The 56,773-nt window shown below is 58.4% G+C and carries 51 protein-coding genes, 1 tRNA gene, 1 other RNA gene and 3 pseudogenes; 19 read left to right on the top strand and 37 right to left on the bottom strand.

Features of this window, described 5'->3' with window-relative positions:
- Positions 1–289: 289 nt before the first annotated feature.
- From ABLV54_RS18765 to ABLV54_RS18785, 5 genes and pseudogenes are all read right to left on the bottom strand, one after another.
- Entirely contained in the window at positions 290–589 is a 300-nt protein-coding gene (locus ABLV54_RS18765; protein WP_004205347.1) for a DUF1889 family protein, read from the bottom strand.
- A gap of 184 nt (positions 590–773) precedes the next feature.
- Positions 774–2,327 (bottom strand): peptide MFS transporter, encoded by a 1,554-nt coding sequence (locus ABLV54_RS18770; RefSeq protein WP_248860906.1) that lies wholly within the window; start codon positions 2,325–2,327, stop codon positions 774–776.
- 473 nt (positions 2,328–2,800) lie between these two features.
- Entirely contained in the window at positions 2,801–3,223 is a 423-nt protein-coding gene (arsC, locus tag ABLV54_RS18775) for a glutaredoxin-dependent arsenate reductase (RefSeq protein ID WP_032454017.1), read from the bottom strand.
- 9 nt (positions 3,224–3,232) lie between these two features.
- Positions 3,233–3,580: pseudogene (locus ABLV54_RS18780) on the bottom strand (ArsB/NhaD family transporter); the annotation flags it as partial.
- 134 nt (positions 3,581–3,714) lie between these two features.
- On the bottom strand, positions 3,715–4,044 hold the full coding sequence (locus ABLV54_RS18785; RefSeq protein WP_072421856.1) for a metalloregulator ArsR/SmtB family transcription factor: 330 nt from the start codon (positions 4,042–4,044) through the stop codon (positions 3,715–3,717).
- A gap of 217 nt (positions 4,045–4,261) precedes the next feature.
- On the opposite strand from ABLV54_RS18785, the gene ABLV54_RS18790 reads away from it, so the two are divergent.
- The 3 genes and pseudogenes from ABLV54_RS18790 to ABLV54_RS18800 form a co-directional block, all read left to right on the top strand.
- Positions 4,262–4,555 carry a YciI family protein gene (locus tag ABLV54_RS18790; protein ID WP_072421857.1) on the top strand — a complete coding sequence of 98 codons (294 nt, stop codon included), beginning with the start codon at positions 4,262–4,264 and terminating at the stop codon, positions 4,553–4,555.
- 18 nt (positions 4,556–4,573) lie between these two features.
- Positions 4,574–5,146 (top strand): DUF1349 domain-containing protein, encoded by a 573-nt coding sequence (locus ABLV54_RS18795; RefSeq protein ID WP_102001901.1) that lies wholly within the window; start codon positions 4,574–4,576, stop codon positions 5,144–5,146.
- 483 nt (positions 5,147–5,629) lie between these two features.
- Positions 5,630–6,331 (top strand): annotated as a pseudogene (locus tag ABLV54_RS18800) (carboxymuconolactone decarboxylase family protein); the annotation flags it as partial.
- 247 nt (positions 6,332–6,578) lie between these two features.
- Here ABLV54_RS18800 and ABLV54_RS18805 read toward each other — a convergent pair.
- Positions 6,579–7,496: a LysR family transcriptional regulator gene (locus ABLV54_RS18805; RefSeq protein ID WP_050533765.1), complete on the bottom strand. Its 918-nt coding sequence runs from the start codon at positions 7,494–7,496 to the stop codon at positions 6,579–6,581.
- Positions 7,497–7,625: 129 nt separating this feature from the next.
- On the opposite strand from ABLV54_RS18805, the gene ABLV54_RS18810 reads away from it, so the two are divergent.
- Complete coding sequence (locus tag ABLV54_RS18810) at positions 7,626–9,014, top strand: MFS transporter (protein ID WP_101881389.1); 1,389 nt, start codon at positions 7,626–7,628, stop codon at positions 9,012–9,014.
- A 167-nt stretch (positions 9,015–9,181) separates the two neighbouring features.
- Here the strand turns inward: ABLV54_RS18810 and ABLV54_RS18815 are convergent.
- Both ABLV54_RS18815 and actS read right to left on the bottom strand, forming a co-directional pair.
- A tRNA-Gly gene (locus tag ABLV54_RS18815) sits at positions 9,182–9,255 on the bottom strand.
- An 80-nt stretch (positions 9,256–9,335) separates the two neighbouring features.
- A complete protein-coding gene (gene actS / locus ABLV54_RS18820; protein ID WP_064155574.1) occupies positions 9,336–10,049 on the bottom strand; it encodes an amidase activator ActS in 714 nt (237 codons plus the stop codon).
- A 315-nt stretch (positions 10,050–10,364) separates the two neighbouring features.
- On the opposite strand from actS, the gene idi reads away from it, so the two are divergent.
- Positions 10,365–10,919: an isopentenyl-diphosphate Delta-isomerase gene (idi, locus tag ABLV54_RS18825; protein WP_032454025.1), complete on the top strand. Its 555-nt coding sequence runs from the start codon at positions 10,365–10,367 to the stop codon at positions 10,917–10,919.
- A 204-nt stretch (positions 10,920–11,123) separates the two neighbouring features.
- On the opposite strand, the gene lysS is transcribed toward idi, so the two are convergent.
- The 5 genes from lysS to xerD all read right to left on the bottom strand — a co-directional run bounded on the left by lysS (position 11,124) and on the right by xerD (position 17,206).
- Complete coding sequence (lysS, locus tag ABLV54_RS18830; protein ID WP_008806422.1) at positions 11,124–12,641, bottom strand: lysine--tRNA ligase; 1,518 nt, start codon at positions 12,639–12,641, stop codon at positions 11,124–11,126.
- A gap of 9 nt (positions 12,642–12,650) precedes the next feature.
- A protein-coding gene (gene prfB / locus ABLV54_RS18835) for a peptide chain release factor 2 (protein WP_101862173.1) occupies positions 12,651–13,749 on the bottom strand; the annotation gives its coding sequence in 2 pieces (ribosomal slippage) (positions 12,651–13,673 and positions 13,675–13,749; 1,098 coding nt in all).
- An 85-nt stretch (positions 13,750–13,834) separates the two neighbouring features.
- Positions 13,835–15,568 carry a single-stranded-DNA-specific exonuclease RecJ gene (gene recJ, locus ABLV54_RS18840; protein WP_032454029.1) on the bottom strand — a complete coding sequence of 578 codons (1,734 nt, stop codon included), beginning with the start codon at positions 15,566–15,568 and terminating at the stop codon, positions 13,835–13,837.
- A 5-nt stretch (positions 15,569–15,573) separates the two neighbouring features.
- Positions 15,574–16,287, bottom strand: a complete 714-nt coding sequence (dsbC, locus tag ABLV54_RS18845) for a bifunctional protein-disulfide isomerase/oxidoreductase DsbC (RefSeq protein WP_002916301.1) — start codon at positions 16,285–16,287, stop codon at positions 15,574–15,576.
- 22 nt (positions 16,288–16,309) lie between these two features.
- Positions 16,310–17,206: a site-specific tyrosine recombinase XerD gene (gene xerD / locus ABLV54_RS18850; protein WP_101881387.1), complete on the bottom strand. Its 897-nt coding sequence runs from the start codon at positions 17,204–17,206 to the stop codon at positions 16,310–16,312.
- Between the two features lie 100 nt (positions 17,207–17,306).
- Here xerD and fldB point away from each other — a divergent pair, with 100 nt between their 5' ends.
- Positions 17,307–17,828 carry a flavodoxin FldB gene (gene fldB, locus ABLV54_RS18855; RefSeq protein ID WP_004205324.1) on the top strand — a complete coding sequence of 174 codons (522 nt, stop codon included), beginning with the start codon at positions 17,307–17,309 and terminating at the stop codon, positions 17,826–17,828.
- Between the two features lie 6 nt (positions 17,829–17,834).
- Here the strand turns inward: fldB and ABLV54_RS18860 are convergent, their stop codons facing one another.
- A complete protein-coding gene (locus ABLV54_RS18860) occupies positions 17,835–18,245 on the bottom strand; it encodes a protein YgfX (protein ID WP_023290968.1) in 411 nt (136 codons plus the stop codon).
- A complete protein-coding gene (gene sdhE / locus ABLV54_RS18865; RefSeq protein ID WP_002916312.1) occupies positions 18,226–18,492 on the bottom strand; it encodes an FAD assembly factor SdhE in 267 nt (88 codons plus the stop codon). Before sdhE ends, ABLV54_RS18860 begins: the two co-directional genes overlap by 20 nt.
- Positions 18,493–18,737: 245 nt before the next feature.
- Here sdhE and ygfZ point away from each other — a divergent pair, with 245 nt between their 5' ends.
- Complete coding sequence (ygfZ, locus tag ABLV54_RS18870; protein WP_060590308.1) at positions 18,738–19,721, top strand: tRNA-modifying protein YgfZ; 984 nt, start codon at positions 18,738–18,740, stop codon at positions 19,719–19,721.
- A 155-nt stretch (positions 19,722–19,876) separates the two neighbouring features.
- Here the strand turns inward: ygfZ and ABLV54_RS18875 are convergent, their stop codons facing one another.
- Complete coding sequence (locus tag ABLV54_RS18875) at positions 19,877–20,536, bottom strand: hemolysin III family protein (protein ID WP_008806429.1); 660 nt, start codon at positions 20,534–20,536, stop codon at positions 19,877–19,879.
- A 163-nt stretch (positions 20,537–20,699) separates the two neighbouring features.
- A complete protein-coding gene (yqfB, locus tag ABLV54_RS18880; protein ID WP_080820267.1) occupies positions 20,700–21,011 on the bottom strand; it encodes a N(4)-acetylcytidine aminohydrolase in 312 nt (103 codons plus the stop codon).
- A gap of 50 nt (positions 21,012–21,061) precedes the next feature.
- On the opposite strand from yqfB, the gene ABLV54_RS18885 reads away from it, so the two are divergent.
- The 6 genes from ABLV54_RS18885 (at position 21,062) to ABLV54_RS18910 (ending at position 26,991) form a co-directional block, all read left to right on the top strand.
- Positions 21,062–21,790, top strand: a complete 729-nt coding sequence (locus ABLV54_RS18885; RefSeq protein ID WP_032454033.1) for a MurR/RpiR family transcriptional regulator — start codon at positions 21,062–21,064, stop codon at positions 21,788–21,790.
- A gap of 118 nt (positions 21,791–21,908) precedes the next feature.
- Entirely contained in the window at positions 21,909–23,342 is a 1,434-nt protein-coding gene (gene bglA, locus ABLV54_RS18890) for a 6-phospho-beta-glucosidase BglA (protein WP_023290972.1), read from the top strand.
- A gap of 124 nt (positions 23,343–23,466) precedes the next feature.
- Positions 23,467–23,826 carry a hypothetical protein gene (locus ABLV54_RS18895; protein ID WP_064158014.1) on the top strand — a complete coding sequence of 120 codons (360 nt, stop codon included), beginning with the start codon at positions 23,467–23,469 and terminating at the stop codon, positions 23,824–23,826.
- 49 nt (positions 23,827–23,875) lie between these two features.
- Positions 23,876–25,885, top strand: coding sequence for a protein-disulfide reductase DsbD domain-containing protein (locus ABLV54_RS18900; RefSeq protein ID WP_101881386.1), 2,010 nt, complete (start codon positions 23,876–23,878; stop codon positions 25,883–25,885).
- Position 25,886: 1 nt separating this feature from the next.
- A complete protein-coding gene (locus tag ABLV54_RS18905; protein ID WP_101881385.1) occupies positions 25,887–26,498 on the top strand; it encodes a thioredoxin domain-containing protein in 612 nt (203 codons plus the stop codon).
- Entirely contained in the window at positions 26,488–26,991 is a 504-nt protein-coding gene (locus tag ABLV54_RS18910; protein WP_064158011.1) for a protein disulfide oxidoreductase, read from the top strand. Before ABLV54_RS18905 ends, ABLV54_RS18910 begins: the two co-directional genes overlap by 11 nt.
- A gap of 116 nt (positions 26,992–27,107) precedes the next feature.
- Here ABLV54_RS18910 and ABLV54_RS18915 read toward each other — a convergent pair.
- The 8 genes and pseudogenes from ABLV54_RS18915 to ABLV54_RS18950 all read right to left on the bottom strand — a co-directional run bounded on the left by ABLV54_RS18915 (position 27,108) and on the right by ABLV54_RS18950 (position 37,169).
- Positions 27,108–27,851, bottom strand: a pseudogene (locus ABLV54_RS18915) (SDR family oxidoreductase).
- 61 nt (positions 27,852–27,912) lie between these two features.
- Positions 27,913–30,786, bottom strand: a complete 2,874-nt coding sequence (gene gcvP / locus ABLV54_RS18920) for an aminomethyl-transferring glycine dehydrogenase (protein WP_050533754.1) — start codon at positions 30,784–30,786, stop codon at positions 27,913–27,915.
- Positions 30,787–30,931: 145 nt separating this feature from the next.
- A complete protein-coding gene (gene gcvH, locus ABLV54_RS18925) occupies positions 30,932–31,321 on the bottom strand; it encodes a glycine cleavage system protein GcvH (protein WP_023290979.1) in 390 nt (129 codons plus the stop codon).
- Between the two features lie 24 nt (positions 31,322–31,345).
- Positions 31,346–32,440, bottom strand: a complete 1,095-nt coding sequence (gcvT, locus tag ABLV54_RS18930; protein ID WP_004205303.1) for a glycine cleavage system aminomethyltransferase GcvT — start codon at positions 32,438–32,440, stop codon at positions 31,346–31,348.
- A 422-nt stretch (positions 32,441–32,862) separates the two neighbouring features.
- Positions 32,863–34,065, bottom strand: a complete 1,203-nt coding sequence (gene ubiI / locus ABLV54_RS18935) for an FAD-dependent 2-octaprenylphenol hydroxylase (RefSeq protein WP_032454040.1) — start codon at positions 34,063–34,065, stop codon at positions 32,863–32,865.
- A 10-nt stretch (positions 34,066–34,075) separates the two neighbouring features.
- Entirely contained in the window at positions 34,076–35,254 is a 1,179-nt protein-coding gene (ubiH, locus tag ABLV54_RS18940; protein ID WP_023290982.1) for a 2-octaprenyl-6-methoxyphenyl hydroxylase, read from the bottom strand.
- Positions 35,251–36,567 (bottom strand): Xaa-Pro aminopeptidase, encoded by a 1,317-nt coding sequence (pepP, locus tag ABLV54_RS18945; protein WP_004205299.1) that lies wholly within the window; start codon positions 36,565–36,567, stop codon positions 35,251–35,253. The genes ubiH and pepP overlap by 4 nt, the downstream gene beginning before the upstream one ends.
- 23 nt (positions 36,568–36,590) lie before the next feature.
- Positions 36,591–37,169, bottom strand: a complete 579-nt coding sequence (locus ABLV54_RS18950) for a YecA family protein (protein WP_002916486.1) — start codon at positions 37,167–37,169, stop codon at positions 36,591–36,593.
- A gap of 166 nt (positions 37,170–37,335) precedes the next feature.
- Here ABLV54_RS18950 and zapA point away from each other — a divergent pair, with 166 nt between their 5' ends.
- The 3 genes from zapA to ABLV54_RS18965 all read left to right on the top strand — a co-directional run bounded on the left by zapA (position 37,336) and on the right by ABLV54_RS18965 (position 38,586).
- Positions 37,336–37,665 (top strand): cell division protein ZapA, encoded by a 330-nt coding sequence (gene zapA, locus ABLV54_RS18955; RefSeq protein ID WP_004205298.1) that lies wholly within the window; start codon positions 37,336–37,338, stop codon positions 37,663–37,665.
- A gap of 41 nt (positions 37,666–37,706) precedes the next feature.
- A non-coding RNA gene (gene ssrS / locus ABLV54_RS18960) (6S RNA) lies at positions 37,707–37,890 on the top strand.
- A 99-nt stretch (positions 37,891–37,989) separates the two neighbouring features.
- Entirely contained in the window at positions 37,990–38,586 is a 597-nt protein-coding gene (locus tag ABLV54_RS18965; protein WP_072413555.1) for a 5-formyltetrahydrofolate cyclo-ligase, read from the top strand.
- A gap of 83 nt (positions 38,587–38,669) precedes the next feature.
- Here the strand turns inward: ABLV54_RS18965 and serA are convergent, their stop codons facing one another.
- Positions 38,670–39,902 carry a phosphoglycerate dehydrogenase gene (gene serA / locus ABLV54_RS18970; RefSeq protein WP_101881383.1) on the bottom strand — a complete coding sequence of 411 codons (1,233 nt, stop codon included), beginning with the start codon at positions 39,900–39,902 and terminating at the stop codon, positions 38,670–38,672.
- Between the two features lie 269 nt (positions 39,903–40,171).
- Positions 40,172–40,831 carry a ribose-5-phosphate isomerase RpiA gene (rpiA, locus tag ABLV54_RS18975; RefSeq protein ID WP_002916495.1) on the bottom strand — a complete coding sequence of 220 codons (660 nt, stop codon included), beginning with the start codon at positions 40,829–40,831 and terminating at the stop codon, positions 40,172–40,174.
- A gap of 167 nt (positions 40,832–40,998) precedes the next feature.
- On the opposite strand from rpiA, the gene argP reads away from it, so the two are divergent.
- Positions 40,999–41,892: a DNA-binding transcriptional regulator ArgP gene (gene argP, locus ABLV54_RS18980; RefSeq protein ID WP_002916497.1), complete on the top strand. Its 894-nt coding sequence runs from the start codon at positions 40,999–41,001 to the stop codon at positions 41,890–41,892.
- Positions 41,893–41,946: 54 nt separating this feature from the next.
- Here argP and ABLV54_RS18985 read toward each other — a convergent pair whose 3' ends face one another.
- The 7 genes from ABLV54_RS18985 to tkt form a co-directional block, all read right to left on the bottom strand.
- The gene (locus ABLV54_RS18985) at positions 41,947–42,705 is read right to left on the bottom strand and encodes an oxidative stress defense protein (RefSeq protein ID WP_023290983.1); all 759 of its coding nucleotides are present in this window, start codon (positions 42,703–42,705) and stop codon (positions 41,947–41,949) included.
- A gap of 89 nt (positions 42,706–42,794) precedes the next feature.
- Positions 42,795–43,430, bottom strand: coding sequence for an arginine exporter ArgO (gene argO, locus ABLV54_RS18990; protein WP_048335266.1), 636 nt, complete (start codon positions 43,428–43,430; stop codon positions 42,795–42,797).
- 151 nt (positions 43,431–43,581) lie between these two features.
- On the bottom strand, positions 43,582–44,439 hold the full coding sequence (locus tag ABLV54_RS18995) for a small-conductance mechanosensitive channel MscS (RefSeq protein ID WP_023290985.1): 858 nt from the start codon (positions 44,437–44,439) through the stop codon (positions 43,582–43,584).
- 189 nt (positions 44,440–44,628) lie between these two features.
- Positions 44,629–45,708 carry a class II fructose-bisphosphate aldolase gene (fbaA, locus tag ABLV54_RS19000; protein WP_008806452.1) on the bottom strand — a complete coding sequence of 360 codons (1,080 nt, stop codon included), beginning with the start codon at positions 45,706–45,708 and terminating at the stop codon, positions 44,629–44,631.
- Positions 45,709–45,805: 97 nt separating this feature from the next.
- Positions 45,806–46,969 carry a phosphoglycerate kinase gene (pgk, locus tag ABLV54_RS19005; RefSeq protein ID WP_023290986.1) on the bottom strand — a complete coding sequence of 388 codons (1,164 nt, stop codon included), beginning with the start codon at positions 46,967–46,969 and terminating at the stop codon, positions 45,806–45,808.
- A 39-nt stretch (positions 46,970–47,008) separates the two neighbouring features.
- Entirely contained in the window at positions 47,009–48,037 is a 1,029-nt protein-coding gene (gene epd, locus ABLV54_RS19010) for an erythrose-4-phosphate dehydrogenase (RefSeq protein ID WP_004205289.1), read from the bottom strand.
- Positions 48,038–48,422: 385 nt separating this feature from the next.
- Entirely contained in the window at positions 48,423–50,414 is a 1,992-nt protein-coding gene (tkt, locus tag ABLV54_RS19015; protein WP_050533751.1) for a transketolase, read from the bottom strand.
- Positions 50,415–50,693: 279 nt separating this feature from the next.
- Here tkt and ABLV54_RS19020 point away from each other — a divergent pair, with 279 nt between their 5' ends.
- Together ABLV54_RS19020 and ABLV54_RS19025 are read left to right on the top strand one after the other, a co-directional pair.
- On the top strand, positions 50,694–51,452 hold the full coding sequence (locus ABLV54_RS19020) for a M48 family metallopeptidase (protein ID WP_017899781.1): 759 nt from the start codon (positions 50,694–50,696) through the stop codon (positions 51,450–51,452).
- A gap of 377 nt (positions 51,453–51,829) precedes the next feature.
- The gene (locus ABLV54_RS19025; protein WP_123822800.1) at positions 51,830–53,098 is read left to right on the top strand and encodes an OprD family outer membrane porin; all 1,269 of its coding nucleotides are present in this window, start codon (positions 51,830–51,832) and stop codon (positions 53,096–53,098) included.
- 132 nt (positions 53,099–53,230) lie between these two features.
- Here ABLV54_RS19025 and speB read toward each other — a convergent pair whose 3' ends face one another.
- From speB to yqgB, 3 genes are all read right to left on the bottom strand, one after another.
- Complete coding sequence (gene speB, locus ABLV54_RS19030) at positions 53,231–54,151, bottom strand: agmatinase (RefSeq protein WP_004205166.1); 921 nt, start codon at positions 54,149–54,151, stop codon at positions 53,231–53,233.
- 233 nt (positions 54,152–54,384) lie between these two features.
- A complete protein-coding gene (gene speA / locus ABLV54_RS19035) occupies positions 54,385–56,361 on the bottom strand; it encodes a biosynthetic arginine decarboxylase (protein ID WP_004205167.1) in 1,977 nt (658 codons plus the stop codon).
- 8 nt (positions 56,362–56,369) lie between these two features.
- Positions 56,370–56,501: an acid stress response protein YqgB gene (gene yqgB / locus ABLV54_RS19040; RefSeq protein WP_002916578.1), complete on the bottom strand. Its 132-nt coding sequence runs from the start codon at positions 56,499–56,501 to the stop codon at positions 56,370–56,372.
- Positions 56,502–56,773: the final 272 nt, after the last annotated feature.

Here is a 56,773-nt window from a genome sequence, read left to right on the forward strand (position 1 = left end):
AGAAATGCGGGCACAATAATGAAACAGGTTTGTCATCAGCCAGAATGCCTTCCCCGGTGGGGAAGCCATTAAACCGTCTTCAGGGATTGCCCGGCGGCGCTGCGCTTGCGCGGGCCTACGGCCAACCGCATAACGGGTTGATATTGTCGTCTTTCGTAGGCCGGGTAAGGCGAAAGCCGCCACCCGGCAGAAATGCGGGCACAATAATGAAACAGGTTTGTCATCAGCCAGAATGCCTTCCCCACCGGGGAAGGCATTAAACAGAAGACGCGGGGTTGATGCGCGGCGATTACACCAGGGCGCGCAGTTCTTCCCGCATGTAGGTGGAAAAGAATTCCGGATGCTTAATCACCAGCCGTTCGCCGGCGGCGACCCGTTCAGCCCACTCCGCCACTTTGTCGGTAAACCCGGCGCTCCAGCCTTGCTGCTGACCGCGCTCAGCGACGTCGGCCGGGCTGGCTGGCACGCCCAGCTCTTTCAAATATTTGAGAATTCCCTTCGCGGTACTTTCATCCATAGACTGTGGTACTGGCTCAGACGTATTCATACCACCAATGAAATCCAATGCTTTATCAATGACTGCTGGCATAGGTGTGTCCTTATATTAACCACATAGTAAACCTGACTACACTATGGACCGGAAAGCGACGTGATTTCAAAGAACACGCTCACGTTATGGGACATCGCGCATTCAGAAAAGGGGATTTTGCACTGCAGGGGCGGGGGTTGGACAAAAAACAAGCCGGTCCCGCGGGACCGGCCTGGGGGTCGCGTCAGGCGTTGCTGACGGATTTTTGCGCGCCGCTGGACTGACTGTTCTCCAGCATCCGGCGGACCGGGACAATCAGCACGGCCAGCACGGCGGCGCAGATCAGCAGCGCGATGGAGCAGCGGGCGAAGAGGTCCGGCAGCAGCGACAGCTGATCGGCCTTCACGTGACCGCCAATCAGGCCCGCCGCCAGGTTACCCAGCGCGCTGGCGCAGAACCACAGCCCCATCATCTGGCCGCGCATTCTCTCCGGCGCCAGCAGGGTCATGGTCGCCAGGCCAATCGGGCTCAGGCACAGTTCGCCGAGCGTCAGCATCAGGATGCTGCCCACCAGCCACAGCGGCGACACACCGGCCCCGCCGTTGTTCAGGACGTTCTGCGCCGCCAGCATCATCAGGCCAAAGCCCGCCGCCGCGCACAGGATGCCAATGACGAATTTGGTCATGCTGCCCGGACGAACGTTTTTACGCGCCAGCGCTGGCCACGCCCAGCTGAATACCGGGGCGAGGAGAATGATAAATAAGGCGTTAATCGACTGGAACCAGACCGCGGGGATCTCAAAATCGCCGATCATCCGGTTGGTATAGTCGTTAGCAAACAGGTTGAATGAGGTCGGTTTCTGTTCAAATGCCGACCAGAAAAAGGCCGCCGAGACCAGCAAAATAAAGCACACCAGCAGGCGGGCCCGCTCTTTACGGTTCAGGCCGGCGAAGACGAACAGCCAGATGAAATAGAGCGCTACGGAAGCGGCAATCACATAGACCAGCACGCTGGCCACCGCCACCGGGTTAATCACGATCGTGCCCAGGCTAATGAGCGTGACCAGCACAGCCACTCCCAACGCCAGCGCCAGCAGCCACGCCCCAACGCCATTCTTTTTCGCCACCGGGCTGTTCCAGGTGGAATCGAGGCCGACCTCTGCGTCATAGCGCTTCATCGACGGCACGGCAAAGACACGGAAAATGATCAGCGCCACCAGCATCCCGATCCCCCCGATGCCGAAGCCCCAGTGCCAGCCATGGGATTTAATCAGCCAGCCGGAGATCAATGGCGCGATAAACGAGCCGATGTTGATCCCCATGTAGAACAGCGAGAAACCGCCGTCGCGGCGCGCGTCGCCTTTTTTATACAGAGTGCCGACCATCACCGAGATACAGGTTTTAAACAACCCGGAACCGAGGACGATAAACATCAGGCCGATAAAGAACAGGTCGTTGCCCAGCCATGCCGACAGGGCGATCGACAGGTGCGCGAGGGCGATCAGAATCGAGCCGTACCAGACGGCGCGCTGCTGGCCAAGCCAGTTATCCGCCAGCCAGCCGCCCGGCAGCGCGGCCAGATACATACTGCCGGCAAAAATCCCGACGATCGCCGAGGCGTTCTCCCGCGCCAGCCCCATTCCGCCGTCGTAAACCGTCGCCGCCATAAACAGGATCAGTAAGGGGCGGATGCCGTAAAACGAGAAGCGCTCCCACATTTCGGTGAAGAACAGGGAGCCCAGCGGATAAGGATGGCCGAAAAAGGTACGGCTTTCGTTTTTATTAACAGAGGAATGCATAAATTCTCCAGATAAGGTGCACCGCAGCGCAAGTTAACCGTATAAAGCGGGCTGACGATTTATAATTTGTTTGTCTTAACATCAGGAACAAGCATTTTTAACCATTTGATAACCATGCAGTGGTTTTGTCCAGCCCCTTACCTTCCCTTTTTAGATGAAAAGTCGACTAACATCTAGTTTTATAGATTTAATGTTCGCAAAAGCGCAAACGGCGTTGACATTATGCCATTGTAAAGAATACATAATTTTATTTATTAAAAACAGTAAGTTGATTGAGTAACAAAGGACAAAAACCGTCGGTGCAGGCAGGGCATATAACGACAGGAAAAGTAAGGGAAACGGGGCTGAGGAGGCAGAAATAGCGCTAAGGGAGAATATTGTTCAGCCATCCAAGTGTTTAACACCCGGAGAGCCTCCCGCGAGGCAGGATGCACATGGCTTGCCGGCTGCTACAGCCGGCGCCATTTTGCGCGCTATTTCACACGCTGCCCCGTCCGATCAATGACGCGCTCACCGTCTTCCTTCACGAAGGCGCCTTTTTGCGGCGCCGTCAGGATCTCCAGCACCACCTCTGACGGGCGGCAGAGCCGGGTGCCCCGCGGCGTCACCACGATCGGACGGTTGATCAGGATCGGATGCTGGAGCATAAAGTCGATTAACTGGTCATCTGTAAACCGGTCTTCCGCCAGGCCCAGCGCATCGTAGGGTTCGACGTTTTGCCGCAGCAGCGCCCGCACCGGGATCGCCATCGCGGCGATCAGCTGGCGTAGTTCATCACGCGACGGCGGCGTCTCCAGATAATAGATAATGGTGGGCTCAGCGCCGCTGTTGCGGATCAGCGCCAGGGTATTACGTGAGGTGCCGCATTCAGGGTTATGGTAAATGGTGATGCTCATAGCACGTTCTCATGGCTGATTGAAGGAGAGACGCAGCGCCAGCGCGGCCAGCGTTACCAGCAGCACCGGCAGGGTCATGGTGATGCCGCAGCGAAAATAATACCCCCAACCGATGGTGATGTGCTTTTGCGCCAGCACATGCAGCCAGAGCAGCGTGGCCAGGCTACCAATCGGCGTGATTTTGGGCCCCAGATCGCAGCCGATAACGTTGGCATATATCATGGCCTCTTTGATCGTCCCTGTTGCCGCGCTGCCATCGATCGACAAGGCGCCGAGCAGCACGCTGGGTATATTATTCATGATCGAAGAGAGGAAGGCCGACAGGATACCGGTGCCCAGCGTCGCGGCCCAGAGCCCGCGCTCCAGCCGATCCCTAACCCACGCGGCTGCCAGATCACCAGCACCAGGGTCAGGACAAAAATCGCACCTGCCAGCAACATCGTTCCCTCACCAATCACATTCGAAAAATCATATATGTTAAGATAAATTTTTTACCGACAACCCGGCACCTCAGTCAGTCTGCTGACCATCAGCCGCACCTCGTCCTGCTGACTTAGCCAGGCCTGCTCAATCACCTGCGCCGCCCAGGCCGGCATCTGCGGAGAGAGGCGATAATGGACCCACTTACCCTGTTTTCGATCCCGCAGCAGCCCGCTCTCCCGCAGCATTGCCAGATGGCGGGAGATCTTGGGCTGGGACTGGGCGAGCGCCGTACAGAGATCGCACACGCACAGCTCTCCCCGCGCCTTGAGCAACAGCACGATCCCCAGCCGGGTTTCATCGGCGAGGTTTTTGAACAGTTGCAGGGGCAATAAAGACATGGTTTCTCCTCAAGCGTGACGGACAGCATACGGGACCACGAACAAAGATCAATATGCATTCGAAAAAACATATGTGTTTTTCACAGCCGCGATAAATCTCCATACCGTTGCGACATGTGCCTCCTGCTCAATAGCACGCAAAAATGCCGCGTTTTCTTTTAACTATCATCGAAATGTGTCAGGCTGAAGATCCCATCGGATTGACAGGGTTTTCAGGATGAGTACGATTTATGTGGTTGTTTTAACGTATATAAAACCGCTCGAAGAGATTGACAGCGCGATCCCCGCCCACGTCGAATGGCTCAAAAAAGGCTATGCTGACGGCCTCTTTCTCACCTCAGGCCGCCGTATTCCCCGCACCGGCGGGGTGATTCTGGCGAAATGCGACAGCCGGGAAATTCTGGAATCGCGTCTGAGCCAGGATCCCTTCCAGCAGCTGGGTCTCGCCCATACGGAGATTATCCCCTTTGAGGCCAGCATGGCGTCCCCCGCGCTGCAGACGCTGTTATAAGCCTGTCCCGGAGGAAACATGCAGCCGTCCTTTCACTGGATCAATGAACCTGCCGAGTGGCGCCGCGATACCGACGGCCTGACGGTGGTCACCGATAAGCATACCGATTTCTGGCGTCATACCTGGTATGGCTTCGAGCGCTTCTCCGGCCATCTTTATGCCGCTGAGGTGGAGGGCGATTTTACCCTGCAGGCAAAAATCTGTGCGGATTTCACCACGCTTTACGACCAGGCCGGGCTGATGATGATGGCGGACGAGCAGACCTGGCTGAAGGCGGGGATTGAGTTTAATGACGATGCCCCGGCCATCGGCAGCGTGCTGACGTTAACCCACTCCGACTGGGCCACCGGGCTTTTCCCCGGCGACCCGCGCACTTTCTGGCTGCGGCTGACCCGCAAGGGCGATGCGTTAAGGCTGCAGTATTCGACCGACGGCGAGCGCTGGCCGCTGCTGCGTCTCGGCTACTTTCCGCCAGGCCCGGTAAAAGCCGGCGTCATGTGCTGCTCACCGGAGCGCGGCGGACTGGCGGTTACATTTCGGGATATTCAGCTTTCCCCGCCGCTGGACAAAGCGCTGCACGATCTGAGCTGAACGCTAGCGGGAAGACCCGACTTTCTCTGCATCCTGAGGGCCAGGATTGCAGGCTTCGCGGGTCCCGGGCAGGTAAAAAATGGCCGTGCTTATCGGGATCGGTGCCGCCCGGGCACCCTGCCCTGCCCGAGGAGTTATCGCTACTGCCGCCGTCCGAACCGTTGCCGCCGTCGGCGCCCGATATTACCGACTGGCCGTGATGGCCATGCGCTGCAGTGGCTGAAAACGCCACCAGCGCGAACACACAGACCATTAAGCGTCTGCCCATTGCTGCCTCTCCCTTATTGAAATTCCCCGCCCATCGCGTGGACGATGGGATAAGCCGTTACACGGCAACATGCGCCGCGATAAAAAACCGCTTTATCCGCAGGGAGTATAGGGTTAAGGCAGAGGGAAAGACAGGGCCGGCACCTTCAGACATTTCGTACGCAAAATAGCCTTTATGCCGCGGTATGCGCTATCAGAAAATCAATCAGGGCTTTCACCCTTGCGGACGCTGACATTCACGCGGTCTCCCCGGCGCTGGCGCGCTTCGGCCGCGAGGCCATCAGCAACGACCTCTGGCAACGTGACGCCCTGTCCGCCCGCGACCGCAGCATAGTGACTGTGGCCATGCTGATTGCCCGCAACCAGCCTGGCGAGCTTAAGCACTATATTGAAGTTGCACTCGATAGCGGCGTGACGCCAGCCGAAGTATCAGAGATCATTACCCATCTGGCGTTCTACTCAGGTTGGCCCAATGCAATATCAGCCATCAGCGTCGCGAAAGCCATCTTTGAAGCCAGGGGCGTGACGGCAGAGGCCCTTCCCGCCGCCTCGCCGACGCTGCTGCCCCTCAATGAACAGGTAGAGAAACAGCGTGCAGACACCGTGGAGAAAAATGTCGGCCCCATTTCGCCTGGCCTGGTTAAATTTACCGCCGACCCGCTGTTTCTCGACCTCTGGCAACGACCCGCGCTAACGCCCCGCGACAGAAGCCTGGTGACGGTCAGCGCGTTAATCGCCGCCGGACAGAGCGCGCAGATTGGCTACCACCTAAACAGAGCCATGGATAATGGGCTTTCGGCTGAAGAGGCCGGAGAAGTGGTTGCCCAGGCGGCGTTCTACGCGGGATGGCCAAATGCGTTTACCGCTGCTCCTGTGGTCGGTGAGGTATTGCGAGCGCGCGAGAGCAAAACTGAATAAAAAAGAATAAAGGACAGGGAAGCTGTCCTTTATTCGTCGTTAATTGTTAATTTAAAGGTACCACGAGGGCTTTCGATTAGGTTTCGCAGAAAAAACATAAACGGTCTATCGAAGTATGGAGACTTCGATCGTGAGTCTGTTCAGAGCGCTCATTGAGAAAATTTCCGTTCCGTATGCCGTCATGAGTCTCATCCTTTGAAAGCAGCGATCGCTGTGGCGAGACTGTAGCGCGGACATGTCTATTTGGTCAGGCCATGACTGACCTCCCCCCACCGCATATCGCAAGAATTTGCTTTCTCAGCCAGCGGTGACCGGGGTCGCGTTCCATCCTTGGGTGCCACATCTGCGATACCGTAATACGACGGCTTTTGAACGGCAGCTCGAAAACGTGTACCTGGTCCGTTACCTGCTGATTGAGTAAATAGAGTGCGGGTATCATGGCGATAAGATCCGATTCCAGCGCCACGGACAGTGCTGTCGGAAATCCCGGTACGATGCTCGCAATTTTACGTTTTGTCCCCAGTTCGGCCAGCGTATCGTCAACGGATCCGTGCAACGCGCCCTCGGGTGACGCTACCACATGGCCCCAGGCGACATAATCACCCACGCCTATTTCTGCCTGCTTAGCCAGCGGGTGCCCTTTACGCACGACGCCAACAAACCGATCCTCAAACAGTCGCTGCAGCCGTATTTCTGGCCCCATATTACTCTGAACGCCAACCTCCAGATCAACCAGCCCTTCCCGAAGATAGCGCGACGTTTTTTCCGGCTTAGGCGCGAAGCGTATACAGACGTCCGGCGCGGCGTCGGCAACCGCTGCGATGAGCGCAGGCCCAAACGCCACCACAAAACCATCGTTTGCCCTGATGGTAAAAAGACGCGCCAGACTTCGCGCGCAGAACGTTTCCGTTGAGGGCTGCAATACCGCCCTGGCCTCGTGCACTGCACGCCTGGCGCGATCCCGGGTCGCTTCGGCCCACGGGGTCAGTACCATGTTACGCCCGGCGCGCACCAGGATCGGGTCTCCTGTGACATCGCGTAACCTGCTTAATGTCCGGCTCATGGCCGAGGTGCTGAGGTTCAGACGGCGTGCCGCACCTGCGACACTCGCTTCACTCAGCAATATGTCGAGTGCTACCAGCAAATTAAAATCGGGATCAGACATTACCCTTTCTCCCAGCACATTAAGATAAGGCGTTTGATGCAACAATAAAGTGAAAATAGTGCGCCTTCCGCCCGGTAAAAGCCATCTTTATAGTTTTGTCATCCATACACTCTTCCCAGAGGACAAATGATGACGCTCTTTTCCAGCCAACCCGGCGACGAAGGACTGCCTGGCCCGGCGCGCGCACGGGTGATGGCCGCAATCATGACCACCACCTTAATGGGCGTGTTTGATGGCACCATGATCAACATTGCCCTGCCCTCAATGGCTCAGGATATGCAGGTACCTGCCGGTATTGCCGTCTGGTTCGCCAACGGGTATCTGCTGGCGGCTGCGATGACGCTGGCGATATTCGCGGCGCTTGCGGCCCGTCTGGGTTATCGCCCCGTATTTCTGGCGGGCCTGACGACCTTTACCCTGACATCACTGGGTTGCGCGCTGGCGAATAAGCCCGAAGTGCTTATCGGTATGCGCGTGCTTCAGGGGATCGGCGGCGCGGCGACGCTGAGTATTGCCCCCGCAATACTCAGGTCCGTATTTCCCGGACGATTACTTGGCCGCATTCTGGGGTTCCATGCCCTGCTCATTGCCTCCAGCTCCGCTATCGGCCCGGTATTGGGCGGTACGATCCTTCACACCCTGAGCTGGCAATGGCTGTTTGCGATAAACGTTCTTCCCGGCACCCTCGCCTTACTGCTGGCGGTCAGAGCGCTGCCGCGGGATGCGATCCGTATGCAGGCGCCCTTCGACACCGTGGGCGCCATTTTGTCGGCGCTGCTGTTGGGTTCGACGATCATGGCGGCGAACAGCCTCCAGGACGCTACTTCTCAATTCGGCAGCCTTTGCTGGATGGCTCTCGCTGCGCTGAGCGGCATGGCTTTTATCTGGCAAATCCGCCGTACGGGTCATCCCTTACTGCCGCCGAGCATGTTTAAAAATGAACGTTTTACCCTCGCGGCTTTCACATCGATGGTTGCTTTTGTCAGCCAGGGGATCACCTTTATTGCGCTACCCTTCCTGTTTCAGAGCGAATACGGCTACAGTCCGGTAGTGTCTGCCCTGCTGTTTACGCCGTGGCCGTTAGGGATCGTGCTGATTGCGCCGCATGCAGGCCGTTGGGCGGACACGATATCAGCCCCGGCGATATCCACCCTGGGGCTGGTGATATTTGTCGTCGGTTTGATCCTGCTGGCGACGTTACCCGCCAGACCTTCAATGTGGGATATCTGCCTGCGAAGTCTGGTATGCGGAATAGGGTTTGGCTGCTTTCAGAGTCCCAATAACCGGGAAATGCTCTCAAACGTTATTCGTGAGCACGCGAGTTATGCGTCCGGTGTTTTATCCATTATGCGCACTTTCGGGCAGTGCCTGGGAGCCGCCGCCGTAGGCGTTCTGCTGGCAGCAAATGAAAGGTCAATTCATGTTGCGCTGTGGAGCGCCGCCGCGGCCTCTGCGGTATCGGTCGTCGTCAGCGCGAGCCGGTTGCGTAAAATCACTCATCCTGCGGAAACAGGATAAGTGCGAAAATATCACTAAACGCTACTACTCCAGCGCCAGCAGCGCAAAACGCCGATCCCGCAACCAAAGAGGAGTCCTCCGTCGGAGTTCAATAGACTAACAGAATGCTATAACTGCTGATTTATCAAGGGAAGATTGAGTTGGGTAGACTTCAGGAGACTTGAGTTTGGAGCGGGCGAAGGGAATCGAACCCTCGTATAGAGCTTGGGAAGCTCTCGTTCTACCATTGAACTACGCCCGCGAAGAGGTGCGAGAAGCATTATAGCCCTTACGCACCCTGTGACAAGCCCGCCGGATGCTGACTGGCGATAAAATAACCTTTTAGCACTTAGGTTTACTGCCCTGCGGCGGCAGATACCGCAGCGGATCGATGGCCGTCGCCCGGTAGCGGATCTGAAAATGCAGACGCACTGAGTCGGCATCCGTACTGCCCATGGTGGCGATTTGCTGGCCGGCCTTCACGCTCTGGCCGTTATTCACCATCAGCTTATCGTTGTGGGCATAGGCGGTGATGTAATCCTCGCTGTGCTTAATCATGATCAGGTTGCCATAGCCGCGCAGCTGGTTGCCGACGTAGACCACCTTGCCCGCCCCGGCGGCGTACACGGGCTGGCCCCGAGTCCCGGCGATATCAATGCCTTTATTGCCGCCATCGGCGGTGGAATAAGGCAGGACCACTTTGCCGCTGGTCGGCCAACGCCAGCAGCGCTGTCCCACCGGCGGCCAGGAGGACTGAGGTACCGCGGACGAAGGCGTGACCGCCGCCGTGCGCGTGGAGGAAGATTTTTTCTTCGTTGTCTTCGTTGAACTGCTGCCGTTAAGCTTCAGCTTCTGCCCCACCTCAATGGTGTAGGGCGGCGAGATATTATTCAGGCGGGCCAGATCGCGAACGCTGGTGCCGGTGGTGCGGGAGATGCCATACAGGGTATCGCCGCGTTTGACGGTATAGGTCGTACCGGAATCGGAGTTGCTGGAGCAGCCGGCCAGCGCCAGGCTTACCACCAGCATCAGTGTCATATAAACGCGTTTCATCATCAGGCATCCTGCACTTAACACAACCACTTACCTCACAACCAGGGCGAATATCATACCAGTCCGCGGCGCAGGGCGTCATCCCTGATGGCGAAACCAATACCCCCCTGCCATCGAATCCGGCCCGCGACAAACAGCGATTGCTGCTGGAGCCGCACGTCGTGGTGGGTTTGCCCGCCATGACGCGTTGCCGCTCACAGAGCGGACTGCAGGGCTTGTTTTGGTAATGCCTTTCTCCCATTTATGGGCTACCCTAGAGGCCTGAGTACATGACCCGGCGGGTTTGTGCCGGGTCATTTTTTATTTTCAGGAGTCGTCATGGCCGGGGAACACGTCATTTTACTGGATGAGCAGGATCAGCCTGCCGGTATGCTGGAGAAGTATGCCGCCCACACGCTTGATACCCCTTTACATCTCGCGTTTTCCTGCTGGTTGTTTAATCAGCAGGGTCAATTGCTGGTCACCCGCCGTTCGCTGGGCAAAAAAGCCTGGCCCGGGGTGTGGACCAACTCCGTCTGCGGACACCCCCAGCAGGGCGAGACCTTCGAGCAGGCCGTCACGCGCCGCTGTCGCTTCGAACTCGGCGTGGAGATCGCCGACATCGTGCCGGTTCACCCGGCCTTCCGCTACCGGGCGGTCGCCCCGAACGGCATCGTTGAGAACGAAGTATGCCCGGTGTATGCCGCGCGCGTGGTGAGCGAAGTGCTGCCTAACGACGATGAAGTCATGGATTATCAGTGGGTTGACCTGGCAACGATGTTAAGCGCGCTGGCCGCCACGCCGTGGGCGTTTAGCCCGTGGATGGTGCTGGAAGCGGAAAATCGGGACGCTCGCCAGGCGCTGACCGACTTTGTTGCGCGTGTGCGCGGGTAAGCTGACTATTCTCCAGGCCAGGCGCAGCCCTGTGCCTGTCATTAATGCCTGGCGGCGCTACGCTTGCACAGGCCGACGGTTCTGCGCTGTTGCGTAGCCCGGTTAAGGCATTTACGCCGCCAGCCGCGCTACGCCAGCCTTCAGGCCTCACGTCAGACATAAAAAAACCCGGCAAGCCGGGTTTTTGCATTTCACAAGACGCGATTATTTCTGCGGACGCATTGCCGGGAACAGGATCACGTCGCGGATGGTGTGGCTGTTGGTGAACAGCATCACCATGCGGTCGATACCAATACCCAGACCGGCGGTCGGCGGCAGGCCGTGCTCCAGGGCGGTCACGTAGTCTTCATCGTAGAACATCGCTTCGTCATCGCCCGCGGCTTTCGCATCAACCTGGTCCTGGAAGCGCTGCGCCTGGTCTTCGGCGTCGTTCAGCTCGCTAAAGCCGTTACCGATCTCACGGCCGCCGATGAAGAATTCAAAGCGGTCGGTGATTTCCGGATTGACGTCGTTACGGCGCGCCAGCGGAGAAACTTCCGCCGGGTATTCGGTGATGAAGGTCGGCTGGATCAGGTGCGCTTCCGCCACTTCTTCGAAGATCTCGGTCACGATACGGCCCAGACCCCAGCTCTTCTCCACTTTGATGCCGATAGACTCAGCGATCGCTTTCGCGGAATCGAAGTTATCCAGATCCGCCATCTCGGTTTCCGGACGGTATTTCTTGATCGCTTCGCGCATGGTCAGTTTTTCAAACGGCTTGCCGAAGTCGAACACCTGGTCGCCGTAAGGCACTTCGGTGTTGCCGAGAATGTCCTGCGCCAGGGTGCGGAACAGGGATTCGGTCAGCTCGATCAGATCTTTATAGTCCGCATAGGCCATGTAGAGTTCCATCATGGTGAACTCTGGGTTATGACGAACGGAGATCCCTTCGTTACGGAAGTTACGGTTGATCTCGAAGACGCGTTCGAAACCGCCCACGACCAGGCGCTTGAGGTACAGTTCCGGCGCGATACGCAGGTACATGTCCAGATCCAGCGCGTTATGATGGGTGATGAACGGACGCGCGGAGGCGCCGCCCGGGATCACCTGCATCATCGGGGTTTCCACTTCCATAAAGCCGCGGCCAACCATGAACTGACGGATACCCGCCAGGATCTGCGAACGCACTTTAAAGGTGTTGCGCGATTCATCGTTGGAGATCAGGTCGAGGTAACGCTGACGATAGCGCGCTTCCTGATCCTGCAGGCCATGGAACTTGTCCGGTAACGGGCGCAGGGCTTTGGTCAGCAGACGCAGCTCGGTGCAGTGGATAGACAGCTCACCGGTTTTGGTCTTGAACAGCTTACCGCGGGCGGCGATGATGTCGCCGAGATCCCATTTTTTGAACTGGTCGTTGTAAACGCCTTCCGCCAGGTCATCTCGCGCTACGTACAGCTGGATGCGGCCGCCAACGTCCTGCAGGGTGACGAAGGACGCTTTACCCATGATACGGCGGGTCATCATGCGGCCAGCCACGGCCACTTCAACATTCAGCGCTTCAAGCTCTTCGTTTTCTTTGGCATCGAAGTCAGCGTGCAGTTGGTCAGAGGTATGGTCACGACGGAAATCGTTCGGGAAAGCGACGCCCTGCTCACGCAGCGCAGCCAGCTTCTCGCGACGGGTTTTCAGTTCATTATTAAGGTCAATTGCCGCGTCAGCGCCCTGTGCTTGTTGTTCAGACATGTTGGTTCCTCATAACCCTGCTTTCAAACTTGCTTCGATAAATTGGTCCAGGCTGCCGTCGAGCACCGCCTGAGTGTTGCGGGTTTCCACCCCGGTACGCAGATCTTTAATACGCGAGTCATCCAGCACGTAAGAGCGGATCTGGCTGCCCCAGCCGATATCGGACTTGTTGTCTTCCATCGCCTGCTTCTCGGCATTTTTCTTCTGCATCTCCAGCTCATAAAGCTTCGCTTTCATCTGCTTCATGGCCTGGTCTTTGTTCTTGTGCTGCGAACGGTCGTTCTGGCACTGCGTCACCAACCCGGTCGGGATGTGGGTAATACGCACCGCGGATTCTGTACGGTTAACGTGCTGCCCACCGGCGCCGGAGGCGCGGTAAACGTCGATGCGCAGGTCGGCCGGGTTAATTTCGATATCGATATCGTCTTCAACTTCCGGGTAAACGAACGCAGAGCTAAAGGAGGTATGACGGCGGCCGCCGGAATCGAACGGGCTCTTACGCACCAGACGATGAACGCCGGTTTCGGTACGCAGCCAGCCGTAAGCGTAATCGCCAATGATCTTGATGGTCACGGATTTAATGCCCGCGACTTCACCTTCGGACTCTTCGATGATCTCGGTCTTAAAGCCGCGCGCTTCCGCCCAGCGCAGGTACATGCGCATCAGCATGCTGGCCCAGTCCTGGGCTTCGGTGCCGCCGGAGCCTGCCTGAATATCGAGGTAGCAATCGGCGTTGTCGTATTCGCCGGAGAACATGCGGCGGAACTCAAGCTGCGCCAGCTTCTCTTCCAGCGTATCCAGCTCGGCGACGGCTTCGTTGAAGGTCTCTTCGTCGTCCGCTTCCACGGCCAGATCCAGCAGGCCGGCAACGTCTTCCAGCCCCTGGGACATCTGATCCAGGGTATCTACGATGGCTTCCAGGGAAGAACGCTCTTTACCCAGCGCCTGAGCGCGTTCAGGTTCATTCCAGACGTCCGGCTGTTCCAGCTCGGCGTTTACTTCTTCGAGACGCTCTTTCTTGGCATCGTAGTCAAAGATACCCCCTAAGAACGTCGGAGCGCTCCGTGAGGTCCTGAATGCGGTTTTTTACCGGATTTATTTCAAACATGGTCGGTTTCTTTTAATGGATTTGTCAAAATGCGGTGATAAGAGCGGAATTCTACCGGATTCGCGCCCTTATTCATACACTGTTGTCAATTTGGCCAGAGGTGATCGATGATCAGCTGCAGGCTGCGGTTGCCGCGGAACTCATTGATGTCGAGCTTGTAGGCTAACTGGACTTCACGCACGCCGTTGTCGGGCCAGATGGAAGTATCCACGTTGAAGGCGATACCGTCCAGCAGCGGGCCGCCGTCAACCGGCTCGACCATCACCTTCAGGTGACGCTCGCCCACCAGCCGCTGCTGCAGCAGGCGGAAACGGCCGTCAAACAGCGGTTCCGGGAACATCTGTCCCCACGGCCCGGCGTCGCGCAGCATCTGCGCCACTTCCATGCTCATCTCCGCCGCCGCCAGGGGCCCGTCGGAAACGACCTCGCCCTGTAACAGCGCGGGATCCAGCCACTCGGTCACCAGCTCGCCAAAGCGCTGCTGAAACTCCTCAAAGCGTGCCTCTTCCAGCGATAATCCTGCCGCCATCGCGTGGCCGCCGAACTTCAGGATCAGCCCCGGATAGAGCGTATCGAGACGCTCCAGCGCATCGCGCATATGCAGCCCCTGAATGGAGCGGCCGGAGCCTTTCAGCGTACCGTCGCCGGTGGGCGCAAAGGCGATCACCGGCCGGTGGAAACGTTCTTTAATTCGCGAGGCGAGGATGCCGACCACCCCCTGGTGCCACTGCGGATGGTACATCGCCAGCCCGCCGGGCAGGGTATCGCTACTGCGTTCCAGCTGCTGACAGAGCGTTAGCGCTTCCGCCTGCATCCCCTGCTCGATCTCTTTGCGCGTCTGGTTGAGCGCGTCAAGCTCATTGGCTAACACGCGCGCTTCGCCAATGTTATCGCACAGCAGCAGCGCGACGCCGACCGACATGTCGTCCAGCCGCCCCGCCGCGTTCAGGCGCGGCCCGAGGGCAAAACCGAGGTCGCTGGCCGCCAGCTTTTGCGGATCGCGGTTGGCAATCTCCAGCAGCGCCTTAATGCCGGGCCGACATTTGCCAGCGCGAATGCGGCTTAACCCCTGCCAGGTGAGAATACGATTGTTAGCATCCAGCGGCACGACGTCGGCAACGGTGCCAAGCGCCACCAGATCCAGCAGCTCGGCAAGGTTCGGCGCGGCGATGCCGCGGGCATCGAACCAGCCGTTATCACGCAGAAAGGTACGCAGCGCCAGCATCAGATAGAACGCCACCCCGACCCCGGCCAGCGATTTCGACGGAAAGTCGCAATCGCGCAGGTTAGGGTTAACGATGGCCTCCGCCGCCGGCAGCGTCTCCCCCGGCAGGTGGTGATCGGTCACCAGCACCGGGATCCCCAGCGCATGGGCATGATCGACGCCGGCATGGGACGAGATCCCGTTGTCGACGGTCATGATCATCTGCGCGCCGCGGGCGTGGGCCTGATCGACCACTTCCGGGCTCAAGCCGTAGCCGTCTTCAAAACGGTTCGGCACCAGGTAGGAGACGTTGCCGTAGCCCAGCGCGCGCAGGGCCAGCACGCTGAGCGCGGTGCTGGTGGCGCCGTCGGCGTCAAAATCGCCGACTACGACAATGTGCAACCCTTTCTGGAAAGCGTCGTGAAGCATCCCGACCGCTTTTTCAACGCCGGTGAGCTGCGTCCACGGCAGCATGCCTTTGACGCTGCGCTCCAGCTCCTGGGCGCTGCGCACCCCGCGGCTGGCATACAGCCGCTGCAGCAGCGGCGGCAGATCGGCGGGTAAATCGACGCCGTCAACCGCCTCGCGGCGGCGTAGTTGTATCTGTTGTTTCACGCGAATCAGTTACCGCTTGTCTGTTTTTTATGCTCGTCGAGGAACGCCTTCAGCTCTTTCGGCCCCTGATAGCCCGGCAGCACCATGCCGTTGCTGAGGACCATCGCCGGGGTACCGTTGACGCCCATCTGCACGCCAAGGGTGTAGTGTTTAGCGATATCCACGCTGCAGCTCGCCGGCTGCACGCCCTTGCCGTTCATAGCGTCATCCAGCGCTTTGTTGCGATCTTTCGCGCACCAGATGGCCTTCATATCCTGCTCCGCCTGGCTCTGCAGTCCCTGGCGCGGGAAGGCGAGATAGCGCACGGTGATCCCCAGCGCGTTGTAGTCGCTCATCTGCTCATGCAGCTTGTGGCAATAACCGCAGGTGATGTCGGTGAAGACGGTAATGACGTGCTGCTCCTTCGGCGCTTTGTAGACAATCATTTCGTTGCTCAGCGCGTTCAGTTTACCCAGCAGCAGCTGGTTAGTGACATTGACCGGCTGCGCGCCGCTCACGTCGTACATCGGCCCCTGGATGATGTGCTTGCCGTCGTCGGTGACATACAGTACGCCGCTGTCGGTCAGCACCGTGCTCATCCCGGAAACCGGCGACGGTTGAATATCGGTGCTCTGCACACCCAGCTTCGCCAGCGACTGTTTAATTGCCGCGCTATCGGCATGCGCCGCCCCGGAAAGGGAAGCCGCCAGCAGGGTGAACATCAATAAACCTTTTTTCATACTCAGTCCTTTTGTTCAGCACTCACGCCCGCGGGTGGTGCTGTTGATGAAGTTGTCGCAGACGCTCGGTCGCCACGTGGGTGTAGATCTGCGTGGTGGAGAGATCGCTGTGTCCTAACAGCATCTGCACCACGCGCAGGTCGGCGCCATGATTGAGCAAATGCGTGGCGAACGCATGGCGCAACACGTGCGGGGAGAGCTTTTCGCTGTCGATCCCCGCCAGCACGGCATAGTGTTTAATCCGGTGCCAGAAGGTCTGACGCCTCATCTGCTGGGCGCGCTGGCTGGGAAATAAGACATCCGACGCCACGCCGTTCAGCAGCCAGGGGCGACCATACTCGAGGTAATTTTCCACCCACAGTACCGCCTCTTCCCCCAGCGGCACCAGCCGCTCTTTGTTGCCTTTGCCCACCACCCGCAGCACGCCCTGGCGCAGGCTGATGTCGCTCATCGTCAGCCCCACCAGCTCCGAGACGCGCAGGCCGGTGGCATACAGCACCTCCAGCATCGCTTTATCACGCAACTCCAGCGGCTGCTCCACCAGCGGGGCCTGCAGCAGACGTTCAACCTGCGCCTCACTGAGATCCTTCGGCAGCCGCTGCGGCAGCTTCGGCGAGGCCAGCAGCGCGCTGGGGTCGTCCGGGCGAATTTTTTCCCGGTACAGATGCTGGAAGAAACGACGCACGGCGCTCAGCAGGCGCGCGGTGCTGGTGGCTTTATAGCCGCCGGACTGCCGCTCGGCCAGCAGCGCCTGCAGGTCGTCGCTGCCGACGCTTGCCAGCGACAGGCCGCGATGGTGCAGCCACTCCACCAGCATCGTCAAATCGCGACGGTAGGCGCTGAGCGTATTCTCCGCCAGATTGCGCTCCAGCCAAAGGGCATCGAGAAACTGTTCGATTAGTGCCAGATCCTGTTTCACATCGGCCTCTTTGTTCGTTAAACGCTCTCATTATGCCTTAAGAGGACGCCTTTCTGGTACACTGCCCGCCATTCACAGCAAGAATCGAGATGTTTACGCGATGAATATAGGTCTGTTTTACGGCTCCAGTACCTGCTACACCGAAATGGCCGCGGAGAAAATCCGCGATATCATCGGCCCTGAGCTGGTGACGTTGCACAATCTGAAAGATGACTCCCCCGCCCTGATGAGCCAGTACGATGTACTGATCCTCGGCATCCCGACCTGGGATTTCGGCGAAATTCAGGAAGACTGGGAAGCGGTTTGGGACCAGCTGGACACCCTGGACCTGGAGGGCAAAATCGTCGCGCTGTACGGCATGGGCGATCAGCTGGGCTATGGCGAATGGTTCCTTGACGCGCTGGGCATGCTGCATGACAAGCTGGCGACCAAAGGCGTGAAGTTTGTCGGCTACTGGCCAACCGAAGGCTATGAGTTCACCAGCCCGAAACCGGTGATCGCTGATGGCCAACTGTTCGTTGGCCTGGCGCTGGATGAAACCAACCAGTACGACCTGAGCGACGAGCGCATCCAGAGCTGGTGCGAGCAGATCCTCGGCGAAATGGCCGAACACTTCTCCTGACGCCGCTTACTCCTGCGCCGGTTTTTGCAGCACCAGCCGGCGCAGATCCCGCCACTCTCCGGGATCCATGCTGTCCGCCGCCAGCCACAGATGCTGACCGCGTCGGGTATCGACATGGCGCAAACGCAGCAGCATACCGCTGTTGATGACCCACGGCGTCCCGAGGATCTCCCATTCGGCGTTTTGCCAGCGCAGCCGGGAATCGGTGAGCAGTTTTATCTCCCCGCGACGGGCATGGATCCGTCGCTGGCTGCGCACACAGTCAAAGACCACCAGCGACAGCAGCAGCAGCCAGATCGGGGTGTAGCTTAACGGCCAGGGAACCAGCAGCACCAGCGCCGCCACAACGCCGTGGAGCAGCAGGGAAAACCACTGCGCGCGCCAGGAGATACGGAGATCAGATTGCCACAGGACCACGTTCCCGATTCCGTGTCTGAATTAAGGTTACCATCCGCTGCAGCTCCGCATCGGCCGGTTTGCCGTGGTTCATCAGCCAGTTGAACAGATCCGGATCGTCATTTTCCAGCAGGCGAATGAACAGCTGTTTGTCAGCGTCGCTGAGGGTATCGTACTCATACTCAAAGAACGGCATGATGGAGATGTCGAGTTCGCGCATCCCGCGGCGGCATGCCCAGTGGATACGTGCTTTATTGTTAATGTCCATGTTGACCTTCCTGCAGCAAAATATAGGTTAGTTTAACCCGTTTTCTGCCGTAACTTTACAGGAATATCGCTGAATGCGAGCATCCTTCCATAAAAACCATAAAATAATGATGGGCTTATTGTTTTCCCGCGTCAGGCCGTCGCCAAACGTCAGCGCACAAATGGCCTGTTGAAAGCGCTTGCAATGCACTATAGCTCTTTTACCATTGGTCACACACACTGCGTTAAGCGATTCAGGATATGACTATGGCTTTTACACCTTTTCCTCCGCGTCAGCCTTCCTCTTCCGCTCGTCTGCCGTTAACGCTGATGACCCTGGATGACTGGGCGCTGGCGACAATTAGCGGACCGGACAGCGAAAAATATCTGCAGGGGCAGATTACCGCCGATGTGAGCAGTCTCACCGATGCCCAGCATCTGCTTGCCGCCCACTGTGACGCCAAAGGCAAGATGTGGAGCAACCTGCGCGTATTCCGCCGCGACGGCGGCTTCGCGTGGATTGAGCGCCGCAGCCTGCGCGACGCGCAGCTGACCGAGCTGAAAAAATATGCCGTCTTCTCCAAAGTCACCATCGCCGCCAACGACGATCTGGTTCTGCTGGGGGTGGCCGGCTTCCAGGCGCGCGCCGCGCTGGCGCCGCTGTTCGCCGCCCTGCCCGACGCCGCGACGCCGGTGATTAGCGAAGGCGCCACCAGCCTGCTGTGGTTTGAACACCCGGGCGAACGCTTCCTGCTGGTGACCGATGTCGACACCGCCAATCGCGTCACCGACGCGCTGCGCGGCGAAGCGCAGCTCAACAACAGCCAGCAGTGGCTGGCGCTGAATATTGAAGCCGGTCTGCCGGTTATCGACAGCGCCAACAGCGGGCAGTTCATTCCGCAGGCCACCAACCTGCAGGCGCTGGGCGGTATCAGCTTCAAAAAAGGGTGCTATACCGGCCAGGAAATGGTCGCCAGGGCGAAATTCCGCGGCGCCAATAAGCGCGCGCTGTGGACGCTGTCAGGTACCGCCAGCCGGGTGCCGGAGGCCGGAGAAGATCTGGAGCTGAAGATGGGCGAAAACTGGCGCCGCACCGGTACGGTGCTTGCGGCGGTTCAGCTGGATGATGGCCAGCTGCTGGTGCAGGTGGTGATGAATAACGATATGGAGCCGGACAGCATCTTCCGCGTGCGCGACGATGCCGGCAGCCTGCGCATCGAACCGCTGCCCTATTCACTGGAAGACGCGTAATAAAGCGTTATGACTCCCGGCTTGCGGCGCTCGCGCCTTAGCCGGGCTACTTGACTGCAAATACCGTAGCCACGGTAAGCGTAGCGCCACCGTGGGATTTCCAGGCCGCAGATAACCGTAGCCACGGTAAGCGCAGCGCCACCGTGGGATGTTTATCAGGACTGGCCGACGTACAGATAGATCGCCAGGAAGTGACACACGCTGCCGCCGAGCACGAAGCCATGCCAGATAGCGTGGTTATAGGGAATGCGTTTGCAGACGTAGAAGATGACCCCGAGCGAGTACACCACCCCGCCGACCGCCAGCAGCGTCACGCCGCCCACCGCCAGCTTTACCGCCAGCTGATAGACCACGATAAGCGACAGCCAGCCCATGGTCAGATAGGTCACCAGCGACAGGATTTTAAAGCGGTGCGCGATGGTCAGCTTAAACAGGATCCCCAGCAGCGCCAGACTCCAGATGACGATCATCAGCCCCTTCGCCAGCGGCGAGTTCAGCCCTACCAGCAAAAACGGCGTATAGGTCCCGGCGATTAACAAGTAGATGGCGCAGTGGTCGAACTTTTTCAGCCACTGTTTCGCCCGCTGATGCGGGATCGCGTGATAGAGCGTGGAGGCGAGAAACAGCATAATCATGCTGCCGCCGTACAGACTGTAGCTGGTGATCGCCGTCGCGCTGGCGTTAGTGTCCACCGCCTGCACCAGCAAGAGTACGAGGCCGACGATACCGAACACCAGCCCGATCCCGTGACTGATGCTGTTGGCAACTTCCTCTGCCAGAGAATATCCCTGAGTGATTAATGGTTTGCGCACCATATTTGACTCCGTGAAAACAAGAACGCTTTCATTGCCCACTTAGGGTAACTGAGAATGATTCCAGTGAACACCTGTTAGCTAAAATAAAACGATGTATATTTGTAAATACATTAAAATCATAAAGTTACAATTTTATTTCAACTCACAGCTGTTCCTGCTTATCTTAAAGCATTTTGAATTCAATGACATAAAACTGATTCTCGCCGGGATAGATGTCGCTGATGACCTGACGCAGCTGCCCGAGGGTCATATTCTCCTGTTGAGCATGCTGGTCGGTTAGCGTGTCGAGAGTCACCGTAGAGGTCGCGGTTACGGCAATGGTGCAAAAATAGCCGTCGTCTTCATAGCGCCCGACGCGCAGCACATCGCCGGGCTTAAAGTGCGACTCCGCCGCATCGCGAATGGTGATCGTTTTGCGCCCGGCGAGGATGTCCTCCTGAAAGCGCTGAAAAAAGGTAATGTCATTAGCCTGCATGATATAATTCCGTCCTGGTCATTATGAATTGTGAGTTCGCCACTGTGAGTATGTTCTCCCACGCCGCTGTCGCCAGTCTCAATAATCTTGAGATGATGGTCTACCACTACGTCATTAAGAATCGTGACAAAGTGATGTACATGACCATCCGCGAACTGGCCGAAGCCGCCGGCGTCTCCACCACCACCGTGTTGCGCTTCTGCCGCAAACTGCAGTGCGAGGGCTACTCTGAATTTCGCGTGCGCTTTAAATTATATCTTGAGCAGAACGAGCCTCAACAGGCAAATATCGGCGCCAGCGAAATCATGAGCTTTTTTAAAAGCGTTAATAATGACGAGTTCGATGAATTACTCGAGCAGGCCGTCGATATTATTCTCGCCTCCGAACGTATTATTTTCGTCGGCGCAGGCACCTCGGGCGCGCTGGCGAAATATGGCGCCCGCTTCTTCTCCAACGTCGGGAAATTTAGTAATCATATTGATGACCCCTATTTTCCGGTGACTAACGATATGGCCCGTAACGCGCTGGCGATCGTGCTTTCCGTCTCCGGCGAGACGGAAGAGATCCTGCGCTTCGCCAGCCAGTTCAGCCTGCACCGCTGCAAGGTGATGTCCATTACCAGTCACGAACACTCGCGGCTGGCCAAACTGGCCGATTTCAATCTCTCCTGGCACGTGCCGCAGACGCGCATTGGCGGTGTCTACGATATTACGACGCAAATTCCAGTGATCTATATTCTCGAAACGCTCGGACGTAAATTAGCGCGCAAAATCAGCTAAAAATAACAGCCTGTTTTTTCGATGTAACATATTACGTTTGGCGTAATTTGTTATATCGTGACATTCAATTTCACTTTGCTAGACTCGAGAGCAATAGTTATTAGAGAGATTAGCCAGGATGAAAAAATTAACCCTTCCGAAAGATTTTTTATGGGGCGGCGCGGTTGCCGCGCATCAGGTTGAAGGCGGCTGGGATCAGGGCGGCAAAGGCCCGAGCATCTGCGACGTACTGACCGGCGGGGCGCACGGCGTGCCGCGTGAAATCACCCACCAGGTTGAAGCCGGCAAATATTACCCCAACCACGAAGCGGTGGATTTCTACGGCCGCTACAAAGAAGACATCAAACTGTTCGCCGAGATGGGCTTCAAATGCTTCCGTACCTCCATCGCCTGGACCCGCATCTTCCCGCAGGGCGACGAGACCCAGCCGAATGAAGAGGGGCTGAAGTTCTACGACGACATGTTCGACGAACTGCTGAAGTACAACATCGAGCCGGTGATCACCCTTTCCCACTTCGAGATGCCCCTGCACCTGGTGCAGCAGTACGGCGGCTGGACCAACCGTAAAGTGGTCGATTTCTTTGTGCGCTTCGCCGAAGTGGTCTTCGAGCGCTATAAGCACAAAGTGAAATACTGGATGACCTTCAACGAGATCAATAACCAGCGTAACTGGCGCGCGCCGCTGTTCGGCTACTGCTGCTCCGGGGTGGTTTATACCGAGCATGACAACCCGGAAGAGACCATGTACCAGGTGCTGCACCATCAGTTCGTCGCCAGCGCGCTGGCGGTGAAAGCGGCGCGTGGTATTAACCCGGACATGCAGGTCGGCTGCATGCTGGCGATGGTCGCCCTCTACCCTTACTCCTGCAAACCGGAAGATGTGATGTTCGCTCAGGAGTCGATGCGCGAGCGCTACGTCTTTACCGACGTTCAGCTGCGCGGTTACTATCCGAGCTATGTGCTGAATGAGTGGGAGCGCCGCGGCTTCAACATCAAGATGGAAGATGGCGACGCGCAGATCCTGCGCGAAGGCACCTGCGCTTATCTTGGCTTCAGCTACTACATGACCAACGCGGTGAAAGCCGAAGGCGGCACCGGCGACGCCATTTCCGGCTTCGAAGGCAGCGTGCCGAATCCGCACGTCAAAGCCTCCGACTGGGGCTGGCAGATTGACCCGGTCGGTCTGCGCTATTCCCTGTGTGAATTGTATGAGCGCTACCAGAAGCCGCTGTTTATCGTCGAGAACGGCTTTGGCGCCTACGACAAAGTCGAAGCCGACGGCAGCATCAACGATGACTACCGCATTGACTACCTGCGCGCCCACGTCGAAGAGATGATGAAAGCCGTCACCTACGACGGCGTCGATCTGATGGGCTATACCCCGTGGGGCTGCATCGACTGCGTCTCCTTCACCACCGGCCAGTACAGCAAACGCTACGGCTTCATCTACGTCAACAAACACGACGACGGCACCGGCGATATGTCCCGCTCGCGCAAGAAGAGCTTCAACTGGTACAAAGAGGTCATCGCCAGCAACGGTGAGAATCTGTAATTGACTGCCCTCTCCCGGCCGGGGGAGGGCAAATCGCTTATCCGCCAGACACTTCTTTACAGCTTTACCATTGCCAAAACGCGTTCGCCCGATAAGATAGGCCTCGTGAATATTTGAGGCGCTCATGATTAAGCGACAACGCAAAGCCATTCTTTTTGTCCTCCTGGCCTGTATGGTGGTGCTGGTCTGCACCGCCCAGCGAATGGCCGGGATGCACGCGCTGGTCATGAACCTCGCTGCCGACAGCCCGTCGCTACAGCAAACCCAGGATAAGGCCGACGCGCCGGTCACGCCGTGCGAGCTCAGCGCCAAGTCGCTGATGGCCGTCCCGCCGATGCTGTTCGAAGGGGCGCTGTTGGCTATCACCCTGCTGCTGGCGGTGCTGGCGGCGATCCCGCCGCGTATCGAACGCCAGTGGCCTCCCCGCGTTATCTCCCCGCCCCGATTGCGGGTGCATCTGCGATTATGCGTCTTCCGTGAGTGAGTGATTTTCCTGACAGTTCAGGTTAATTCATCATTTATGGAGCAAATTTATGTCTATGTTATTCAGGCGACTACTGGTCTGCCTGCTTTGGCTATGGCTGCCCGTCAGCCAGGCCGCCGACAGCGGCTGGCTACGCGCCGCCGATAATCAACACGCCAGCGTGCGCCTGCGGGCGCAAACCGAGAGCAATGGCGATACCCGCCTGCTTTTAGACGTGGCGCTGGAAAAGGGCTGGAAAACCTACTGGCGTTCGCCAGGGGAAGGCGGCATCGCGCCGACTATCGCCTGGGGCACGCCGCTGGCGGTTGACTGGCGCTGGCCGACGCCGCAGCGTTTCGACGTTGCGGGCATTTCCACTCAGGGATATCACGGCGACGTCAGCTTCCCGATGACCCTGCGCGGGAAGATACCGCCGACGCTCAGCGGCGTACTGACATTATCCACCTGCAGCAATGTCTGCATTCTCACTGACTATCCGTTTTCGCTGGATATGACGGCCCCGCCAGGAGAGGGTTTTGCCTACGATTACACCCGTGCGATGGGCACGCTGCCGCTGCGCGATGGCCTGACTTCGCAGCTGAACGCCAGCTACGTCAGCGGCAAACTGACGGTGACCGCCCGCCGTGATGCCGGCTGGCAGCAACCAGCGCTGTTTATCGACAGCATGGAGGATGTCGATTTCGGCAAGCCGAGCTTTACCACCCGCGGCGATACGCTAACCGCCAGCGTGCCGGTCACCGATAGCTGGGGCGAAGCGGCGCCGGATCTACGCGGTAAAACGTTGTCGCTGGTGCTGGCGGATAGCGGCCAGGCGCAGGAAAGCCAGCTCGCTATCCGCGCAGGCAGCGCCGCGCCGGGAGCGGCGTTAGGCTGGGTGCTGCTGATGGCGCTGGCCGGGGGGCTTATCCTCAATGTAATGCCCTGCGTCCTGCCGGTGCTGGCGATGAAGCTCGGCTCGCTGGTGCAAACCGAACATCGCGAACGCGGCGCGGTGCGCCGACAGTTCCTCGCCTCGGCGTGCGGGATCGTCGTCTCGTTCCTGGCGCTGGCGCTGATGATGACCGCGCTACGCCTGGGTAATCAGGCGCTCGGCTGGGGGATCCAGTTCCAGAACCCGTGGTTTATCGGCGCCATGGCGCTGGTGATGGTCCTGTTCAGCGCCAGTCTGCTGGGGCTGTTCGAAATCCGCCTCTCCTCCACCGCCAGCACCTTCCTCGCCACCCGAGGCGGCAACGGCTTAATGGGCCATTTCTGGCAGGGCGCCTTCGCCACCCTGCTGGCGACACCCTGCACCGCGCCGTTCCTCGGCACCGCCGTGTCGGTGGCGCTGGTGGCGCCGCTGCCGCTGCTGTGGGGGATTTTCTTCGCCATGGGGATCGGTATGAGCCTGCCGTGGCTGCTGATCGTCGCCTGGCCGGGGCTGGCGCAACGCCTTCCGCGCCCAGGCCGCTGGATGAATCATCTGCGGGTGGCGCTGGGGGTGATGATGCTGGGCTCGGCGCTATGGTTGGTCAGCCTGCTGACGATCCACATCGGCCGTACCCCGGTGCTTACCCTGCTGGTGATACTGACCGTAGCCCTGCTGCTGGCCACCGCCTGGCGCTACCGCTGGCGGACAGCGCTGCGCGCAGGGGCTCTGGCCATCGTGGTGGCCGGCGCCGTCGCCTTTGTCTCCCGGCCTGACGGCGAGGGCCCGCGCCGCGACCGGGTTAACTGGCAGCCGCTCAGCGAGCAGGCTATCGCCAGCGCCCTGGCGGAACATAAGCGGGTGTTTATTGATGTCACCGCCGACTGGTGCGTGACCTGTAAAGCCAATAAATACAACGTGCTGCTGCGCGATGACGTCCAGCAGGCGCTGTTAGCGCCGGACGTGGTCGCCCTGCGCGGCGACTGGAGCCGCCCCTCCGCCACGATTAGTCAGTTTTTAACCGACCGCGGCAGCGCCGCGGTGCCGTTTAACCAGATTTACGGACCGGGATTGCCGCAGGGAGAGATCCTGCCTGCGCTGTTAGATCGCGACCACCTCCTCGCCACCCTGTCCGCCGCCAAAGGAAACTAACATGAGAGCTATCACCGCCTTATTGCTGCTGTGCGTATCCGCCTTCAGCTTCGCCGCCCCGGCGGAAGAACCACCAGCAAACGGTAATGACCAGCTGGCGCAGCTGCTGTTTAACGATCCGAACAGCCCGCGCACCGGCGCCAAAGCGCCGAAGCTGACGATCGTCTCGTTTACCGATTACAACTGTCCTTACTGTAAACAGTTTGATCCGATGCTGGAAAAAATCGTCCACGATAACCCGGACGTCCAGCTGATCGTGAAGCTGCTGCCGTTCAAGGGGCAAAGTTCGGTCAATGCCGCCAAAGCGGCGCTCTCTACCTGGCGCCAGCAGCCCGATAAGTTCTGGGCGCTGCATCAGCGGCTGATGGCGAAAAAAGGCTATCACGATGACGCTAGCATCGCCGCGGCGCAGAAGAAAACCGCCACCGACAGCGTCAGTCTCGATGACAAGACCATGGATTCGCTGAAGATGAACCTGATTTTGTCGCAGGTGCTGAATATTCAGGGCACGCCGGCGACCATCATCGGCGATCAGATGGTGGCCGGGGCGATCCCTGCTGACGAACTGGAGGGGCTGGTGAAAGAGCAGCTGGCGAAAGCCCGTGGCCAGTAAGCTCAGGCGCTGGCTGCGTGAGCTGGCGGTGTGGCTGCTGATTGGCGCGGCGGTGGGCCTGGCGGTGGATTATTTTCGCCAGCCCGCGCTGCCGCAAAACGTCAGCGCCACATCGCTGCACACCCTCGACGGCAGGACGGTGGATCTGAACGCCATGAGCCAGCAAAAGCCGCTGCTGCTGTACGTCTGGGCCACCTGGTGCGGGGTCTGTCGCTACACCACGCCGTCGGTGGCATCGCTTGCCGCCGATGGCGGCAATGTGCTGACCGTGGCCCTGCGATCCGGTGATAACGCCGCGCTGGAGACGTGGCTTGCCAGAAAGAAACTGGCGCTGCCGACGGTGAATGACCCGAGCGGCCAGCTGGCGCGGCAGTGGGACATTCGGGTAACGCCAACGCTGGTGGTGATTTATCGAGGCGAGGTGAAGTCGGTCACCACCGGCTGGACCAGCGGCTGGGGAATGCGTCTACGACTGTGGCTGGCCTCCTGGTAAGCCAGCCACTTTACCGGACTTTATGCCGGGTGACGGCTACGCCTTACCCGGCCTACCGTTCGCCTTACCCCCATGCACGGCAAACGCAGCGCCACCGGGCAATTGACATCAGCGGGTTATTTACCGCCCGCCAGTTCGAGGAAACTGCCCGTCACATAGGACGCTTTGTCGCTCAGCAGCCAGGCAATGGCCTGAGCGACCTCTTCCGGCTGACCGCCGCGCCGCATCGGCAGCGAATGCTTCACCCGATCCACGCGCCCCGGTTCGCCGCCGGAGGCGTGCATCTCGGTATAAATCAGCCCAGGGCGCACGCCATTTACCCGGATCCCCTGCGCCGCCACCTACAGCGCCAGCCCGGTGGTCAGGGTATCCACCGCCCCTTTCGACGCGGCGTAATCAACATATTCTCCCGGCGAGCCAAGGCGCGACGCCGCCGACGACACGTTAACTATCGCCCCGCCCTTGCCGCCATGCTGATGCGCCATGCGCTTGACCGCCTCGCGGCAGCAGAGGAAATAGCCGGTCACGTTGGTCGCCAGCACGCGGTTAATGCGCTCGGCGCTCAGGCTCTCCACCGTACACTGGGTAAAGAGGATCCCGGCGTTGTTGACCAGCGCCGTCAGCGGCTCGCCCATGCGGTCAATCGCCTCAAACATCGCCATCACCTGCGCTTCATCACTGATATCCGCCCGCAGCGCCGTGGCTTTGCCGCCGGCGGCAACAATGGTATTCACCACCTCGGTGGCAGCGTTAATATTGTGATGATAATTGACCGCGACAGTATACCCTTCCTGCGCCAGCAGCAGCGCCGTCGCCCGGCCTATTCCGCGGCTCGCGCCGCTAATCAGTGCTATCCCCATGCTTCTCTCCCAAAAAGTAAAGGCGCCGCAGCGCCTTTAAAAGTATAGCTAATTCCGCACGTTACTGATATTCGCTCATCGGCACGCAGGAGCAGAACAGATTACGGTCGCCGTACACGTCGTCCAGGCGTTTCACCGTCGGCCAGTATTTGTTGTGCAGACCCGCCGGGAATACCGCCAGCTCGCGGCTGTACGGATGGTTCCATTCCCCAACGATCTCACCCTGGGTATGCGGCGCGTTCACCAGCGGGTTGTCTTCCAGCGGCCATTCACCGGCTTTGACGCGGTCGATCTCCGCGCGGATCGCCAGCATCGCGTCGATAAAGCGGTCCAGCTCCACCTTGCTTTCCGATTCCGTCGGCTCAACCATCAGCGTACCCGCTACCGGGAAGGACATGGTCGGCGCATGGAAGCCAAAGTCGATCAGGCGCTTGGCGATATCCAGCTCGCTAATGCCGGTCTCTTCTTTCAGCGGACGAATATCGAGAATACATTCGTGCGCCACGCGACCATCGCGACCGGTGTAGAGCACCGGGTAGGCGTCTTTCAGACGGGTAGCGATATAGTTGGCGTTAAGGATCGCATTCTGGCTCGCCTGCTTCAGCCCTTCCGCGCCCATCATACGGATATACATCCAGCTGATCGGCAGGATGGACGCGCTGCCGAACGGCGCAGCGGAAACCGCGCCCTGACGGGTCAGCATCCCTTCAATCTGCACCACGCTGTGACCCGGCACGAACGGCGCCAGGTGCGCTTTCACGCCGATTGGGCCCATACCCGGGCCGCCGCCGCCGTGCGGAATGCAGAACGTTTTATGCAGGTTGAGGTGCGAAACGTCAGCGCCGATAAAGCCCGGAGAGGTGATCCCGACCTGGGCGTTCATGTTGGCGCCGTCAAGGTAAACCTGGCCGCCGAACTGGTGCACGATCTCGCACACTTCGCGAATGGTCTCTTCATATACGCCGTGGGTCGACGGATAGGTGACCATGATGCAGGAGAGATTCGCTCCCGCCTGCTCTGCTTTTTCACGCAGGTCGGCGAGATCGATGTTGCCGTTTTTGTCGCACGCGACCACCACCACCTGCATACCCGCCATCTGCGCGGAAGCCGGGTTGGTGCCGTGCGCGGAGCTTGGGATCAGGCAGATATCGCGATGGCCTTCGTTGCGGCTCTCGTGGTAGTGGCGAATCGCCAGCAGGCCAGCATATTCGCCCTGCGCGCCGGAGTTCGGCTGCATGCAGACGGCGTCATAGCCGGTCAGTTTCACCAGCCAGTCGGAGAGCTGAGCGATCATCTGATGATACCCTTCCGCCTGCTCTACCGGGCAGAACGGGTGCAGCTCAGCGAACTCCGGCCAGGTGATGGGGATCATCTCCGCCGCGGCGTTCAGCTTCATGGTGCAGGAGCCCAGCGGGATCATCGCCTGGTTCAGCGCCAGATCTTTACGCTCCAGGGCGTGCATGTAGCGCATCATCTCGGTCTCGCTATGGTAGCGGTTGAACACCGGATGGGTGAGGATCGCATCGTCGCGCAGCATCGCCGCCGGGATGGAGCGGCTGTCCAGCGCCACGTCTTTATCCAGGGTATCGATGTCCAGACCATGATCGTCGCTGACGATGGCGCGGAAGAGGTTGAGCACGTCTTCGCGGGTGGTCGCTTCATCGAGCGTAATGCCCACCGCGCCGTGAATATCGCTGCGCAGGTTAATCTGCAGGGCTTCGGCACGCGCCAGCACCGCGGCTTTATCCGCCACTTCCACGCACAGGGTGTCAAAGTAGTGGGCATGACGCAGCTTCAGCCCTTTCTTCTGCAGGCCATCGGCCAGAATGTCGGTCAGGCGATGAATGCGGCCTGCGATACGTTTCAGACCCGCCGGGCCGTGGAATACCGCGTACAGGCTGGCGATGTTGGCCAGCAGCACCTGCGAGGTACAAATATTGGAGTTCGCTTTCTCGCGGCGGATGTGCTGTTCGCGAGTCTGCATCGCCATGCGCAGCGCGGTGTTCCCCGCCGCATCTTTCGATACGCCGATAATCCGGCCCGGCATGGAGCGTTTGAATTCATCTTTCGCCGCGAAGAAGGCCGCGTGCGGGCCGCCATAGCCCATCGGCACGCCGAAGCGTTGGGCGGAGCCGAAGACGATATCCGCCCCCTGCTTGCCCGGCGCCGTCAGCAGCACCAGCGCCATAAAGTCGGCAGCGACGCTGACAATCACTTTGCGCGCTTTCAGCTCGGCGATCAGTTTGCTGTAATCGTGGATTTCGCCGGTGGTGCCCACCTGCTGCAGCAGCACGCCGAAAACATCCTGGTGATCGAGCACTTTGTCGGCGTCATCGACGATCACGTCGAAACCGAAGGTTTCCGCACGAGTGCGCACCACGTCCAGGGTTTGCGGATGGACGTCGGCGGCGACGAAGAAACGGTTGGCGTTTTTCAGTTTGCTGACGCGTTTGGCCATCGCCATCGCTTCGGCGGCGGCGGTCGCTTCATCGAGCAGCGAAGCGGAAGCGATATCCAGCCCGGTGAGATCCAGCGTAACCTGCTGGAAGTTGAGCAGCGATTCCAGACGGCCCTGGGAGACTTCCGGCTGGTAAGGGGTATAGGCGGTATACCAGCCCGGATTTTCCAGCATGTTGCGCTGAATAACCGGCGGCAGCTGCACGGCGGTGTAGCCCATGCCGATGTAAGACTTGAAGCGCTTGTTGCGACCGGCGATCGCCTTCAGCTCTGCCAGCGCGGCGAATTCGGTTGTCGCGTCGCCCACCTGCGGTGGGGTCGCCAGCTGGATATCCTGCGGCACAATCTGGCCGATCAGGGCGTTAAGCGAATCCGCGCCGACGGTCTTCAGCATCTCTTGCTGCTGCTGAGCGTCCGGGCCAATGTGACGTTCGATAAAGGCGTCGCGGTTTTCAAGCTGACTTAAAGTCTGAGTCATGAGCGATGGTTCCTGAAACGTGCGGTGAATCGTGATTGTCTGACTGGTTTGCCCGGCAAACGCTGATGCTTACCGGGCCGGAATACGCAAAATCATGCGCGCGGCAGGAAGCCAACGCCCCTGCAGCGTGAAGGATGAAACGTATTTATTCGTCTTCTAACAGAGCTTCATAGGCGGTCGCATCCAGCAGCGCGGCAACCTGCGCTTCATCGCTGGCTTTGATTTTGAAGATCCAGCCGTCGGTGTACGGGTCGCTGTTGACCAGTTCCGGCGAGTCGTTCAGCTCTTCGTTAACGGCAACGATTTCACCGCTGATCGGGGCATAAATATCGGAAGCCGCCTTCACGGATTCGGCAACCGCGCAATCGGCGCCCGCTTCAACGGTGGCGCCCACTTCCGGCAGATCAACGAATACCATATCGCCCAGCAGCTCCTGCGCATGCTCGGTGATCCCGACGGTATAGGTGCCGTCCGCTTCTTTACGCAGCCACTCGTGTTCTTTGCTGTATTTCAGTTCTGCTGGTACGTTGCTCATCAATTCATCTCCAAAAAAGGGAAATCACACAATGGCTTTGCCATTGCGTACAAAACCAGGTTTAGTCACTTTTACCGGCATTTCACGGTTACGAATTTGCACCACCGCGGTGTCGCCTATCCCGGCCGGCACGCGAGCCAGCGCGATACTGTAGCCCAGGGTCGGCGAGAAGGTGCCGCTGGTGATAATGCCTTCTTTTTGATTACCGTCGCTATCGGTAAAACGTACCGGCAGGCCGCCGCGCAGGACGCCTTTCTCGGTCATCACCAGGCCAACCAGCTGTTCGGTGCCCTTTTCACGCTGCATCTCCAGCGCTTCGCGACCGATAAAGTTACGATCCGCCGGTTCCCAGGCAATAGTCCAGCCCATATTCGCCGCCAGCGGAGAGACGCCTTCGTCCATCTCCTGGCCATACAGGTTCATCCCGGCCTCCAGGCGCAGAGTATCGCGCGCGCCGAGACCGCACGGCTTAACGCCAGCGTCCAGCAGACCGCGCCAGAAATCTGCCGCCTGCTCGTTCGGCATGGCGATTTCATAACCCGCTTCGCCGGTATAGCCGGTGGTGGCGATAAACAGCTCGCCGGCCTGCACGCCGAAGAACGGCTTCATACCTTCCACGGCCTGACGCTGCGCGTCGGTGAACAGCGTCGCCGCCTTCGCTTTCGCCTGCGGACCCTGAACCGCGATCAGCGACAGATCGTCGCGAACGATGATTTCAAGGCCGTAAGGTTCAGCTTGTTCGGAAATCCAGGCGAGGTCTTTTTCGCGGGTGGCGGAGTTAACAACAAGGCGGAAATAATCTTCAGAGAGGAAATAGACAATCAGGTCGTCGATGACGCCGGCGGAGGCGGTCAGCATGCCGGTGTAGAGCGCTTTGCCCGGGGTGGTGAGCTTCGCCACGTCGTTGGCCAGCAAATAGCGCAAGAACTCTCTGGTCCGGCTGCCGTGGAAATCAACGATGGTCATATGCGACACATCGAACATGCCTGCGTCGCCGCGCACCGCATGGTGCTCATCAATCTGGGATCCGTAATGCAGCGGCATCATCCAGCCATGGAAATCCACCATGCGCGCGCCGCACAGCGTGTGTTGTTCATACAACGGAGTCTGTTGAGCCATCTTTTCCTCATCGAATAAAACGGAACCAGCCACGAGATTGTCGGCGATTTTTCGCCACGAAATGGGGCGTCGGCATCGCTGACGGATACCGACGCAAACGTTCTCTTTTGCCTGAACTTACCACCGAACCCGGCGCTAAACCATAAGCTCATTCAGGGCATCACATTAGCTTATGACTAAAATCCGCCGAAAAGCCTACAGAGTTATTGACTGGGAAAAAGCGATTTACGCCACATATAATTAACAATACCGCGGCTCAAATTAGGGAATGATGGTGTTTTATGCGATTTTATAGCCCTAATTTCTTTAACAAAAAAAAGGACGCATTAATAAAACTAATGCGAAAAAAGAGGTGAAATTAGAATATTTCAAATGAGGGGGAAAACCCGGCGCGCAGGCCGGGTGAAAGAAGTGTGACGCGGTTAACGTAACCAGGCAGGCAGATCGTTAAGGCCCATCGCCTGGCGAATCAGCTGCGGTTTCACGCCCGGCAGCGTATCGGCCAGTTTCAGCCCCATGTCGCGGAGGAACTTCTTCGCCGGATGGCTACCGGAAAACATGTCGCGGAAGCCCTGCATACCCGCCAGCATCAGCGCGGCGCTGTGCTTGCGGCTGCGCTCGTAGCGGCGCAGATAAAGATGCTGGCCGATATCTTTGCCCTGGGCGTGCAGACGCTTCAGTTCGTCGATAAGCTCGGCCGCATCCATAAAGCCGAGGTTGACGCCCTGCCCGGCCAGCGGGTGGATGGTATGCGCGGCATCGCCGACCAGCGCCAGGCGGTGGGCGGCGAACTGGCGAGCATAGCGGCCGGTCAGCGGGAAGACTTCACGTGCGCTTTCCAGCTGGCAGAGGCCAAGGCCATTATCGAAGGCGATATTCAACGCCTGGTTAAAGGTGGCTTCATCAGCCTCCTGCATCCGCTGCGCCTCCGCCGGCGACAGCGACCAGACGATCGAGCACAGGTGCGGATCGCAGAGCGGCAGGAAGGCGAGGATCCCGTCGCCATGAAATACCTGGCGAGCCACCGCCTGATGCGGCTCAGCGGTACGGATAGTCGCCACCAGCGCGTGATGATGGTAATCCCAGAAGGTCAGCGGAATATCGGCTTTATTGCGCAGCCACGAATTCGCCCCATCGGCGCCGATCACCAGACGCGCGGTGAGCATGCTGCCGTCCTGCAGGCTGAGAAAGGCCTCATTTTCGCCCCACGCCACCTGCTGCAGTTGCGCAGGCGCCAGCAGGGTGACGTCGGCGCAGCGCTGCGCCTTCTGCCACAGCGCATAATGCACCACGGCGTTTTCAATAATATGGCCCAGATGGCTGAAGCCCATGCTCTGGTCATCAAAGCTAATGCGGCCGAAGCTGTCTTTGTCCCACACTTCCATTCCGTGATAGCAGCTGGCGCGTCGGGCAACGATCTCGCGCCAGACGTCCAGCTTCGTCAGCAGCTTTTCGCTGGCGGCGTTTATTGCCGACACGCGCAGCGCCGGCGGCGCATCGGCAGCCAGCGGCTGCGGCTCCGCTTTCTCCAGCACCGCGACGCGCAGGCCGCTGCCCTGTAAACCGCAGGCTACCGCCAGCCCCACCATTCCACCGCCAACAATGGCAACATCAACACTTTGCACGTTCTACTCCTTAACGGGGAACCCAACCGAGGGTACGCTGCGCCAGCGCATCGCGCGCCGGGGTAAATAATTCCATGGCCATCAGACCGACATTGCGCCCCGCCACCAGCGGCGCCCAACGGTTGGCAAACAGATGCACCAGCCCATCGGTCACGCCGATGGTGGCGGCTTTATCCCCTGTTCTGCGCGCCTGATAGCGACACAGCAGCGGATAATGGCCGACATCTTCGCCGCTGAGATGGGCGTCAGCGAGCAGCTCCGCCAGACTCATCACATCGCGCAGGCCGAGATTAAAGCCCTGCCCGGCAATCGGGTGCAGCGTCTGCGCCGCGTTACCGACCAGCGCCAGGCGGTGCGACACCGCGCGGCTGGCGGTGGTGAGGGCCAGCGGATAGACGCTGCGCTTCCCGGCGTGGGTAATGCGCCCCAAACGCCAGCCGAACGCCTGCTGCAGCTCCTGACAAAAGCGTTCGTCAGACCAGCTCAGCACCTCGTCGCGGCGCGACTGCGGATGACACCACACCAGCGAGCAGCGCCCTTGCGACATCGGCAGCATCGCCAGCGGGCCATGCTCGGTAAAACGTTCGAAAGCGCGGCCTTCGTGGGGCAGCGCGGTGCTTACGTTGGCGATAATCGCCAGTTGCTCATAGGGCTGCTGTTGCCAGCTGATGCCGCAGCGGGCGCCCAGCGACGAACGCGAACCGTCCGCTGCCACCAGCAGCTTGCCGCTGATCGTTTCGCCCCCCTCAAGGGTAAGGCTGACGCTCTCCTGGCTGCGGCTGACCGCTGCCACCTTCGCCGGGCAATGCAGCGTCACGCCCGGCGCCTCGCGCAGCAGGCTAAACAGGCGCTGGCCGACATCGTGGAGTTCAACCACCTGACCCAGCGCCGGCAGGCGATAATCCGCCGCCGCCAGATTCACAAAACCGGCATGGCCGCGGTCGCTGACGTGTACCCGCTGGATAGCCGTCGCCCGCTCGGCGAGACGTTGCCAGACACCGATGCGCGCCAGCTGCTGGCAGGTGCCGGCGGCCAGGGCGATCGCCCGGTCGTCGAAGCCGGGGTGGCGAGCCGACTGGGGATCCTGCGCCTCAATCAGATGGACCGGCAGCGCGCCGCCGGTCAAACGGGAGATGGCCAGGGCGAGCGTCGCCCCGGTCATCCCGCCGCCGACGATCAGCACGCTCATGATTGGCGCGCCGCCGCCATCAGCGCTTCGATCTCATCCGCCTTCTTCACCACGCCGGCGGTGAGATTTTCGTTGCCGTCTTCGGTAATGACGATGTCATCTTCAATACGGATGCCGATGCCGCGGTACTGCGCCGGCACGTCGGCGTCGGCGGCGATATACAGCCCCGGTTCGACGGTCAGCACCATCCCCGGCTCCAGGACGCGAGAACGGTCGGTGTCGTAGTGACCGACATCGTGTACATCCAGCCCCAGCCAGTGGCTCAGACCGTGCATAAAGTACGGGCGGTGGGCATTGTTGGCGATCAGCTCGTCAACCTCGCCTTTGAGGATCCCCAGCCGCACCAGGCCGGTGATCATAATGCGCACCACTTCCTGGTTCACCTGGCAGATTGAGGTGCCCGGGCGATAGAGTTCCAGCGCGGTCTCCAGCGATTCCAGCACGATATCGTAGATTTCGCGCTGCGGCTGGCTGAATTTGCCGTTCACCGGGAAGGTGCGGGTAATGTCGCCGGCATAGCCGCGATACTCGCAGCCGGCGTCAATCAGCACTAAGTCGCCGTCGCGCAGTTCAGATTCGTTTTCGGTGTAGTGCAGAATGCAGCCGTTTTCGCCGCCGCCAACGATGGTGTTATAGGAGGGGAAGCGCGCGCCGTGGCGATTGAATTCATGGAGAATTTCGCCCTCCAGCTGATACTCGAACATGCCAGGGCGGCATTTTTCCATCGCCCGGGTATGGGCCAGGGCGCTGATCTCCCCGGCGCGGCGCATCACGGCCAGCTCTTCCGCGGATTTGAACAGGCGCATCTCATGCACAATGGGCCGCCAGTCGATCACCGAGTTCGGCGCCTGCAGGTTCTGCCGCGAGCCTTTGCGGAGTTTTTCGAGGGCGTTGAACACAATCTCATCGGCATAGGCATATTCGCCCTGGGCAAAATAGATAGCGTCCAGACCGTTGAGCAGCTGATACAGCTGCTGGTTGATTTCGCTGAACGCCAGCGCCCGGTCAACGCCCAGCTTCGCCGGCGCGGCCTCCTGGCCCAGACGGCGACCGAACCAGATCTCAGCGGTCAGATCGCGAACCCGGTTGAACAGCACGCTATGGTTGTGGGTTTCATCGCTTTTAATCAACACCAGCAGCGCTTCCGGTTCGTTGAAGCCGGTGAAGTACCAGAAATCGCTGTTCTGCCGGTAGGGATATTCCGAATCTGCACTGCGCACCGCTTCCGGTGCGGCGAAAATCAGCGCCGCGCTGCCTGGCTGCATCTGCGCCAACAGCGCCTGGCGACGCGAGAGAAATTCCTGCTGAGTCATGACGCCCCCTGAACGAATTTTAGTTAGTGTAATGTCGGTTTGCGGACTTCCGGTGCGGTTGGCTGCTGACGCGCAAAGGTGTCGTGGCACAGCAGTGCGGCAACGCGGACATACTCGATAATCTCCTCCAGAGACATCTCCAGCTCTTCCTGATCTTCGTCTTCATCGTAGCCCAGTTGGGCAATATTACGCAGATCGTCAATCGCTTCCCCGGTTTCGTCTTTCACTTTATCCAGCTTCGGCTGGCTAACGCCAAGGCCGAGAAGGAAGTGGTTGACCCAGCCGGCGAGGGCGTCGGCGCGGTCAAAGACGCTCACCGCATCGCCTTCCGGCAGATACAGTTGAAAGAGGAAGCCATCGTCATCCAGTGAGTCGCTGATGGCGGAATGCATGTTACGCAGCGCCTGGGCAAGCTCATGGCCGAAGGCGAGACCTTCGTTGGTCAGGTCGTGCACCAGCGGCTGCCAGCTGCTGTCCGTGTTGCCGCCGCACAGTAATCCGCTGATCAAACCGTGCATCTCGGCCGGGGTAAGCCCTACCCCTTGTTGGTTCAGTAACTGGTCTACATCGTTGTAACCAGGCATTTCGTTCTGTATAGACATGCGCATTCGTCATCGTTGGGAGGAATATTCATGGTATGCTACCACTTTGGACCTTGGTGAACCAGAATAGGGCTTGTATCTTCGCACCAGGGTAGCTATAGTGTCGCCCCTTCGCAGACCCGGGTCAGGGTGTGAAGGCAGCGCAGTCAATCAGCAGGAAGGTGGCATGTCTGCACAACCCGTAGATCTCCAAATTTTCGGCCGTTCACTGCGAGTGAATTGCCCGCCTGAACAAAGGGATGCCCTGAATCAGGCAGCTGAAGACCTTAATCAGCGGTTGCAAGATTTAAAAGAACGCACTAGAGTCACAAATACTGAGCAGCTGGTCTTCATCGCCGCGTTGAACATCAGCTATGAGTTGACTCAGGAAAAAGCGAAGACCCGCGACTACGCTTCCAGTATGGAGCAGCGCATTCGCATGCTTCAGCAGACCATCGAGCAAGCATTGCTTGAGCAAGGTCGCATAAGCGAAAGACCAGGGTCGAAGTTTGAATAACACTTTGCAGTTAACTGTGTTAGAGTAACTCCAGGAACAAAATTTCTCTGAGATGTTTGCAAGCGGGCCAGTCCCCTGAGCCGATATTTCATACCACAAGAATGTGGCGCTCCACGGTTGGTGAGCATGCTCGGTCCGTCCGAGAAGCCTTAAAACTGTGACGACACATTCACCTTGAACCAAGGGTTCAAGGGTTACAGCCTGCGGCGGCATCTCGGAGATTCCCTTCCTTACCTCGCATTATTTCCCCACGCCTGTTTTCGGCTGATGCCGCACTGTATTACACTGTTTTCTATTGTTTCGCCTGCTCGCCATGAGACCTGCATGACTCTACAGCCCGATACCCTGCTCTCCCGCCAGCACATTCGCCAGCAGATCCGCGAGCGTCGACGCGCGCTCAGCCCTGAGCAACAGCGGCAGTTTGCCCTGCAGGCCGCAGAGCGGATGATGGCCTGGCCGCCGGTGGTTCTCGCCCACACCGTGGCGCTGTTTCTCTCCTTTGACGGCGAGCTGGACACCCAACCGCTGATCGACCAGCTCTGGCGGGCCGGTAAGCGAGTCTATCTCCCGGTGCTGCATCCGTTTAGCCCCGGTAACCTGCTGTTTTTACATTACCATCCGCAGAGCGAACTGATAGTGAATCGCCTGAAGATCCGCGAACCGAAGCTCGACGTGCGCGACGTGCTGCCGCTCGCTGAACTCGATGTGCTGGTCACCCCGCTGGTGGCCTTCGATGCCGGCGGCCAACGGCTGGGGATGGGTGGCGGTTTTTACGACCGGACGCTGCAAAACTGGCAGCAGTATCGCCTGCAGCCGGTGGGCTACGCGCACGACTGCCAGCAGGTGGACACCCTGCCGAGCGAAGAGTGGGATATCCCGCTGCCGGCGGTGATCACCCCGGGCAAAACCTGGTGTTGGTAGGTACGCGGGGACGAGAAATTCAGCCTGGAAAGTATTAACAAAAAAACGGGCAGGTACGCGACCTGCCCGAGAGGCAAAAATGATTAGAACAGCAGACGGGCGCGGATAGTCCCCGGGATCGCTTTCATTGCCTGCAGCGCCTGCTGGGCAACGTCTTCTTCCGCTTCGATATCAATAACAACGTAGCCCATCTGCGGCGACGTTTGCAGATACTGGGCGGCAATGTTGATGCTCTGCGCGGCGAAGATCTGGTTGATGGCGGTCAGGACGCCCGGCCGGTTCTCATGGATGTGCAGCAGACGGCGTCCGCCGTGCAGCGGCAGAGAAACTTCCGGGAAGTTAACCGCTGACAGGGTTGACCCGTTGTCAGAGTACTTCGCCAGCTTGCCGGCCACTTCCAGACCGATGTTCTCCTGCGCTTCCTGAGTGGAGCCACCGATATGCGGAGTCAGGATCACGTTATCAAATTCGCACAGCGGCGAAGTGAAGGGATCGCTGTTGGTCGCGGGTTCGGTCGGGAAGACGTCGATTGCCGCCCCGGCCAGATGCTTACTCGCCAGCGCATCGCATAACGCCGGAATATCCACCACGGTGCCGCGGGAGGCGTTGATCAGCAGCGCGCCAGGCTTCATCAGCGCCAGCTCTTCCGCGCCCATCATATTTTTGGTGGAGGCGTTTTCCGGCACGTGCAGGCTGACCACGTCGCTCATGTTCAGCAGGTCGGAGAGATACTGTACCTGAGTGGCGTTGCCGAGCGGCAGTTTGTTTTCAATATCATAGAAGAAGACATGCATCCCCAGCGATTCCGCCAGAATGCCGAGCTGGGTGCCGATGTGGCCGTAACCGATAATCCCCAGTTTCTTGCCGCGCGCTTCAAAGCTCCCCACCGCCAGCTTATTCCATACGCCGCGATGCGCCTTGGCGTTGGCTTCCGGCACGCCGCGCAGCAGCAGCAGCAGCTCACCGATCACCAGCTCGGCCACCGAACGGGTATTAGAGAATGGCGCGTTAAACACCGGAATACCGCGCTTCGCGGCGGCGTTCAGATCCACCTGGTTGGTACCGATGCAGAAGCAGCCGACGGCAACCAGTTTTTCCGCCGCGGCGAAAATCTCTTCAGTCAGATGGGTACGGGAACGCAGGCCGATGAAATGGGCATCACGGATCGACGCTTTCAGCTGTTCGGAATCCAGCGCGCCTTTATGAAATTCAATGTTGGTGTAACCTGCCGCGCGAAGGCTATCGATTGCCTTTTGATGCACACCTTCAACCAGCAGAAATTTAATCTTGTCTTTTTCCAGTGATACCTTAGCCATTTCCCCGTCCTGTTTTGTCTTAACTGATGTCGTGCTGAACGAAAGTTCGTCTCAGCAACATATCAAAAAAAACTATCGCGGCAATATGAACGTTTGCGTCGCCGTCCTGAAGAAATGTCATTCAGAAGGAAATGGCAGGACAAAACACCAGAAAGATAATGAACGGTAGCGCGTTAATCAGAATGGTTGCACAAATGTGACAGAAGTCACTAAATTGCACCAGGTGAAAAAATATTTGCGAGGGAGCCGGTTGGCTCCCTGCGGACAGACTATTTTACGATGGTTTTCACACCGTCAGCGGTGCCGATCAGCGCCACGTCGGCGCCGCGATTGGCGAACAGCCCTACGGTCACGACGCCAGGAATGCCGTTAATCGCGTTTTCCAGCGCGATAGCATCGAGAATTTCCAGGCCGTGCACGTCAAGGATCACGTTGCCGTTATCGGTCACCACGCCCTGACGGTATTCCGGACGACCGCCCAGCTTGACCAGCTGGCGTGCAACGGCGCTGCGCGCCATCGGAATGACTTCAACCGGCAGCGGGAATTTGCCCAGAATATCGACCTGCTTGGAGGCATCGGCGATGCAGATAAATTTATCGGCCACCGAAGCGATGATCTTCTCACGGGTCAGCGCCGCGCCGCCGCCTTTGATCATCTGCATGTGACCGTTGATCTCATCCGCGCCGTCAACGTAGATCCCCAGGCGATCGACGCTGTTGAGATCGAAGACGGTGATCCCGAGGCTTTTCAGCTTCTCGGTGGAGGCATCGGAGCTGGAGACCGCCCCTTCGATCTGCCCTTTCATGGTGCCCAGCGCGTCAATAAAATGGGCCGCCGTCGAGCCGGTGCCAACGCCCACAATGGTCCCTGGCTGTACGTATTGCAGCGCTGCCCAACCTACCGCTTTTTTCAGTTCATCCTGCGTCATAATCATGGTCCGAGATGTGAATGCCTGTGGCGCATTATAGAACATCGACAGTGGAAATGTCCCTGCGATGCAGATCACACAACAGAGCAGACCAATTTCGTCTGTATCAAATAAAAATTTATGTCATAGTGCGAGATAACGATTAGTTATGGGGGCACGCCAGAATAATGAAACGACCGGACTACAGGACACTACAAGCGCTGGACGCGGTGATTAGAGAACGAGGATTTGAGCGCGCCGCGCAGAAGCTATGTATTACCCAGTCCGCCGTCTCACAGCGAATTAAGCAGCTGGAAAATATGTTCGGCCAGCCGCTGCTGGTACGTACCGTGCCGCCGCGCCCAACCGAGCAAGGACAAAAATTGCTGGCTCTGTTGCGCCAGGTTGAACTGCTGGAAGAGGAGTGGCTGGGCGACGAGCAGACTGGCTCCACGCCGCTGTTGCTGTCGCTGGCGGTGAACGCCGACAGTCTGGCGACCTGGCTGCTGCCGGCGCTGGCTAATGTGCTGTCGGACTCCCCTATTCGTCTCAACCTGCAGGTGGAAGATGAAACCCGCACCCAGGAGCGCCTGCGCCGTGGCGAAGTGGTCGGCGCGGTAAGTATCCAGCCGCAGGCGCTGCCAAGCTGCCTGGTGGATCAGCTCGGCGCGCTCGATTACCTGTTTGTCGCCTCAAAAGAGTTTGCGCAACGCTACTTCCCGAACGGCGTAACGCGTTCGGCGCTGCTGAAAGCCCCGGTCGTCGCCTTCGACCATCTGGACGATATGCATCAGGCCTTTCTGCAGCAAAACTTCGACCTGCCGCCGGGCAGCGTCCCCTGCCATATCGTCAACTCGTCGGAAGCCTTCGTCCAGCTGGCGCGCCAGGGCACTACCTGCTGTATGATCCCGCATCTGCAGATCGAAAAAGAGCTCAACAGCGGCGAGCTTATCGATCTCACTCCCGGCCTGTTTCAGCGACGTATGCTCTACTGGCACCGCTTTGCCCCGGAAAGCCGTATGATGCGGCGGGTGACCGATGCGCTCATCGACTACGGTCACAAGGTGCTGCGTCAGGATTAAACCGCGGGCATAAAAAAAGCCACTTCGCTGAAGTGGCTTTTTTGTTTCTCTCGTTTACTGGGCCGGTTTCGGCGCTTCAGCCGGTTTCGCCGGAGCCGCGGCCTGCGCCGGCTGCAGTTCAAACACGACGTCGACCTGGTCGTCAAACTGGATAGTCGCCTGCTCGTAGGTTTCCTGGGCGGAAACCGGCGCAGCGTCAGCGGCCTTCATCATGCGAACCATCGGGCTCGGCTGATAATTAGAGACATGGTAGCGCACGCTGTACACCGGCCCCAGCTTGCTGTGGAAACCTGCGGCCAGCTCCTGCGCCTGGTGCACGGCGTCGTCGATCGCCGCTTTACGCGCTTTATCTTTGTAAGCGTCCGGTTGCGCAACGCCCAGCGAGACGGAGCGAATTTCGTTCAGACCGGCTTTCAGGGCGCCATCCAGCAGACCGTTGAGTTTATCCAGCTGGCGCAAGGTCACTTCGACGGTGCGCACCGCGCGATAGCCTTTCAGAATGCTTTTCCCGTTCTGATAGTCGTAATCAGGTTGGGTACGCAGATTCGCCGAGTTGATGTCTTTTTTCGCAATGCCGCTCTTTTCGAGGAAAGAGAGGTATTGCGCAACGCGATCGTCAGCCTGTTTTTTTGCCGATGCGGCATCTTTTGCCGCCACGTTCACTTCGATCGCCAGGGTAGCGATATCCGGAACCGCAGCAACGCTTGCTGTGCCTGAAGTCACAATGTGCGGACCGTCCGGCAATTCGCTTGCCTGTGCCGCCATCGTGCTAAATCCGAGTGTTGCCGCCAGGGCTAAGACTTTTAACTTCACTGTCGTTTCTCCATGTTACTTAAATCGCCCTTACGGGACGCATGCCAGCAAGCTTAGCGCGTACAGCAGGAAAGTCCATCGGACAACGCTTAGTTGAGCAACGCCTGGATGTGGACGACGCCCTCTTTTGCCAGCTGAAACGCAATAAACCACATGACGGCGCCGACCACAATGTTGATGATCCGCTGGGCTCTGGCGGTACGCAGCCGCGGCGCCAGCCAGGCGGCCAACAGCGCCAGACCAAAGAACCACAGGAAAGAGGCGCTAATGGTTCCCAGCGCAAACCAGCGCTTCGGCTCCATCGCCAGCTGGCCTCCCAGGCTGCCCAGCACCACAAACGTATCCAGATAAACGTGCGGATTCAGCCAGGTGACCGCCAGCATAGTGATAATGATTTTCCAGCGCCCCTGCTGCATCGCCTCGGCGCTGGCGAGCTCAAGATTCGGACTGAACGCCGTCTTCAGCGCGCCAAAGCCGTACCACAGTAAAAAGGCCACGCCGCCCCAGGTCACGAGCGCCAGTAGCCAGGGGGACTGCATCAGCAGCGCGCTGCCGCCAAAAATGCCGGCGCAGATCAGCAGCAAGTCGCTGACGGCGCACAGCAAGGCAATCATCAGGTGATACTGACGACGGATGCCCTGGTTCATCACGAAAGCATTTTGTGGGCCAAGCGGCAAAATCATTGCCGCTCCCAAGGCAAGGCCCTGAAAGTAATAGGTAAACATAAGGATTTTTCCGCTGTCTTCGAGAGTGGCGCTGACTATAACGCGAATAAATTATTAGCGGAAATTGAAAGTATTAATCATTAATAAGCGAAGCTAATAATGAGCCATTAAAAAAGGCCGGCATGGCCGGCCTGAGTCACTGAGTAGTGGTTTACTCGGCTTTTTCCGGCAGGCGCACCACATGAACATCCATCTGCGGATAAGGGAAGCTGATGCCATTGGCGTCAAATTCACGCTTGATGCGCTCGAGGATATCCCAGTAGACGTTTTGCAGATCGCTGCTTTTGCTCCACACGCGCACCACGAAGTTCACCGACGAGGCGCCGAGTTCGTTCAGGCGCACCGTCATTTCCCGATCGCGCAGAATACGATCGTCAGATTCGATAATCGAGGTCAGGAGCTGCTTCACCTTGTCGATATCGGCATCGTAAGAGACGCCGATAATAAACTCATTGCGGCGCGCCGGTTCGCGGGAGAAGTTAATGATGTTGCCGGCGATAATTTTGCCGTTCGGCACCACCACGATTTTGCCATCGACGGTGCGCAGGGTCGTGGAGAAAATCTGCACATTCTGTACGGTACCCGCAATGCCGCCGAGATCGACATATTCACCGGCGCGGAACGGGCGGAACATCACCAGCAGTACGCCAGCCGCGAGGTTAGACAGTGACCCCTGCAGCGCCAGACCGACGGCTAAACCCGCGGCGCCCAGCACCGCAATGACCGAGGCGGTCTGCACGCCCACGCGGCCCAGGGCGGCAATCAGCGTAAAGGCGATAACCGCATAGCGCACCAGCGCGGAGAGGAAATCGGCAACGGTGGCGTCAATTTTACGCGCCAGCATCAGGCGGTTGACGGTGTTAGAGACGACGCGCGCCACGATCATCCCGACGATCAGGATAGCGATAGCCGCGACGATGTTGACGGCATAGCTCAGCAGCAGCTCCTGGTTGCGTGCCAGCCACGTCCCGGCGTGGTTGATGCTATCGACAACGTTCAAATCTTCCATTTAACATTCCTTATGAATCCCCTGGGGGAAGTAAATAACTCAGCCTGCGACAGGGCAGTCAGGTTATAGGGTAAACAATAAGTGCACGTTTTGCCAAATGGATCACAGTTTTCTGCCGCGCTATCCTGTTGTTAAGCTAATAAAAAAGCCCGCATTGCTGCGGGCTTCAGGGTAAGAAACAGATTTTTCTTACAGAACGTCGATCGCGTTCAGCTCTTTAAATGCCTGCTCCAGACGAGTCACCATGGAAGTCTGTGCAGCACGCAGCCATACGCGCGGATCGTAGTATTTCTTGTTCGGCTGGTCTTCGCCTTTCGGGTTGCCCAGCTGGCCCTGCAGGTAAGCTTCGTTAGTTTTGTAGTACTGCAGGATACCGTCCCAGGTTGCCCATTGGGTGTCGGTATCGATGTTCATTTTCACTACGCCGTAGCTAACGGAGTCTTTGATTTCCTGAGCGGAAGAACCGGAACCGCCGTGGAAGACGAAGTTCAGGCTGTTGTGCGGCAGGTTGTGTTTCTTGGAAACATATTCCTGAGAGTCGCGCAGGATAGTCGGGGTCAGAACGACGTTACCCGGTTTGTACACGCCGTGTACGTTACCGAAGGAAGCGGCGATGGTGAAGCGCGGGCTGATTTTGCTCAGCTCGGTGTACGCGTAATCCACGTCTTCCGGCTGGGTGTACAGGGCGGAAGCGTCCATGTGGCTGTTGTCCACGCCGTCTTCTTCGCCACCGGTGCAACCCAGTTCGATTTCCAGGGTCATGTCCATTTTGGCCATGCGCGCCAGGTATTTAGAGCAGATTTCGATGTTTTCGTGCAGAGACTCTTCAGACAGGTCGATCATGTGAGAAGAGAACAGCGGTTTGCCGGTAGCGGCGAAGTGTTTTTCACCTGCGTCCAGCAGGCCGTCGATCCACGGCAGCAGTTTCTTCGCGCAGTGGTCAGTGTGCAGGATAACCGGCACGCCGTAGTGCTCAGCCATCTGGTGCACGTGGTGCGCGCCAGAGATAGCGCCGAGGATAGCAGCACCCTGAGGAACGTCAGTTTTCACGCCTTTACCTGCGATGAACGCCGCGCCGCCGTTAGAGAACTGAACGATAACCGGAGAGCGAACTTTCGCAGCAGCTTCCAGAACGGCGTTGATGGAGTCAGTACCTACGCAGTTTACCGCCGGCAGTGCAAAGTTGTTTTCTTTCGCTACCTGGAACACTTTCTGAACGTCGTCGCCAGTGATGACGCCCGGTTTTACGAAATCAAAAATTTTAGACATGTTACTTAGTCCTGTATCTGTATCTTCGACCGTTGAAGAAGGTTCGCGAGCCCTTAAGCGCGCTGAAAAACAGGCGGGTTTCCCCGCCTGAACTGAATTACTGCTTAGCGCGCTCTTCGAGCATCGCTACTGCCGGCAGGACTTTGCCTTCGACGAATTCAAGGAACGCGCCGCCGCCAGTGGAGATGTAGGAAATTTTGTCAGCGATGCCGAACAGGTCGATCGCTGCCAGGGTGTCGCCGCCGCCGGCGATGGAGAAACCTTCGCTGTCCGCGATAGCGTTAGCCACGATTTCAGTCCCTTTACGGAAGTTCGGGAATTCGAATACGCCAACCGGGCCGTTCCACAGGATGGTTTTGGCGTTTTTCAGGATGTCAGCCAGTTTCTGTGCGGAAACGTCGCCGAGGTCCAGAATCTGCTCGTCATCTTTAATGTCGTTAACAGATTTCAGAGTCGCCGTTGCGGTTTCGGAGAACTCGGTCGCGACGCGAACGTCAGTCGGAACCGGGATATCGCAGGTGCTCAGCAGGCGCTTGGCTTCATCAACCAGATCCGCTTCGTACAGGGATTTACCGACGTTGTGGCCCTGAGCGGCAACGAAGGTGTTGGCGATACCGCCGCCGACGATCAGCTGGTCAGCGATTTTAGACAGGGAATCCAGCACGGTCAGTTTGGTGGATACTTTAGAACCACCGACGATAGCGACCATCGGACGAGCCGGCTCTTTCAGCGCTTTACCCAGCGCGTCCAGTTCAGCGGCCAGCAGCGGGCCTGCGCACGCCACGTCAGCAAATTTGCCGATACCGTGGGTGGAAGCCTGCGCGCGGTGCGCGGTACCGAAAGCGTCCATCACGAACACGTCGCACAGCGCGGCGTATTTTTTGGACAGCGCTTCGTCGTCTTTTTTCTCGCCTTTGTTGAAGCGAACGTTTTCCAGCACCACCAGCTCGCCGGCAGCGACTTCCACGCCGTCCAGGTAGTCTTTAACCAGACGTACTGGGCTGGACAGTTTGTCTTTCAGGTAATTAACAACCGGCAGCAGAGAGAATTCTTCGTTGTACTCGCCTTCGGTCGGACGACCCAGGTGAGAAGTAACCATGACTTTCGCGCCCTGCTTCAGCGCCAGTTCAATGGTCGGCAGAGAGGCACGGATACGTGCGTCGCTGGTTACTTTCCCGTCTTTAACTGGTACGTTCAGATCCGCACGGATAAAAACGCGTTTACCAGCCAGATCCAGATCGGTCATCTTAATTACAGACATGGTGAATCCTCTCGTTGATTCATAAAGTTTTGTCGACGTTTACGCGTCGAACCTGAAACCAATAGCCGCCATCGCTAACGTCGTGTCGAGCATTCGGTTAGCAAAGCCCCATTCGTTATCGCACCAGACCAGCGTTTTGATCAGATGCGCGCCACTGACCCGGGTTTGCGTGCCATCGACGATGGCGCTGTGCGGATCGTGGTTAAAATCTGTTGAGACCAACGGTAATTCCGTATAGTCAACTATACCATGAAATGCACCTTGTGCTGCTTTTTGCAGCAACTGGTTGACTTCACATGCTTTTACCGGTTTTTTGACCGTCACGCTCAGGTCAATTGCCGTCACGTTTATCGTCGGCACCCGCACGGCAATCGCTTCAAAACGGTCATTAAACTGCGGGAAAATACGGGTGATCCCTGCCGCCAGTTTGGTATCCACCGGAATGATCGACTGGCTGGCCGCGCGGGTACGCCGGAGATCCGGATGGTAGGCGTCAATCACCTGCTGGTCATGCATCGCCGAGTGAATGGTGGTGACGGTGCCGGACTCGATGCCATAGGCATCATCTAACAGTTTAATGATCGGAATAATGCAGTTGGTGGTGCAGGAGGCGTTGGAGACAATGCGATGCTCGGCGCGGAGTTCATCCTGATTGACGCCGTACACCACCGTCGCGTCGAGGTCGTTGCCGCCGGGATGGGAGAAGAGCACTTTCTTCGCCCCAGCCTGCAGGTGCGCCTCACCGTGTTCACGGCTCCCGTAAACGCCGGTGCAGTCGAGCACCACGTCTACCGCCAGCTCGCGCCAGGGCAGCGCCGCAATGGTCGGCTCGTGCAGCAGACGGATGGCATCATCGCCAACAAACAACTGCTCGCGCTCCTGACGAACATCCCAGGCGAAACGGCCATGGCTGGTGTCATATTTCAACAAATGCGCGATGCCCGCAGCATCCGCCAGCTCATTGATAGCCACCACGGTGATTTCCGCACGGCGCCCGGATTCATATAGCGCACGAACCACGTTGCGTCCAATACGACCGAAGCCATTAATCGCGATGCGAATGGTCATAGATCTCCTGCAAGGCTGTCCCTGTTATGAGGTGGCTGACAGAGTAATCCAGCTACGCTCTGAGGGAAACCTTACCAGCTGCAAACTGCGACTGATTGATTAATTGTCGAACATTTAAACGACTGAAACGCTTCAGCTAGAATAAGCCAAACGAGGAATAAAAGGAATGTTTGTCCAGCGCAATAAACCAGCTATATGACTCACATCACATTTTCGCTGGAATAATTTACAACCGTATTACATGGTTCAGGAATAGCAGATACAAAAAAGCCGGGTGGCGAGGTTAAAGCAAAACGGTAACCCAGGGGTTACCGTTTTTGGCGTTTGCACCCTCTCCTGTGGGAGAGGGTTTGGGTGCGGGCATCAGCCCGCACCGTAACCGCAATTACAGCAGCGCTTTCGCTTTAGCGACCACGTTGTCGACGGTGAAGCCGAACTCTTCGAACAGCTGCTCAGCCGGCGCAGACTCACCGAAGGTGGTCATGCCAACGATCGCCCCGTTCAGGCCAACGTATTTGAACCAGTAATCAGCAATACCCGCTTCCACGGCAACGCGCGCGGTCACGGCTTTCGGCAGTACGGATTCACGGTAGGCCGCATCCTGCTTGTCGAACGCGTCGGTGGACGGCATGGAGACCACGCGCGCCTTCACGCCTTCGGCGGTCAGTTTGTCCCACGCGGCCACCGCCAGCTCCACTTCGGAACCGGTGGCGATGAAGATCAGCTCCGGCTGGCCGGCGCAATCTTTCAGCACGTAACCGCCGCGGGCCACGTTCGCCAGCTGCGCTTCGGTACGCTCCTGCTGCGCCAGGTTCTGACGGGAGAGGATCAGCGCGGTCGGGCCGTCCTGACGCTCGACGCCATATTTCCACGCAATCGCGGATTCAACCTGGTCACACGGACGCCAGGTGGACATGTTCGGCGTTACGCGCAGAGAAGCCACCTGCTCTACCGGCTGGTGAGTCGGGCCATCTTCGCCCAGACCGATGGAGTCGTGGGTGTAGACCATCACCTGACGCTGTTTCATCAGCGCGGCCATACGTACCGCATTACGCGCGTATTCCACGAACATCAGGAAGGTGGAGGTGTACGGCAGGAAGCCGCCGTGCAGCGCGATACCGTTGGCGATAGCGGTCATACCGAACTCACGCACGCCGTAGTGAATGTAGTTACCCGCGGTGTCTTCGTTGATCGGCTTAGAACCAGACCACAGGGTCAGGTTGGACGGCGCCAGGTCAGCGGAACCGCCGAGGAATTCCGGCAGCAGCGGACCGAAAGCTTCGATGGCGTTCTGAGAGGCTTTACGGCTGGCGATTTTCGCCGGGTTGGCCTGCAGCTTCGCGATGAACTCGTTGGCTTTTGCGTCGAAGTCAGACGGCATCTCGCCTTTCATACGACGGGTGAATTCGGCTGCTTCCTGCGGGAAGGCTTTGGCGTAAGCAGCGAACTTCTCATTCCATGCCGCTTCTTTCGCCTGACCGGCTTCTTTGGCATCCCACTGCGCATAGATGTCAGACGGGATGTCAAACGGCGCGTGTTTCCAGCCCAGCGCTTCGCGGGTCAGGGCGATTTCGGCGTCGCCCAGCGGCGCGCCGTGGGAGTCGTGGGTACCGGCTTTGTTCGGCGACCCGAAGCCGATGATGGTTTTGCACATCAGCAGGGACGGTTTGTCGGTGACCGCGCGCGCTTCTTCTACTGCGCGTTTGATGGCGTCAGCGTCGTGACCGTCAACGCCGCGCACCACGTGCCAGCCGTAGGCTTCAAAGCGTTTGGCGGTATCGTCGGTGAACCAGCCTTCAACGTGGCCGTCGATAGAGATGCCGTTGTCATCATAGAAGGCCACCAGTTTGCCCAGCTTCAGGGTACCGGCCAGGGAGCACACTTCGTGAGAAATGCCTTCCATCATGCAGCCGTCGCCCATGAAGGCGTAGGTGTAGTGGTCGACGATGTCGTGGCCCGGACGGTTGAACTGCGCCGCCAGAGTTTTCTCGGCGATAGCCATCCCGACCGCGTTAGCGATACCCTGGCCCAGCGGACCGGTGGTGGTTTCCACGCCCGCGGTGTAGCCGACTTCCGGGTGGCCCGGCGTTTTGGAGTGCAGCTGGCGGAAGTTTTTCAGCTCTTCAATCGGCAGATCGTAGCCAGTGAGGTGCAGCAGGCTGTAAATCAGCATCGAACCATGGCCATTGGACAGTACAAAACGGTCACGGTCAGCCCAGGCCGGATTGTTCGGGTTATGGTTCAGGAAATCACGCCACAGCACTTCGGCAATGTCAGCCATACCCATCGGGGCACCCGGGTGGCCGGATTTGGCTTTCTGTACAGCGTCCATGCTCAGCGCACGAATAGCGTTAGCAAGCTCTTTACGTGAGGACATTTTGACTCCAGTTCGGACTGTTGAAGGCCATGCCCTTAACGACTTGACGAGAGCGCGTTTTGGGCTACGCCGGAAAAAAGTGTGAACAATGTAACCCAAGCGACAAGTCATGTACATGGAGCATCCTTTTGCCCTTTAAGAAATCTCTGGAACAGGTTGTGCTACGCCGGAATCCGCTCGCCCGCATCCTGCGATACTCTTTATAATTTACGCAGAATACGGTTCCCTGCCGTCGCCGTATTGTCGGATAAACAACCATAAGATTGTGGAAGATAAAAAATGAAAATTCGCTCAACCGTACTTGCTCTTGGGATCGCAGCAACGCTCACCGGATGTCAGAACATGGACTCCAACGGTCTGCTCAGCTCAGGGGCCGAAGCCTTCCAGGCATACTCTCTCAGCGACGCGCAGGTGAAAACCTTAAGCGACCAGGCCTGTAAAGAGATGGACGCCAAAGCGAAAATCGCCCCGGCCAGCAGTGAATACAGCCAGCGGCTGAACAAAATCGCGGCCGCGCTGGGCGATAACATCAATGGTCAGCCCGTAAACTACAAGGTCTATGAGACCAAGGATGTCAACGCCTTCGCCATGGCTAACGGCTGCATCCGCGTCTACAGCGGGCTGATGGATCTGATGAACGATAATGAAGTCGAGGCGGTGATCGGCCACGAAATGGGCCACGTCGCGCTGGGCCATGTGAAGAAAGGCATGCAGGTCGCCCTGGGCACCAACGCCGTGCGCGCGGCAGCGGCCTCCGCCGGCGGCATCGTCGGCAGCTTGTCCCAGTCGCAGCTCGGCGATCTGGGTGAAAAACTGGTGAACTCGCAGTTCTCCCAGCGCCAGGAATCGGAAGCAGATGACTACTCTTACGACCTGCTGCGTAAGCGCGGCATCAATCCGTCGGGACTGGCCACCAGCTTCGAGAAACTGGCCAAGCTGGAAGCCGGCCGTCAGAGCTCGATGTTTGACGATCACCCGGCCTCAGAAGCGCGCGCCCAGCATATTCGCGATCGCATGAAGGCCGACGGGATTAAATAATCGCCAGCGGGAGGCATGACTGCCTCCCTTTTATATCTGCCAGTAAAAATATTTAGCCGCATTAATTGATAACTTAAGCGCACAAACCGTTAATTATTATTTCACCTCGTCGCAGCCAATTATTTTATATGCTGTCACTCAGCAAAATATTATTTGGCAAATGAAAAACGGCGTACACAATCCGCCTTTCAGAGCCGGGTTAGACCAAATATTAAATAGTCCACCCCTCTTCGCCAAACCTGGCCGGCGTTGGCCACACCGCTTGTTTCCTGCCGATACCATTGCTCACACAATGATTGCTTTTGACATTATTTCAGGAGAATATCGCGATTGCAGTGATTCCCTTGAATATATCGACAGACAGAGAAGTGCCCTCAGTGAAAAAAGAATTATCATTCATCGCACTTGGCATTATTGCCGCCGCGCCGGCTTTCGCCAGCCAACAATCTACCAGCCAGGGTTTTATTGAAGACAGCCATCTGGATCTCTTTTTACGTAACGCGTATATCAAACGCGATTATCGCGATGGGCTGCCGGATAAAGCCGAATGGGGCCAGGGAATTATCGCCACCTTCGAATCCGGCTTTACCGAGGGACCGGTCGGCTTCGGCGTGGACGGCATCGCCCAGTACGCCGTGCGCCTCGACGGCGGCCGCGGCCGCAGCGGCGCGGGCGGGATCGACTTTTTCGCCCAGGATGACGACGGCCGGGCAAAATCCGACCTCGCGAAATTCGGCGCCACCGGCAAAATGCGCTTTTCGAATACCGTGCTCAGCTACGGCAGTCAGCGCCCGATGTTGCCTATTGTCTACGCCGACGACTCGCGCCTGCTCTACGAGAGCTATACCGGCACCATGCTGACCTCACGCGAAATCGACGGTCTGGAAATTAACGCCGGCTACCTGACCGATCAGCAGCGTAAAAGCGACGACAGCCATAACAGCGGTCTGAAAAGCCTGTCCTTCGGCGGCGCCAGCTACCGGTTCAACGACCAGCTCAGCGGCGCGCTGTATGCGTCGCATGTCGAAGATGTGCTGAACAAACAGTATCTCGGCCTGAACTATCAGCAGCCGTTCGCCGCCAACCAACAGCTGGTTCTCGACTTCAACGGCTATCACTCACGCCTGGATCAGCAATATGCCGATGCCAATGACACCGGACGCAGCAACAGTATCTGGAGCCTGGCCGCCAGCTACATCTGGGATATCCATACCTTTAAGGTCGCTTACCAGCAAAGCAGCGGCAGCACCGGCTACCACTACGGCGGCTACCAGAACCAGGGCGGCGTCGGCGATGGCGGGAACACTATCTGGCTGGCCAACTCCTACTGGTCTGATTTTAACGGCGAAGATGAACGCTCCTGGCAGGCATCGTATGGACTGGATTTTGCCGGGCTGGGGATACCGGGGCTGACCTGGACCACCGCCTACGTGCGCGGGGATAACATTAAAACGTCAGAGACCAGCAACGGCAAAGAACATGAATGGTTCAACCAGGTTCAATACCAGGTGCAAAACGGGGCGGCGAAAGATTTGAAATTCAGGCTTCGCTATTCGGTACTGCGGGTTTCCAGCAACGCCAGCGACTATAACGTCAGCGGTAATGAAGTGCGGTTCTACGTCGAATATCCATTTAACGTGTTTTAAGCACCTGATGAACCCTCTCCTGCGGGTCGGCCCTCTCCCGGCCCGCAGGAGCAACCGTCCGGCGCCTTGATTAACCCCCTGTGCCGTGCGGTACCCTCTCCCCGGAAGGGAGAGGGTTGGGGTGACCTCGGGTTATTCGCCCTTCTTCGCCGCCTGGATGTACAGCATCTCCAGCGCGAGGGTCGCCGCCGCCAGGGCGGTGATTTCGGACTGATCGTAGGCCGGGGCGACCTCCACCACGTCCATCCCGACGATGTTCAGATCCTTCAGACCGCGCACCAGCTTGATCGCGCGGTCAGAGGTGAGCCCACCGATAACCGGGGTACCGGTTCCTGGCGCAAACGCCGGATCCAGGCAGTCGATATCAAAGGTCAGGTACACCGGCATATCGCCAACGATCTGCTTCACCTGGGCAATCACGTCATCGACGCTGCGGTCGTTAACCTGGCCCGCATCAAGCACGGTGAAACCGTTATCTTTATCGAATTCGGTGCGAATACCGATCTGTACGGAGTGGTTCGGATCGATGAGCCCTTCGTTCGGCGCGGTGTAGAACATGGTGCCGTGGTCGAACTCGCAGCCGTTGGCGTAAGTGTCGGTGTGGGCATCGAAATGCACCAGCGCCATTTTACCGAAGTGCTTGGCGTGGGCGCGCAGCAGCGGCAGCGTAACGAAGTGATCGCCGCCAAAGGAGAGCATGCGCTTGCCGGCCGCCAGCAGCTTCTCGGCGTGGGCCTGCAGCTTCTCGCTCATTTCGCGCGCGTCGCCGAAGGCGTACACCAGATCCCCGCAGTCAACCACGTTCAGGCGTTCGCGCATGTCGAAGTTCCACGGAAAACGGTTGTGCTCCCAGGCGAGATTGGTGGAAACCTGACGGATCGCCGCCGGGCCATGACGGCCGCCCGCGCGCCCGGAGGTCGCCATATCGAACGGGACGCCGGTGATCACCCAGTCAGCATCGCTGTCGTAGGGCATGAAATTCATCGGCAGACGCAGGAAGCCAAAGGCATTGGATACCAGGGAGTTATCGTATTGATGACCTAAAGTGCTCATGGATATGACCTCTTTTCACAGTCGTGGAACGTAAAAAATAAGTATAAAAAAACCCCTCCGCGTCGTTAGGCCCGACGAGGAAGGGTTTGATAGATAAATCGCTTATTGGCGTGAATTATCGCCGGTAATGCATACGGGTTCAAGTGAGTATCGCCTTCTGCCGGATGACGGCTTCGCCTTAGGCGGCCGCCATACGCAGGCCCGGTAAGCGCAACGCCACCGGGCATCGGCGGTTACTCGTCTTCCAGATAAGTGTACCCGTACAGACCCGCCTCGAACTCTTCGAGGAACTGCTGCTGCAGCGCGTCGTCGAGGCCGGTGTTTTTCACCTGATCGCGGAACTGGGTCAGCAGCGTGTTGGGATCCAGCTGTACGTACTGCAGCATATCCGCCACGGTATCGCCCTCGTCGGACAGCTCAACCTCAACGCTACCGTCAGGGAAGACGAACACGTCTACCGCCTCGGTATCGCCGAACAGGTTGTGCATGTTGCCAAGGATTTCCTGATAGGCGCCGACCATAAAGAAGCCCAGCATCGGCGGGTTCTCCGGGTCATATTCCGGCATCGGCATAGTGGTGGCGATCCCGTCGCCGTCCACGTAGTGATCGATGGCGCCATCCGAGTCGCAGGTGATGTCCAGCAGCACCGCGCGGCGCTCCGGCGACTTGTTCAGCCCTTCCAGCGGCATCACCGGGAACAGCTGATCGATCCCCCACGCATCCGGCATCGACTGGAACAGCGAGAAGTTGACGTAGATTTTATCCGCCATGCGCTCCTGCAGCTCATCAATAATCGGGCGATGGGCGCGGTTGCTCGGGTCGAGTTGCTTCTGCACTTCATGACACATGTTCAGATACAGCTGTTCTGCCCAGGCGCGCTCCTGCAGGTTGAAAGTGCCGGAGGAGTAGCCGATATGGATATCGTGCAGGTCCATCTGGCTGTCGTGCAGCCATTCGCGCAGCGAGCGGCGATTGCCGGTTTCGTGCATCTCCAGCCAGGTTTCCCACATGCTCTGCAGCGGGCGCGCGGCGTCTTCCGCCGGCGGGGTCGCCTCGGTGTATTCGTTGCGCTCCACGCCGATGATGTTGGAAACCAGCACGGTGTGGTGCGCGGTCACCGCGCGGCCGGACTCGGTGATCACCGTCGGGTGCGGCAGGCCGTTCTCTTCGCAGGCGTCGCCGATGGCCCAAATGATATTGTTAGCGTATTCGTTCAGGCCGTAGTTCACAGAGCAGTCAGACTGCGAGCGGGTGCCTTCGTAATCCACGCCCAGGCCGCCGCCGACGTCGAAGCACTGGATATTGACGCCCAGCTTATGCAACTCGACGTAGAAACGCGCCGATTCACGCACGCCGGTGGCGATATCGCGAATGTTAGCCATTTGCGAGCCGAGGTGGAAGTGCAGCAGCTGCAGGCTGTCGAGGTGTCCTGCGGCACGCAGGATCTCCACCAGCTGCAGAACCTGGGTCGCCGCGAGGCCGAACTTGGACTTCTCGCCGCCGGAAGACTGCCATTTACCGGACCCCTGCGAGGCCAGACGCGCGCGCACGCCAAGGCGCGGCACCACGTTCAGGCGCTCGGCCTCTTCCAGCACGATGGCGATCTCCGACATCTTCTCGATGACCAGATAGACCTTGTGGCCCATTTTCTCGCCCACCAGCGCCAGGCGGATGTATTCGCGGTCTTTATAGCCGTTACAGACGATGACGCTGCGGGTCATCCCGGCGTGCGCCAGCACGGCCATCAGTTCCGCTTTCGAACCGGCTTCCAGACCCAGCGGCTCGCCGGAATGGATCAGCGATTCGATGACGCGGCGATGCTGGTTCACCTTGATCGGGTAGACCAGGAAGTAATCGCCGTTATAGCCGTAGGATTCGCGCGCGCGCTTGAATGCGGCGTTGATTGAGCGCAGGCGGTGCTGCAGGATCTGCGGGAAGCAGAACAGCGCCGGCAAGCGTTGCCCTTGCGCTTCGCGCGCTTTGACTAATTCAGCGAGGTCAACGCGCGCTTCCGGGACGTCCGGATCCGGGCAAACGCTGATGTGGCCCAGTTCGTTGACGTCATAATAGTTATTGCCCCACCAGGCAATATTATAAGTACGCAGCATCTTGCTGGCTTCCTGGGAGCTCATCGCTACCTCCTGCATGGAACGTAGTACACCGTGTTCGCCTGCTGACGAAGGCGAAACCATAGACATGTCGTCAGACATAGCGAACCTCAATTTTTAATAATAAGTGTAAGACAGTTAACTACTATCGCAGTCCAAAGATGCGATAACAACCCATGAACAGTCCTAAAGCCCAGCACTATCTGCTGGTTTTGCGACTGCGCGACCGGTTTCTTATTCATATCATCGTAAAACACGTAGCCGAACAGAGTATGACAGTCCGGAGAAACCACGAGAAAACTCTTGCCAGGCAAGAGCGCCCTTGTTCAGTTTTCTGACGACCGACCGGCCCTGGAATCCTGAGAAGCGCCGAGATGGGGTGAACATCGGCTGGTTTGCATGAGAGAGATGCAGGTTGCGGAGTGCTGACGCGCGACAGAACGACGCGACGAATCAAGCGAAAAACGTTGGTTCATTATCTGGTATCACCTCCACACCGCCCTGGGTCAGGGTC

This window comes from Klebsiella sp. JB_Kp042, assembly GCF_040065275.1.
GTDB lineage: Bacteria > Pseudomonadota > Gammaproteobacteria > Enterobacterales > Enterobacteriaceae > Klebsiella > Klebsiella quasipneumoniae.

Excerpts from the sequence above, each read along its gene's own strand:
- speA (WP_004205167.1), bottom strand. The coding sequence starts at position 56,361 with ATGTCTGACGACATGTCTATGGTTTCGCCTTCGTCAGCAGGCGAACAC.
- epd (WP_004205289.1), bottom strand. The coding sequence starts at position 48,037 with ATGACCATTCGCATCGCGATTAATGGCTTCGGTCGTATTGGACGCAAC.
- lysS (WP_008806422.1), bottom strand. The coding sequence starts at position 12,641 with ATGTCTGAACAACAAGCACAGGGCGCTGACGCGGCAATTGACCTTAAT.
- ABLV54_RS19020 (WP_017899781.1), top strand. The coding sequence starts at position 50,694 with ATGAAAATTCGCTCAACCGTACTTGCTCTTGGGATCGCAGCAACGCTC.
- gcvH (WP_023290979.1), bottom strand. The coding sequence starts at position 31,321 with ATGAGCAACGTACCAGCAGAACTGAAATACAGCAAAGAACACGAGTGG.
- tkt (WP_050533751.1), bottom strand. The coding sequence starts at position 50,414 with ATGTCCTCACGTAAAGAGCTTGCTAACGCTATTCGTGCGCTGAGCATG.
- fbaA (WP_008806452.1), bottom strand. The coding sequence starts at position 45,708 with ATGTCTAAAATTTTTGATTTCGTAAAACCGGGCGTCATCACTGGCGAC.
- arsC (WP_032454017.1), bottom strand. The coding sequence starts at position 3,223 with ATGAGCATCACCATTTACCATAACCCTGAATGCGGCACCTCACGTAAT.
- ABLV54_RS18765 (WP_004205347.1), bottom strand. The coding sequence starts at position 589 with ATGCCAGCAGTCATTGATAAAGCATTGGATTTCATTGGTGGTATGAAT.
- argO (WP_048335266.1), bottom strand. The coding sequence starts at position 43,430 with ATGTTTACCTATTACTTTCAGGGCCTTGCCTTGGGAGCGGCAATGATT.
- sdhE (WP_002916312.1), bottom strand. The coding sequence starts at position 18,492 with ATGGACATTAACAATAAAGCACGTATCCACTGGGCATGCCGCCGCGGG.
- dsbC (WP_002916301.1), bottom strand. The coding sequence starts at position 16,287 with ATGAAAAAAGGTTTATTGATGTTCACCCTGCTGGCGGCTTCCCTTTCC.
- bglA (WP_023290972.1), top strand. The coding sequence starts at position 21,909 with ATGAAAAAATTAACCCTTCCGAAAGATTTTTTATGGGGCGGCGCGGTT.
- ABLV54_RS18790 (WP_072421857.1), top strand. The coding sequence starts at position 4,262 with ATGAGTACGATTTATGTGGTTGTTTTAACGTATATAAAACCGCTCGAA.
- ABLV54_RS18795 (WP_102001901.1), top strand. The coding sequence starts at position 4,574 with ATGCAGCCGTCCTTTCACTGGATCAATGAACCTGCCGAGTGGCGCCGC.
- idi (WP_032454025.1), top strand. The coding sequence starts at position 10,365 with ATGGCCGGGGAACACGTCATTTTACTGGATGAGCAGGATCAGCCTGCC.
- ABLV54_RS18995 (WP_023290985.1), bottom strand. The coding sequence starts at position 44,439 with ATGGAAGATTTGAACGTTGTCGATAGCATCAACCACGCCGGGACGTGG.
- gcvT (WP_004205303.1), bottom strand. The coding sequence starts at position 32,440 with ATGGCTCAACAGACTCCGTTGTATGAACAACACACGCTGTGCGGCGCG.
- gcvP (WP_050533754.1), bottom strand. The coding sequence starts at position 30,786 with ATGACTCAGACTTTAAGTCAGCTTGAAAACCGCGACGCCTTTATCGAA.
- rpiA (WP_002916495.1), bottom strand. The coding sequence starts at position 40,831 with ATGACGCAGGATGAACTGAAAAAAGCGGTAGGTTGGGCAGCGCTGCAA.
- ABLV54_RS18785 (WP_072421856.1), bottom strand. The coding sequence starts at position 4,044 with ATGTCTTTATTGCCCCTGCAACTGTTCAAAAACCTCGCCGATGAAACC.
- actS (WP_064155574.1), bottom strand. The coding sequence starts at position 10,049 with ATGATGAAACGCGTTTATATGACACTGATGCTGGTGGTAAGCCTGGCG.
- ABLV54_RS18810 (WP_101881389.1), top strand. The coding sequence starts at position 7,626 with ATGACGCTCTTTTCCAGCCAACCCGGCGACGAAGGACTGCCTGGCCCG.
- ABLV54_RS18885 (WP_032454033.1), top strand. The coding sequence starts at position 21,062 with ATGTTCTCCCACGCCGCTGTCGCCAGTCTCAATAATCTTGAGATGATG.
- pgk (WP_023290986.1), bottom strand. The coding sequence starts at position 46,969 with ATGTCTGTAATTAAGATGACCGATCTGGATCTGGCTGGTAAACGCGTT.
- argP (WP_002916497.1), top strand. The coding sequence starts at position 40,999 with ATGAAACGACCGGACTACAGGACACTACAAGCGCTGGACGCGGTGATT.
- ABLV54_RS18950 (WP_002916486.1), bottom strand. The coding sequence starts at position 37,169 with ATGTCTATACAGAACGAAATGCCTGGTTACAACGATGTAGACCAGTTA.
- ABLV54_RS18965 (WP_072413555.1), top strand. The coding sequence starts at position 37,990 with ATGACTCTACAGCCCGATACCCTGCTCTCCCGCCAGCACATTCGCCAG.
- pepP (WP_004205299.1), bottom strand. The coding sequence starts at position 36,567 with ATGACTCAGCAGGAATTTCTCTCGCGTCGCCAGGCGCTGTTGGCGCAG.
- ABLV54_RS18895 (WP_064158014.1), top strand. The coding sequence starts at position 23,467 with ATGATTAAGCGACAACGCAAAGCCATTCTTTTTGTCCTCCTGGCCTGT.
- fldB (WP_004205324.1), top strand. The coding sequence starts at position 17,307 with ATGAATATAGGTCTGTTTTACGGCTCCAGTACCTGCTACACCGAAATG.
- ABLV54_RS18900 (WP_101881386.1), top strand. The coding sequence starts at position 23,876 with ATGTCTATGTTATTCAGGCGACTACTGGTCTGCCTGCTTTGGCTATGG.
- ubiH (WP_023290982.1), bottom strand. The coding sequence starts at position 35,254 with ATGAGCGTGCTGATCGTCGGCGGCGGGATGACCGGGGCGACGCTCGCC.
- yqgB (WP_002916578.1), bottom strand. The coding sequence starts at position 56,501 with ATGAATAAGAAACCGGTCGCGCAGTCGCAAAACCAGCAGATAGTGCTG.
- ygfZ (WP_060590308.1), top strand. The coding sequence starts at position 18,738 with ATGGCTTTTACACCTTTTCCTCCGCGTCAGCCTTCCTCTTCCGCTCGT.
- zapA (WP_004205298.1), top strand. The coding sequence starts at position 37,336 with ATGTCTGCACAACCCGTAGATCTCCAAATTTTCGGCCGTTCACTGCGA.
- ABLV54_RS18770 (WP_248860906.1), bottom strand. The coding sequence starts at position 2,327 with ATGCATTCCTCTGTTAATAAAAACGAAAGCCGTACCTTTTTCGGCCAT.
- yqfB (WP_080820267.1), bottom strand. The coding sequence starts at position 21,011 with ATGCAGGCTAATGACATTACCTTTTTTCAGCGCTTTCAGGAGGACATC.
- ABLV54_RS18905 (WP_101881385.1), top strand. The coding sequence starts at position 25,887 with ATGAGAGCTATCACCGCCTTATTGCTGCTGTGCGTATCCGCCTTCAGC.
- ABLV54_RS18875 (WP_008806429.1), bottom strand. The coding sequence starts at position 20,536 with ATGGTGCGCAAACCATTAATCACTCAGGGATATTCTCTGGCAGAGGAA.
- speB (WP_004205166.1), bottom strand. The coding sequence starts at position 54,151 with ATGAGCACTTTAGGTCATCAATACGATAACTCCCTGGTATCCAATGCC.
- serA (WP_101881383.1), bottom strand. The coding sequence starts at position 39,902 with ATGGCTAAGGTATCACTGGAAAAAGACAAGATTAAATTTCTGCTGGTT.
- ABLV54_RS18805 (WP_050533765.1), bottom strand. The coding sequence starts at position 7,496 with ATGTCTGATCCCGATTTTAATTTGCTGGTAGCACTCGACATATTGCTG.